The sequence below is a fragment of the Paenibacillus sp. yr247 genome, assembly GCF_900103825.1.
GTDB lineage: Bacteria > Bacillota > Bacilli > Paenibacillales > NBRC-103111 > Paenibacillus_E.
On the sequence record NZ_FNIF01000006.1, the window covers coordinates 1 to 57,671 of the forward strand.

A 57,671-nucleotide genomic window follows, 5' to 3' on the forward strand; every position below is an offset into this window, starting at 1 on the left:
TGGGTGTGAAACGTCTTGATCTCCTTTTCCTTCTGGTGTAACGACACAGGCAGTGATGGTCTTCTTGTGAACATCTAAACCGCATGCACGTTCAACGAGTACTTGCATATTAAATCACCTTTCTACGGCAAAAAAATTTGAGGCTGGTGCAACAAACCAATAAAGGGTTAATCTACCCTGCGTGCTTCCCAAAAGGGAGCGACAGTCCGTGGTACACCGGGGTTGTTGTAGTCAGACTAACGGTAGGGCTCAAGGCACCATAGTTCAACAACCTTCCTCGCCAGCCGTACTAATCATTATAGACAGCTCAACAAATTTTCATTTGTCCGTGGTGCCCCGGAAGGGGCATGGATGGCTAACGGAGAACGATAGTTAAAGAGTGCTATAGATATGTGATAGACAAAAGCCGGCTTTCCTATTGTACAGGAATCCGGCTTTTTAACTTTCAATATTATCCTTACAATTTTCCCTAAATTGTACGGTAACCCCTAGTAGCTGTGGATATAAATTTATTATATTACCTATTCCTGCGTATCATATTACAAAAGTCATAGTAATAATAACCAATAAAATAAAGAGAACCAATACTGCTGCTGAACTAGTACCAATTCCTACTCCTGTTGTTCCTGTTGTATATCCCATATTCAGTCACTCCTTTCATCGTAATTTCATCCTGTTTTTCTCAAAAGAAAAACGGGGACCTACGGAAGAAAAACGGGGACTCCTCAATGGCCAACAAATCAAAAAGGACAAGTGGAGTGATTGGGTTGAAGAATGGGCTGAACGGTGTAAATGGTGTAAATGCGCTTGTGCTTACGGGTTTGGCATTTGATCGAAGATAGATTTTGTCATGCGTGCGCTTATCCAAAATGCCATCTAAAACTTGCCCTTGGCGTGTCATAACGTAAACATGTTTGCCCATGAGGGATTTTAGCCGATTTTTGTTGATAGACATTCCTATAACCTCCTATTCTCTTAAAAAGCTTGAGGTGTAACGAATTACCACACAAATGTACTGGTAATAATAACTAAAAGAATGAAGAGGACCAAGACCGTAGCCATACTTGTACCAATACCACCGCTATAACAACCTCCTGCAGCATAACCCATTCCAATTCGCTCCCTTCTATTATCAGATAGTCTATTGTATTCAATGGCATTTGAAATGTTTGGACAAATAGTTAGTTAGTAAAAGCCTATTTTGAGATTAGGATCAATTATCACTGTTTTTTGAGCGCACTAACAAAAAACGCTAGTTGAATAAAGGACTCTATACAAACGATGAAGAAGCTGCCACGGCAGCTCCTTTTTACATGTTTACAAAATATGAGATTTTATACAGATGTCGTGATCGATCATGTGCTTAATAGAAAAGCCCCCTTTTTTAAGAGGACTTTTCAAAATGATTAGATTTCCTATCAAATTTCGTTGCCGGTTGAACCACCATAACAATGCGTATGAGGGGTAAGCCCATTTACCGTTGTATAGCCCTCGAAATAGTGAATATGACCGCCGCCTGGTAAAGGGACAGCGGGAACCGGTCGTTGCTCTAATGATATGCGAGTGGCCATCATTAAAAGTGGTTTCTGCAAAATATCCGTGAACATGCGGTACACCACTTGGAGCAGGTTCTGTCACCCCAGCATAATGGTTTTATGGGTATCTCCATTACTTCCCTTCCTTCTCCTTTCAAATTGGAAAGACCCCATATTGTATGACAAGATAAAAATCTTTGTATGGAGGCTTGCCTAATCTAATTGGGCCGGATAAACGGGCACTAGCGAAGAAGAAGGCGCGTCGCCTTACTGATCTAAGAGGACGGAAAAGTGTCGGGAGAGTGAAACAAAGCAACAGCGGTTACATATTCACAAAAATAAAAGTTTTTGTACATATGTCCTGTTGATGCAATTAGCTCACCCCAAAGAAGTCCTTTACATAGCACAACGCTCACAACAACACGTGGTCCATACGTGGAAAGGCTTATCTCATTTAGGGGTCCAGCCAACATTTTAACGAAAATATATGCTAACTCTAAGCCTAATCGGAAGTTAATCCAACCAATATATTTCCTTTTGTCGTATAAGTCTTAAGATACGATCATGAGCATGAAACTGGGAACGGTATAATCGGAACGCCTGCAGATTCTTTCTTTGCTCCAATGCCGATAAGGAAAGGGCGCGTACATTTCGAGTATTTAATCTTGCTGGCGGCACAAAGGCTCCCTTAAATGACGGCCATTTCGGAAAGTGAATCAAGTAGCTAAGGATAAGAGGTTTCATTCTCGTACGCCGGAGTGCGTCCATCAGGAAAATTCTGGCTGCTCGATGGTCTGGATGTGTATCATCTGCTCGATTTACAATAATCGTTTTAGGTTTTACTTTGTTAAGTATTTCCGTAAATAAAGAAATAGCTGTTTTTCTTGTATAAGGTGCATTTCTATGAAAGGAAAATGAATATCTGGCGCGGTCCCATAACGTAACGGGAGAGCGAAACACTCGGTTTTCATTTGTACTTTTAGCTATAGGGAGTGAAAGAGCGTCTGGAAAACCGAAAAAGTATAACCTATTTGATGAAACGCCTAAAAATGATTCCACTCTAAGAGCTTCCAAATGCCGAATGCGTCCAAGTCTGCGAAAAGAGGCCGGAATAGGTGGTGCATGAAGGAAATTTCGAATTGAATCTGTGTTTGCATCGCCATTGGTTAAATAAATAATGTGGACTGGTTTGCCGGTTCGGACCGCTTTTTGAATGACTCCTCCGGAGGATAGAACATCATCATCCGGATGTGGTGCAACAATCAAAATGGGACCCCGCATATCCTTAAACGTAATAGGCGTCATAGGCTACAAATCGTCTCCTTCATCAAAATAGTGGACGTGCTCAGCTATTCATCATAATCGTATTCGTCAATTGTCTTTGTGTGTAACACTTTAAACGAAGTAAATACAAATCAGCATTTGTCCGGTCATATCGTTTTCCGAAAGCATACACTATGTGAGCAGAACTGAAAATCATGGAAGGGGTTTTTAAGAAGTGAAGGTCTTGATGTTAATTGATCGTCTTAAAACCGGTGGGACCGAGACATTTGTTTTGTCCTTGTCTAAATTTTTGCTTACTAAAGGTATTCGGGTTGGGATTGTAACAAAAGGAGGCCCGCTAACCACTGCTGCACGAAAAATGGGGATTTCCGTGCATATACTACCCATGCAAAAAGAAAAGTTGAAGAACCAGATACAAGGTTTGTACAAGATAGTTAACCGAAACAAGTACGGCCTCATTCATGCTAATACTAGGCTTAGATTGGCCAATCGTTTTCAACGTGCGCATCCTAGCATTCCCCTTATAGTTACAGTGCATAGTACCTATGAATCAACGAACAATCTAAGAGCTTCAGTCGTTTCCTCCAAAAAAATCGTTTCCGTTTCACCGCGGCTGTCACAATGGTTACGGAAGAGGGGAATCCCTGCGTATAAAATTCAACTTATTCCGAACGGAATCAATACTAAGCAGTTTCAGGCCATTCAGTCTAAAAAAAGATGGAGAAAAGCCCTCGGCTTGCCACAAGATGCTCAGCTATTAGTCTATGCCGCAAGGTTCGAAAAGGATAAATATCCGATAGCCCAAAAAGTCATCTTGGCTGCCGAAAAGGTTGCGCGAAGCAACAAAAAATTTGCGGCGGTGTTATATGGTCCAGGTCCTTTTCGACGACAGCTTTCACAGTTGGCCCAGAAAGTGAACCAACGTCTTGGACGAAGAGTTATCCTTGTTAAGGGACCACTGACTTCGATTCAAAATGCTTATTATGCAGCAGATATCGTCGTAGGAACTGGTCGTGTTGCACTTGAAGCAATGGCATGCGCCAGACCGGTTATTGCAGCAGGAGTGTCTGGATATTGCGGGATCGTTGGACCCACTTCCATTGCTATGATGAAAAGTTGTAATTTTGGTGACCATGGTTCCATGATATCTCTCCATGCAAACAGACTTGTGAAAGATATAAATTTCCTCCTGAAACACCCACAACGGTTACGGACATTAGGTGAATTCAGTTCGAAAATGGTAAGGAGGGGTTTCTCGATAAGTAAAGTAGGGGGACAGTATATTGTACTTTACCGAAAATTTATAAAAACGGCATAATGATGATCGCAGCAGACCGGAGGCATTTTACATGTCAGTTTCCCCTATTGAGGTTGGTGACCTGCTTTTTTTCGCTAGTGAATTTGACGAAATATATTCAACTAAACGGGTACGATATCTTGGTGAACAAACCATCTTCGTAATCCAGCCCCCAAAGCAGACCGAGGATCCGAAGGTTCCGAGTGTCTGCTTTGGGGAAAAAAGCACCGCGCGTAGAAAGCATTCAACCTATCGTTCCCACCCCTGGTCCCGATCCTTCTGCTGGTTCTTCGCCTGATTCCTCATGCGCTGTTTAAATTCTTCCTGCTGCATCTGACCGCGTTCTCGGTTAATCTCCTGATAGGCTCGATAAACAGCTTTAAACACCCTTGCAAAATAGATAGTTCACTTTGTACTCTTGGTATTTCAGCAGGGGTAGGAGTCTCCTTATGATCATGCTGAAGCAGGCTCTCGTAATACATTTCATATTGGTGGTGGCTCAATCTCTAGTGATTTTTGGGAAAAGTCGAAGAAATGGCTAAAGAAACTGATTAAACTATATAGAGTTGAAGGATTCACGGATAAGGAAATAGCAAAGATATTTAACGTAGATAGAACTGCGATTGTGCGTATGAGGAAGAAATTTGAATTGAAAAGCAGACATGCCATTGTGAAGGGAAATGTTATGAACCGCTTTCTGAAGGTTTTTGTTGAAAAAGGGGTTACATGTCGATAAAGATAATGGAGAAACCAGATTCAGGACCGATTGAAACTGTCGATTATGTTAAACTTGCAAATGGGTGGTTTCGCCCATTGATTGCTAATAGGTATGATGTGGTGATGTTTATACAAGTTTCAAATTCTGTTTTAAATGTATGGATTATGGAATCCGAAACTTTAGATAGTTTAAATGTTTCTTCGCTCAGTTTAGGAAACAACACCAATTCGAAATATGCTGCATATTTGAATAATTGGGAGCTATTCAGACAATAAAATACTAGATTTATGAGGAGTGGAAATTGTTGAATAATACATTTTAACTTGGCTCCTGCAGATTAATTGGTATAGAGCTTGAAAAGTGTAGACGGATAGCGTAAGAGTGTTTAAACGGTTATGAGGACATCTGCCTCCCGTTCTTGCTTCAAGATTCGTCGATTAAAAGGAAACGGGTGGACTGACGGAAATGTAAAGTTGGAGCTGAGGGAAGGGGATAATGTGTCATTGCGGACAGTAGCTATCCCCCAATATGGCCGCTTCTCAATTACATTGACAATTCCCTCTGACCTATCGCCGGGAGACTATTACCTGTTCTTCGTGAATCCAAACGGGTCTTCACGCGGAAGCCCCATTCAATTGGAATAGCTTTTAAGTCCTCTAATGAGTTACCCATCAGAACAATCGGCTGCCGTTTCCACGCTAACTGGCAGATTACTTCGAACTAATGGACAAGTAATTCTATTGTATGGTATGGTTCTGAAATGTGTATATTCGTAAATGTAAGAGGAGTAACGATATGATAAAAAAATCAAGTATACCTAATCTATTTACGTTCGCAAATTTATTTTGTGGCTTTTTATCGTTGGGATTATCTGCTGATGGTGAATTTAAGAATGCAGCAATACTAGTTATAATCGGCATGATCTTTGATAGTTTGGATGGTAGAATGGCAAGGATTTTAAACGTTTCATCTGAAATGGGTATTGAATTAGACTCTCTTGCTGATGTAATATCATTTGGAGTTGCACCCGCAATGCTCACTTATCATATTTGGTTTAAGGAATTTGGTATAGTTGGCTTAATGTTTACTGGCTTATTTCCTTTATTTGGGGCATATCGACTAGCAAGGTTTAACATTACATCTTCAAAAAAATCAGTATCTTATTTTATCGGTGTCCCAATTACCGCTGCTGGAGGCGCGGTCACACTGTTAGTATTGTTACATAAATGGATACCTGGTTTTATCATAGGTATTATTTTGGTAGGATTAGGTTTATTAATGATAAGTAAAATTAGAATTCCAAGCTTTAAAAATGTCAATTTATTAAAGAGTGGTACTATCATTACAATTCTAATGATTTGTTCTACTTACGTAGTTATAACAACACAGCATAAACATTTTCCGTATTTGATTTTTGTGGCTATTCCCTTGTATTTAATGTTTGTCTTTTACCAAGTGATGAGAAAAAGAAAAAGTTAGAGGAATAAGCTTCTTTTTATTGCTGTGCATGGGGATCATTTCGCCCTTCTCTTCATTATCGCTCGATGCAATCCTAAGGCAGATTGATCATAAACTTTTACATCTTGGTATCGGACATTGCACAATTCAAATGGAAGATGACAAGCATCCGCACGAAAAATCTGAACTCTGTGATGGCAAAGATCTGGAGCATTCACACGAACACCACCACAATCATTAAGAGTGCTTTCTACATCATATGAAATTTTATCAATAGCAAAGCCGTTCCATCCTCGCAAAGGGGGATCGGCTTTTTGCAATCTTGAGAATGTTATTTTTAAATAGGTAGGGCCCACCCAACGTTTGTAAATGAGATGACAAAATTATTCTGCTGCTGCAGCTGTTTCGTGTTCAAGATAGAGATTTTTTGCTTTTTCATCTAACGAGGACATATTCAATTCCCTTGAAATCGTACTCCTAGTGTATTTATAGTCAATAGAAATTAAGATTTTTGAAAAAAATTCTGAGCGATTCAGGGTGAAAACTATATGCTATAAGATACAAGAACAAGGATGCCAACGACCCAACAATAAATCGCGAATGGTCTCATGGCTTGAAATTCGTGTTTCTTGAACCATTTCATTAAGAACCATACACTTAAATAGGCAAATAAACCAGAAAAGATTCCGCCTAGCAAAGATATTTGAAATAATCCATTCATACCCGTTTTTAAGAGTTTCGGAACTTCTACGATCCCTGCGCCAATAATAATCGGGGTAGCCAATAGCATAGAGAAACGGGCAGCTGCTTCATGCTTTAGCCCAACCCAGAACCCTGCCGTCATACTCGCTCCAGACCGGGAAAAGCCAGGAATAAGTGCAAGCGACTGAAACAAACCGATGAGCAGGGCCTGTCCGAACGAAAGTTCTTCAATGTTTTTGGTCCCTTTTCTCGAGGCTTTTTCGCCTAAAAAAAGTAAAAAGCCATTAATTATCAGAAAAAAAGCACATAAGGCTACATTACTGAAGAGGTGCCGAAGCGTTTTTTCTAGGATGACTCCTATTAGAGCAGCAGGAATAGTAGCAACCACAACGCGAGCGAGTAATTTTTTTGTTGCTGGATTGTTTTTTTTCACGAGGGATTGAATCATGTCGATCCAGTCTTTTCGAAAAAATATGATTAGAGCAAGGGCCGTTCCGAGATGCAGCATGACGACATACGGCAGAAAATGATCCTTTAAAAACTGGTCGTCTAAGTGCCACTGAAATACATAGGGGGTTAACACACCATGCGCAACGCTACTGATAGGGAACAGTTCCGTAATTCCTTGAATAATGGCAAACAAAATCGTTTGTATAAAACTCATTGTTTTGGTCCTTTCTAATCTTTTGTTTGGTACGAAGCTCGTCATATAGTATAGCATTCGTGGTAGTTCTATGGAAGAAAAGCTATCTTAATTAGGGCAGTGCCTGATTTAGCCGGCTATTTATCTAACAAATAATAATGAGTTTTTCATGTTTTAAGGTGAAATTAAGGAAAAGTATGTATACTTTCATTAATAAAGCAATTTATCTACAGTTTTAAGGGAGTAACGACCATACATGAATAAATTCCGGAAATATGCAAGACATATCATTCCTTTTTTATTTATACTTACAATTCCGCTTCTAGGTGTCCTGTACAGTCTGACGGATAACAGTGAACATAACGTGCACTCCCTTACGACTTTACTTGATTACAATACCCCGTATCTTAAAATATTCATTCTACCCTATATTGCATGGTATCCTTATCTTCTTGTATCCTACATTTTCCTTTGTATATCGGATCGAAAAGCCTATTATGTAACATTAACATCCTACAATGTTTGTCTCATTGTAAGTAACATTATATTTTTTTGTTATCAAACTACTGTACCGCGGCCAATCAATATCGGACATGATTGGTTAAACAACATCGTATCTTGGGTATATCAACATGATCGGCCCTTCGATTGTTTTCCAAGCATTCATGTGATTGGATGTTATTTGGTGATGAAAGGTGTATGCCATAGTCAGATAAGACAAAGGATAGCTCGTTTAATTATCTATTTGGTCGGCACTACAATTATAGTTTCTACACTATTTGTTAAACAGCACGTACTATTCGATGTTATCGGAGGTATATTGATCGTAGAAGTCGTATTTTTAATAATCTCGATGATTTATACACGAATGAGAACAAGCAAATTCAAATGGCGTACACATCAAGGTGATAGACAAAATAGATACAAAAATTCTCGTAAACAGTTCGGTTAAAACGGGACACAACCATTTCGACGGTAAATAATTAAGAATTTTTTTGGAGGTCAAAGTGATGCGGGAGTTGTTACAGTACTTGCTTTCAAACCGTAAGGTGGTAACGATTGCATTTTTATGCAATCTTATTGGTTCAGTTTACGGGTTCTATTGGTATAAAGAACAACTAGCCGCCACACCGTTGTATTTTTGGTTATTTGTACCGGATTCGCCAGTATCTTCATCCCTGTTTACAATCGTGTTAGCAGCATGGTTATGGAGGAAGAAAGTTAGTCCATTGCTTGTGTTGATTGCGTTTGTTTGCTGTTTGAAATATGGGATTTGGTGTGTGGTTGTATTGGGAATGTACGGGGTACGGGATGGAGTAATGGTGGCTGAAAATTGGATGTTGGTAGCATCTCATGCTGCTATGGCCGTAGAAGTACTTGTATATTCTTTTTTGTTTAAGTTAAAGTCGAAATATTTATGGTTAGGGGCTACTTGGTTATTGGTAAATGACTTCATGGATTATGTTTACGGAGTGCATCCCTACTTGGAAGATGAAGGGCTGCTCGGAAATGTTAAGATATTTACACTCTGTTGGTCTGTTTGTACGATTGGAATTGCATACTGGGTATGCCGTAGGAATGAGCTGTCTAGTAATAAGGAGACTTGATTATGAATTACTTAGTTTGGATTTCATTGTTGGCAACTTTTATTTTTATGATGATCCATTTAAGGATTAAAGTGAATTCCGGTAGTAGGTCTGATAGAAGGATTGTTTGGCCTCAGTTTGGCATCATAATTTCATTTGTAACGTCATTAATTTTTTTAGGTTTATATTTCGAAATGCTCTCTTCCTGAATGATTACAAAAGAATTTTCCGTTTTTTTTACTTCGATTTTATTCGGTTTTAAGGTGCAATTAAGTTTCTATTTATATAATATTAACTAAAAGGTCCAAGCGATAAAAACAGATAGGGAGAGAAGATGCGCAAACGCGTTTCGTTTCTAAATTCATTTTCCACATTCATGGCAGGCGTGATTATCGTAGGAAGCCTCATGTTTACTTCGAACAAATTACACTTGTTTACTGGTGGCGTACATAAATCGACCGTGCAAAATTCATCCCAGGTATCCGCGGTTTCGAATGCCAAATTCGATGCTGTTAAACCCGTTGCTCTTCATGATGTTCACTCTAATAGTTTTTCGGACATAGCCAAACAGGCTAGTCCGGCAGTCGTCAAAATTGAAACCAAAGTAAAATCTCGATCAAGCAATAGTGGCAAAAGCGGTAACAATTTGTGTGACGATCCGTTCTTCGGACAGTTTTTTTGGAGGAGATAACAGCCAGGCGCAACAAGATCAGGAGCAAAATGGTGGAATGATAGCAAACGGTATCGGTTCGGGTTTTATTTTTGAGAAATCCGGATATATTCTCACGAATGAGCACGTCGTCGATGGCGCTGACGAAATTGACGTTACCGTACAAGGCTATACACAACCGTTTCAAGCGAAACTGCTCGAAAGCAGTTTCGATCTGGATTTGGCAGCGCTGAAGATCGAAGATGACAAAGACTTTCCGACATTACCGATAGGGAACTCCGATGCAATTCAAGTCGGTGACTGGGTCATGGCTATCGGGAATCCATATGACTTTGATTATACAGTAACGGTGGGAGTTCTTTCTGCAAAGGAACGGCCAATCCGTATCCCTGACCAAAATGGGACGCGTAATTATAAACACTTATTGCAAACTGATGCCAAGATAAATCCTGGAAATTCAGGAGGTCCATTGCTAAACCAAAACGGAGAAGTCATTGGCATCAACACAGCAGTCAATGCACAAGCTCAGGGTATCGGTTTCGCAATTCCAACCACCACAATTTCCCAAGTATTGGATAATTTAAAAAACAACGTGACGATTCCTAAAGAACCAGTACCGTATATTGGTGTCAGTGTGACAAATATTCTGAATGACTGGTTAAACGATCTGCAGCTTGACAGCACAGCGGGTAATCTCGTGCAGAGCGTATCGCGTAGAACACCTGCATTCAAAGCAGGCATCCGGCAGTATGATGTGATTGTAGCAGTCAATGGCGAGAAAATAACTGATGCGACGGAACAGAGGCACTTTGATTTGCGAATGGAAGAGTCGATGTATCTTATAAAGTAGAGACACTCCTAACTTATATAAGAAGGAACATTACCATGCATAAAAAGAAATCATTATCGGCTCGACCAAGAATCATTATTCTCAGTTTTAGTTTATCTCTTTTAATCGTAGTTACATCTAATCCTACCAATCATTCTCAGGTGGAAAAGACGACACTTGCCGGTAAGTCTTATGCGAGTGGAAATGTCCAAATTCTAAATAACCAGGTTTCCGGAACTCATCTTCAACGTCCTTTCTTTTTGAGTCAAATTCATGCAGAATCTGCTTGGAATGATTGGGGGCAAAATAATCCCCCACTGATTGTTGCATTGGTAGATACAGGTATCGATCTTAGTCACCCGGATTTAAGATCTATTCTAGTTCCTGGAATAAATTTATTACAGCGTGAACTTCCTCCAAATGATGATAATGGACACGGAACAAATGTTGCAGGAGTATTGCGAGCGATTGTTAAGGGCCGAACAAGTACACGCGCACAGATTATGCCCATCAAGACCATGGGCTCGAATGGTGAGGGAAGTATAGATAAATTAAACGAGGGTATCCGTTATGCCGTTGATTATGGGGCGAAAGTTGTAGTTTTGTCAGAGGGTGTGAATCAATTTTCACCTGAGACTTTAAATGCTGTTCAATATGCCGAAGACCATGACGTTCTGATTGTAGCGGCAACAGGTAATAATGGAACAGTTGTGAAGTATCCTGCCGCATACCCTACGGTAATGGCCGTTGGCGGAGCTTCAAAAGATGGAACGGTGATTGCCAAGTCTAACTGGGGCCCTGAGGTTGATGTTATAGCGCCTTGGTATGTGTATACCACCCAAATGGGTGGGGGCTACAAGTTTAGTGAAGGTACATCTATGGCGGCACCGCAGGTTGCGGGCTTAGCAGTATTAATATGGTCCAAATATCCTTACATGAAGGCCTATCAGATTCGAGATCTGATCCGACAAACTGCGGATCATTTCAACCAGGATGGATGGGATCCTCATGCTGGCTTTGGATTGATCAGAGCGGATCAAGCGTTGACTCAGCCCTATCAAGAGGATATGTATGCAAATAATACAACCAAAAGTAGCGCAGCTCCTTTTTCTTACTCTAAAAGCATAGATTCAGAGTTCCAAGGACAGAATCCGAAATGGTTCTACTCGGATGTTCCTTATGACGGGACCATCCAATTTAGCATGCAAACCGATAACGCAGATGCTTCCATGTTTCGCGTTGTGTATGATAATGAGGATGATTCGAATGGAACAATTTATCCATTTATCAATCAGAATGCTGAAGTTCCGGTTCACAAAGGGAGAAACTATATCAAGTTACAATCCGTGGATAATCAGAACGGTGTGGTGCCCTTTCACCTTACAACGCAATTTCAAATCTATTCCAATCCGTTTGGTGATACTGATCGCATGTACAAAGCCTATGTTCTTCCTTTAAGAAACCAAGAGGTTACAGGAACTTTCGATCGTAAGGATGCTAAGGACTGGTTCATGGTGCCAGTGAATCAATCGGGCATTTTACATGTAAAAGTCACGACCGATACACCAAGAATCGATTTATCTTTAAAAGTTCGAAAAGTTAATGAAAAACAAGTACTGGTAGATCAGATGGGAGAAGGTGAAACGGAATCCGCCACTCTTCGTGTGTTTCCTGATGACTATTATGTGAAAATTCAAAACGTTATTTCAGAACATCCATATCCTGTAACAGGAGAGTACAAATTTGCTATTGATTTTACTCCGAAGTTATTAGATCCGAACGAGCCTAACAAACATCCTTATGAAGCCACGAGTATGGTTTTAAATACGGATTATCCGGGGGTTCTGGATACAGATTCTCAGATGCACTGGTATTCATTTCATGTTAACAAACAGAGTGTTGCTCATATTCGTTTAAAGGATATTTCACCTGAACAACAAATCACTTTAGAACTGTTTGATAGTAACTTGCAATTTCTGGGGACGAAACAAAATTCGGGGAAGCCATCTATGGATGTGGATCGGGACTTGACAGCGGGTACATACTATATGAAACTTTCATTAGTGCAAGGTAACCCAAATCAATTGTATAACCTAAGAGTATTTACAGAGGCTGATAAGAACTAACTAATATTTGCTAAAAATCAAAATTAGTTCTGAATACTCCTGTTCGTTCAAATACTGTTTTAGAATTTTTTGGATTTCGCTAATCTTTTCCTTTGTGAGGCCCTGATTGATTGTTTGTTATATTTAAAAAAGTAGGGTTGCTAGAAGGTCCGTGTAAATTATTGGGAATAGGATTCAAACCCGAAACATGAAAGGAATTGGCCGGTAAAGAAATGTGAAGTTCTTTGTTTATTTCTTCGATGTACATAGTTCCAATCATTCTGGCCGTATACGAAGTCGTCAATATTGTTATGCAAGTTATACATGCACATTTAAAAAGCCAACGTTTCCATTTCATGATATTCGACCTCACTCTGTTAGGGTGCTTACATAGTCATTTAAGTCATTTATTAACAAAAAAACGAGATTATAAAAGCGCGATCATCTGAAATTTTATATGCGGTACGGATCACTGCATCGCAACCAGAGGGAGTCTAGAGTTGAACCTAATCAGTAAGGCATTACACCGCAATGTAGGAATAATATTTATGGTGCTCTTCATTGGAGCAATCCTTGTCGTATTTTTCATTCCTAAAGAAGAAAGCATCCGATTTTTATATGTGACCAACGGATCTTCTTATGATCAGGCTGCTTATCAAAACTTTGAACAGTCTATGCTTGTTAATGTGAAGATAGATCGAAAAAGCATAACCGATCTGAATGCTCATCGATTACATGGATACGATGCCGTATATTTGGATCCTTCTCTCCATCAATCGAATGTGTTGCAACAAGTAGAGCAAGCATTGCAACGCTATGTGAGAGATGGAGGGAACCTGTTTCTTGAGAACTCTTTGGTAACGGATTTTTCTTTAGAATTCCTTGGTGCTTCTTCGCTAAAAGATCTCTCCCTAGGAGATAAAAACCCGCCATTAACCTATCCGGACATCGACGAGAATCTTCGCGGAATCCAAAACATGATCCATCTTTTTAGTGATAATTTCTTTACACACGTTGGTATGAAGGAGCTACCAGGGTTTCAATGGGGGAAAGGTATCGTTCCTTCTTCAGCACATTCGTTGGTTTCTGTTGGGGATACTTCTTTGTTTTCAATGAATCGTTTTGGTAAGGGGACGGTGATTTGTGCAAGTGCCTTCATGCCAAATCGGTATTTTATAACCGGGTTTGATTTAAGAAGTGGTTTGGATCTTGAAGAGGGGATTGGAGTTAAATTAAAGCAATTTGAAAAGGCGGATGTAGGTTCGGGGCTCGATTATTTTGATTTTAAACATTCATTGTCCCAAGAACCCTATTTTAATTTTGCATTTGCTGCGGCGAATCATCAATTGCGAAATGAATATTTGTCTTTTGTCTCGAAAGAAAAATTAGGGTACAGCATAAAGAAGGTTTTGGGGCCCAACGGCCGCCCAGCCATTGCCTATCAAAATCATTTTGAGGCTATGTCTGCCATCAAAGATCGGGAAGGGATTCAGTGGGCAGAACTACTGAAACGGTATAATCAAATTCCTTCCTTCTCCTTGATTCGTTCTACATTTGAGTGGTATCAATGGAAAGAAAGTATGACTGCGTATCTGAATGTAGGGTCCGATAAACAACCGCAATTTGTAGGTGAACTGCCCAATTCGTTTTATGGAAGCGGCACTCACCTTATCAGTGATGGTGATCTTTTAAGTTTAGCCTCAGATCCTCAAAGCGAGGAGTTAGCTAAACCGATTGAGCTCCCTTACCGCGCATATCCTGCTTTTGTAGATCTTGAACATGTGGGGAAAGAAGATCTTATTTCAGGAAGCGCAGACGGTTACTTGTATGATTTTCAGAATGTTGGACCCCAACCTTCAGATCAAACTGTACCTTTAGGATTAACATCGCCCGATGCGTTTTCAGCTCCCCAAAAGATTCTATTATCCAATGGGCAGCCTTTAAAATTGAATGGATTTTCAACAGTAACAACCTTTGATTTGAATGGGGATGGGTTGCCGGATCTTGTGCTCGGAAGCCAAGATGGGACTGTTTGGTATTCCTTGAATCAAGGAAAAAGGAAGTTCTCGTCACCAGTACCACTATATGCATCGGGAGTGCCCATCAAAGTATCATCTTATGCCGCACCGACGCTGGGGGAGGTAGATGGAAACGGAAGCATAGATCTTATCGTTGGGGATGGCGATGGAAGAGTCACGATGTTTCGTGGAACGAAGGCCGATCATTTTCATTATCAAGCCGCCAGTCCTTCGTTCCAAATCAAGTCTAAATTTGCGGCTCCTTTGCTCAAAGCTTTGAATCCTGGTGACAAGCCTAGCTTGTACATTGGAAACAGTGAAGGTGACATCCTTGTGTATACAAATCATGGGGATCATTGGGAGCAGCAAGGATCCTTGATAGGTTCTAATCGTAATATAATGGGTACAAATGAACTCGTCGGCGGCCATAATTCGGTTCCGTTCTGGTATGATATCAACCATGATGGAAAAGAAGACTTGATTGTCGGACAAGTTGAGTACGGGATGTCAGATAATATAGATAATCCTCATTTTAAGTTCAAACAACAATTAAAGGACTTTATTGATTATGCGAAACAAAATAAACTGGAGCTGTACCCGCATATTCTTGTTCATAATTATATGAGTAATGATCAAGAAAAAGAGGAGATCAACCTTCATAAGAAGGCTTTTGAAACCCTAGGTATTCCTTGGGGACATACAGGAACCAATCAACATACGTGGCGTATCAATAACACCGATCCTATCCAAACTTTTAGGAATGAGAACGAAGCAGGATTATGGTTTAATTTCGGATTTCGACCTTCCTATGCCCCTCAAGACCCGCAATGGGGAGAAGACTATATGTGGGGGTTCCCGTTCCTGCTTCAAGATTCGACGCTTAAAAATCCGATGTTGCTATTTACACCGGCACCTATTTTACGCCGGACGGGCCCTAATTCTAACGTAGATATATATGACTCTTTTGTACAACAGGATATGCCCATTAACTATTTTGAACATGTGGAATATCATTTTCCATTATCAAATCGTTCTTCAAGAGTGAATGAGCTGCTTGAATTTGTTACTTTTTTAGATGACATACGCACGAAGGACGATTATAACTTTATGACAGAGCCTCAAATGGCTCGATCCATTCTCGCTGCGTTAAATGGAAAAGTGAATGTACAACGAACATGGTTTTCGGCTTTCAAAGACAAATTTAAAGATTTACTCGGTAAAGGGAAGCATTTAAATCTTTCTTTGAAGATAGATGCTGGTGACATTTCCCAATTAGCGGGTCCATACCGGGATGCATTGGGTGTAGTCATAGATCCGGGAGAAGCATACTCAGGTTCTCCCTTTGAGACCAACTCAGATATTTTCGTAAGAAAGGAAGGGCGACTTTACCTTGGGCTACAACAAGATACATCCATCTCAATTGGATGGCAAAAGGATCCGATGCACGTGATACGCTCCAATGTACCTCTCCAAATTTCCAAAGAGAAAGGGCAATGGACCGTTAACTTTAACGATGATGGGATGCAACAAATTAAACTATACAGCCCAACCCATGTTGATATCGATGGGAAAGATTTGAAAGTGGATTATCAGCCAGAGGAACATACCTATACCATCACTCATTACGGAGAAAGAACAAGTATTCGGATCAAGTGATGGGTTACCATGAACAATAGATAGGATAAGGTCGCATAAGACATTTATTGAGGGGGCAAACCATTGATTTATTTGTTTGGGACATTTTTAGTTGTTAGCATTTATTTTCTTATTCGATTTTTGAAAGATCGTACTCGCAGGAAGAAAGCGCTCCTCATTTCGATCTTTTCCTTTCTGATCGCTCTGTTCTTTTGGGGTATTCAAGTTTTCTCTAATCAACAAAATAGTGCAGCTACAAACAAGATCGCTGGGAATAATTCAAGCACTACATCCATGGAACTAACGAAACAAGCTTATGTCCAACAACTCAATAGCCTAGGAATCATTGATCTTCTAAAGGTTATTCCGAATTATGGCATCTCCTTGCATGGAGTTTCTTCTAAAAAAAGCGATGATATGAAATCGGTGGCAGAGGTAAATAAAACGTACCTTCCGAAATATAAAGCCGCTCTGGGGCATGCTCTCGACTTAAAGGCACCTGAAGATTTCATGCAGTTTCAATCCTCTTTACAAGATATCCTGGGGGAGTTTGCTGGCTGCATGGAAGAAATGGACAAACACGTTTCCGATCCTAATGAAGAAACCCATTTATCCAAGGCAATTGCTCTTTATAAGTTATCTTCCGAATCTGCCTTGAAATTGACTAAATTATCCCCATTTAGTGAGCTGAAGTAATAAGTGGAAATCCCCAAAAAGCTATGAATGTAATAGCTCTTTTGGGGCTTGTCATATTTCTTTCATAAGTAAAATGCCGGCATCTACCGTAAATAGGGGAATATTCTACTAATCATGTTTTACGGGGAATACAGTAAGTATCCATAAAAGGACCATTCCAACTATAATCCCTGTTATTAACCACCCTAAATGAGGAGTTAGAAGCCCTGTTAAAAACCATGGGATAGTTGAAAACATAATCACACTAACCGGGGATTGGAAAATCTTCTTTCTTCTTTTAGGAAGGAAACGTATATTGCCCAAATAAAGCAGCACAAAAACCAAAAATGAAACGACGACCGCAAGGAAAATGTCTTTATCCGTCATTTAATTCATCCCTCTTTCAATTTCCACCTAGAACAAAGACTTCACAGCGATCAACAATAAAATAATTCCACTGAGAATAGTACTGAATTGACCTAAAGACCAAGAACCGATTCGTACAGTTGAAACCTTCCGGCCTAAAACAATGCCGCCCCAAATTGCAAAGAAACTAAATACAGCGGCAGATAGTGATATTGCAAGTGGCGAAAGACCAATTAATCCTGCACCTAGTCCATTTGTTAGAGCATTCATAGATACAGCAATCCCAAGAACAATGGCTTCAAAAAAGCTAATATTTCCTGATTGATCAAGATCGGCTTTTTCAGGTGAACTCAAATATCCGCTAATGGTATGAGAAGATTCACGTTCATTTGATTTTGATAAAGTTGTTTTTCTTTTCTTCGGAACCGCAAGCAAAATAATCCTTAGACCTATAACAAGCAGAAATAATGCTCCGATTATTGTAGATAATATTCCTGGGAAAACTGTAGAAAGATATTGTCCAAATAAGATACCAACTTCACTGAAAATAAAAGCAATAATTGAAATTACAAAATTTGAGAATAAACCAATGCGAATACCACGTATGCCATAAGAGATGCCGACACCGAAGTTATCAATACTTGATGAAAGAGAAAGTGCCAATATGGTAATCCAAGACATGTTAAAAAGCCTCCTTTTGCAATAGCATATGCCACAGAGACGGCAGATGCCTATAAAAGTGGAAATTTTTATTTGTAACACCGCGATATACTTCACGTCAATGACGGAAAATGGGGTCAGATATGGAACATTTGTGGACACCATTGATTAGTTTTATTCAACATCCTATGATAGGAATAAGTAAGAAAGGTGGAGGCGAGTAGGCTGAAGAAATCTTTGAAGGGACGACCTGATTTTCTACTTTTGTTATTAACTTGTATTCTTGTTGGCTTTGGTATCTTAATGGTGTTTAGCTCTAGTGAAGCAGCGGCCTCATGGAAGTTCCATTCTTTTATTTATTTTACGGAGAGACAAGCGATATGGGGGCTTATTGGTACATTTGCAATGTTGATAGTGATGAATATACCTTATCAAATGTTTCAAAAATGGTCTCGTCCCATTTTTGTTTTGATTCTTATTTTATTAGGGCTTGTTATTGTGTTCGGTACAAAAATTAACGGACATCGTAGCTGGTTTGGTGTGGGTTCTTTTGGTATTCAGCCTACAGAGTTTGCAAAACTAGGATTAATCATCTATCTTGCAGCTCTAATCAATAAAAAGGGGGAGAATATCCGGCAATTCAAAAAAGGTATTCTCCCTCTATTTATCATTGTTGGTCTTGTTCTGGGACTAATCATGCTGCAACCGGACATTGGCTCCGACCTCGTGATCCTGATCGCAGCAGCTATTGTGATTGTTGTCGGGGGGGCAAACCTTTTGCAACTTTTTGGAATTGGTCTTTCCTTGCTTCCAATTGCAATTGGAATTGTCCTTGCAAAGAGTTACAGGCTTCAACGATTCACAGCTTATCTCGATCCATGGAATGATTCTCAGGACTCCTCCTACCAATTAGTTCAATCTTTATTAGCATTCGGGCATGGGGGACTGATAGGGGCAGGTTTCGGCAAAGGGGTTGAGAAGTTGCTTTACTTACCTGAAGCACATACGGATTTTATCTTTGCAACAATAGGAGAAGAGTTCGGTTTTATTGGATGTTTCATTTTTTTAACCATTTATATCTTGTTTATCTGGAGAGGCATCATTGTAGCCTTGAGATGTCCTGATTTGTTCGGAACGTTAATTGGTATAGGAATAGTATCTCTTATTGGTGTTCAAGCACTCATTAATCTAGGCGGCGTTACTGGAAGTATCCCCATTACAGGTGTTCCTCTTCCGCTAATTAGCTATGGGGGATCTTCTTTACTAATTAGCATGGCGAGTATCGGCATCTTACTAAATCTCTCTAGAGAGGGAAGAGCTGCGCATGATCAAAGAGCTGGTGCTTAGAGCGAAAAAAATTGATCTTATTATAATCGCCTTATTGTTATGTTTTATGGCTATCAGCACAATAGTGATTTACAGCGCCACGAATAATACGAAATTTGCTGGGCTGCATGTGAATAACTTGGTCATGTTTGCTGCCATGTTTGTGCCAATGCTGGTCCTGACCATGTTAGATTATCGGGGTATTGTACGTCATTTATCCGTTTACCTATATATATTTGGCATTCTGCTTTTAATCTTTGTGATGTTTAAAGGCCTGAACATCAATGGGTCTCACGATGGATTAATCTTCATTTTATGCAGTTTCAGCCATCTGAACTAGCAAAAGTATTCGTCATCCTACTTTTAGCCAAAATGTTGGAAAAACGTAAGGGCGAATATCTGCCGATGGGCGGATATACTCACCGATGATGACTCGATCTTGTTTTGGGTAGGAGACAGCTCATCAGAACAAACAGGGTTTATGTGTTTATTGGCTAATTTACCAAATTCCATTCCTGTGTCGGTTGTCATGGTTTCCCAAGCTTATTACAAGAGATATGGTAAGTTCAGACCACGCTCAACTGGAGAAGTGTCTCCAGAGAAATTGTTTTCACTTATGGAAGATGCGAAAATTCTTTCCCAGCGTGCTAGGTCGCGATATTTAACGAATTGGAATCGGCTCCTTGAGGATAATGGCAACCTTAGATTACGCAAGAACCGTCAAGTCGAAACGGTACCCGAAGATTATTTTGATCAAGAGATAATAGAACGAGCTAAAAGAATTTCTCGAGAAAAATTTCATCGTAAAAGCGATGGTTTTTTCTATGCTGTGAGATTAGTGGGTGAAATCATCGGGCGTCAGAAACAGCGAATTAGAGATGATTTAATCGAGTGGCGAATTCGTTGTTTAATACAAAGGAATGTGTTTACATATCAGGGGACGCTTACTTCCATGCGTTTGTATATGATTAAGTCAGTCATTGATTCAATAGATTAAAGTCAATTGTTCTTGCACTAATGGAAGCTATAGTAAAAAAACATGAAAAGTATTTAAAGAATTAGGAGGCATTAGTGATGCTACGATGCTCATGGTGTATGAAGAAAATTAAAGAAGATAAACCCTGCTACGGTCTAAGTGTCAAGTTTGCTTCGGGGGTTGATTTTGATGAGAAAGATGGAAGGATAATTTCATTACATTTAAAAACTAGAAATACAAGTGTTCCTTTAATAGTTGTAGCCGGTGATTCAGAAGCAAAAAGAAATGATGGACAGGATGGGATTTTTGCACTTTGTAGTGAGAACTGTGCGACTAAAATGAAAGAAATAATTACAAAAGAATTAGAGCTATTTTCAGGTGAAAGCAGTATGGTACGTTTATAGCTTATTAAACTAACGAAAAACGATAGCTCAATAAAACAGCGGTAGTTAAGGACTTTATTTCTCGTCCAAGGCTGCCGATTTTGTTATTATACAAACCTCATGGGATCAGCAACCCCAGTCTAAAACATTATTTTCAACGAACAAGATGAGCTTTGATCCATTAATTCCCGCATCTTCGCGAAATAGCTTTGCTGTATAATCGTTGTTAGATGAAACAGGGAGGCGTGCACGATGAAATATCACGTAATCAGCAAGAGGACGGGCAACGTATCAACGCTATTCTATACAGAAGTAAACGATATGGACTACGACAGCGATGGGCGCGTTATCGTATTCGGAACGGATCAAGAAGCGTATTATTTACTCGCAGATTCGGTCTTAATAACGGAGGATTAATGACTTACGATTTAGCGGAGCTATCGAAAATTATCGGTTTTCATAGGAAGCATCAACGTGTGCCTTCAATGATAGAGGTCGAGCGTGTATATTTAGCGGCAAATAACGGAGATATTAACGGGGCCTTGTGACTCCTTGATTGGAAACGGCATTGCTTCTACGTAAAGGATGACGAACAGCGAGCAATTATCGCGAGAGTTTTTGAATATACTAGCGAGTTAATAAAATAACGCCAGTGCAGCGGAATCTCCGTTACACTGGCGTTATTTCTTTAATTCAGATTGTCTTCCTTAACCTCAATCGTTTAACTCACACTGAACGAGATGTAATCTTAACGGCTGTTAAACATCGATAAATTAAAACATTTTATTAAAAGTGTATACTTCAGCCGCAGATCCGTAGGCAATACTACGTTATTACTTCTGGACATCTACTATTAATTTCTTCGTGATATACCCTTATAAGTTCCGTTGATGGATCCACAACTCTCTATTACGGAAGATATCAACCTCTATAGATTGTTCTTTCAATCCTTGACATGATTTGTCAATGATCCAGTTAATCTTTCAGAATTATATTGTAATCAGAATACTTAATTCCCAATTTGATTTCCATAAATTTTACTTGCATAACGAATACGTGTTCGGTATATAATAAAAAACACGAATACACGTTCGCGTATGGTGGTGGGAAATATGAGAGTTGATTTAAGAGTTGAGAATGAAGAGGATGTTCAAATTATTAAAGAATTCACATTGTTACCTATTTTACTCGATATGCTAACAAGAGATATGGAGGAACTCAAAGTTAATAAGGATAAAATCGTTTATAATCATGTTCTTTATTATTTGAGAGAGGTTGAGACAGTGATTTATCCCCAATTACAAAGTATTAAGAGCAGTATGAAAAAGCGTGATATCAAAGTACTAAACACAACCACGAATGCAGTAGGGATTAACGTTGAATATAAGGTCCGCGGCTACATTCATCATTTCACAATGCTTCGCAGCTTGGTCAAGGCCGAGCTTATGACCACGCTCATGAATATGAGGAGGGCGTTGTGATGAGCGAGAAACGTGAGAGGACAATATTCCTCTCGGACTGCCAGTCGTTCTATGCAAGTGTTGAAAAGGCGACTCATCCGGGTCTCGAAAATCTTCCTGTTGTTGTGGCAGGGGACCCGGCTAGGAGATCAGGTATTATTTTGGCGGCATGCCCAATCGCTAAAAGCTTTGGAGTTAGTACAGCGCAGCGGCTTGGTGAAGCGCTCCAATTGTGTCCAAACGCTATCGTAATGCGTCCTCATATGCAACGTTATATAGATGTATCACTTGCCATTACTGACATTTACAAGGAATATACGGACTTGGTAGAGGTATTTTCAATAGATGAACAGTTTTTGGACGTGTCAGGTTCACTTAAACATTTCCATTGTTCACCTGAAGAGTTGGCAATCATGATTCAAAAAAAAGTTGCAGCCTCTATGAACATACGTATCCGCGTAGGTATTGGACCGACCAAGATACTTGCAAAGCAAGCGACAGATAATTTCGCAAAGAAGAACGTAAATGGTATTTTTACACTTGGAAAAGAAGATGTGGAGCGTGAGTTGTGGCCACTAACCGTTGATAAGATGTATGGAGTTGGATCGCGTATGACTCGCCACTTCGTCGCACTCGGCATGACGACAATAGGTCATGTTGCTAGGACACCTCTTGCGACACTCAAGCAGAAGTTTCGAGCTCGTTTTGGTAAACAGTCAGACATACAGGCTGAGGTGATGTGGCGTACTGCCAATGGATTAGATGACAGTCCAGTCACACCAGGAACGTTTGACGTAATGCCTAAATCAATCGGGCATGGAATGACTTTGCCACGAGACTATACGACCGCGGAGGAAGTTGATATTGTACTGTTGGAATTAACCGAGGAGGTATGTCGGGATGCACGAGCAAAAGGGTTTACGAGCGGAACTGTTCATGTCTTTTGCATGTGCTCGCCATACGATGCACCAACAGGTTTTAGTCAGCAACGGAAAATGCCGTTGTGTACGAATAATACGCTGAAAGTATATAGATCTGTTCGCGAGATATTTCATCGTAATTGGAATGGTCTACCTGTGCGTAAAGTCGGCGTCACGCTCGGATCACTTGCTGATGAAGAGATCACGCAATTGGATTTATTCGAAGATATTACAAAGGTTCGTGAGCTTGATCGTGTCGTGGATGGTATTAAAGACCGTTTTGGTAGTACGGCACTCATCCGCGCATCAAGTCTGATGAAAGCCGGTCTCGCGGTAGACAGAGCTGGAAAAATTGGAGGGCATTATCGATGAGCAAGAAACTAGAACGGAACGGTTTATGGGAGTCTAGTCGGATGATGCTTCCTCAACATAAAGAATCTGCAATAAGAAACCAGAAAGAAATGCAACGCATCCAGCGTCTAGTACTTGATGAGCAGGAAGTGCAAATCATATCATCAACGCTGAGTCAGTCGCAGATGTATAAGAAGACTGTTGAACTCACATTATATGGTGAGTTTCAGCCACGTACCATTATGGGCATTGTGACGCGCAGCAAACACGGCGAATTCCGAGTTGACACTGTTGATCCGTTTAATGGAATTGAGGACTGGGGTTGGATCAGCTATAAAGATGTGTTGAAGGCAGAGCTGAGTAGAGAGTGGACTGAGGATTAAATAATCAATCCGTAGAGGCGCTGGGAGAAAATAAAACAACACCTAAATGTAATTTTACAATAATTTTCATTCAATCAATGGTGAACGAGAGCTTATTAGGAGAAGGCTATCGAGTAATGATAGAAGCCAATAAACAAAGCATAAAGGTATTGAGAATATGCGAAAAATCAGTGTTCAGTATTTTTGTAATGGTGTCCAGCATCCTATTGGCGATTTACTTAATCGGCCTGACTGCAATGCTAGAAGACGGGATCTAGAGCGTTGATTCCCAGGCCTTGGTCCCGGAGACCTTGCAGCCGGGTCATTATCACCGCTTGTCTACAAGCAATAAGAAAGAAGACGCAATAAAGCTTTTCGGATATTATAAGAAACCGCAACATCTTCTATCGAAGAATGGTACGGTTTCTTATTTTGACAGCATGGGCTGAGAAGGATATATTTTTAATTAAAATGTACCTTAGGGTAATAAGTCAGACATAATGCGAGGGAGCATCATTGGACACTTTTCAAAAAATAGTTAGTCACAGCAGTCTGGATGCCGGGATTAAGATTGGCATTGTCGGACCCAAAGATATGGTCTCCAGAATCGTCAAGGTAATTAAGAATTTCCCTACGTTTGAACCCGTTGTAAGGTTTTCAAGAAATGAATTGGAAACACCTGATTTGTCGGATGAAATAAAGCATGAGGTTGAGGTATTGTTATTATGCGGCCCAGTGCCTTACCGGAAAGTATTGGAGAAAGTGGAATCGGTGATACCCGTTCATTATGTCAGTTATAACGAAACGGTGTTATATAAAGCTTTGTACAACTTCCAAAAAAAGATTGGGAAGTTGAATGGGAATGCAATAAGTTTAGATACGGTAAGTCCAATTATGGTGAAACGATTCTTAGAAGAACTTGACGAACAAGATTTGCAAATCATTTGCTATGATGGAGCAAGCAACCCTACTAGAGACCAGTTGTTGGATTTCCATAAAGATTGTTTTAGCAAAGGCTTAGCGTTTGGTGCACTCACCGGAATAAATTCAATTTCGGCTGAATTAAATGATTTAGGTATTCCTAATGAATGGGTGGTCCCAACCACACAGGACATTGTTGTTGCTCTAGAAAGAGCGCTATTATCGACTGACGCAAGGAAAAGTAAGGAATCACAGATTGTCGTAGGTCTTATTAATGTAGATGGTTTTGGAAAAATCGTCGATCGCCATGACTCGGAACATGAAATTCAAAAGCTAAAGCTCAATATTCACAGAATTTTGCTTGATTATGTGGATTCGTTAAGAGGTCATCTTACTCATCTGGGAGGAGATGAATATTTATTTTTTACAACTAGAGGGATATTTGAACAAGAAACGGCAGGATATAAAAGAGTGCCATTGGCATCGGAAATCTATAGATCGTATCAATTAACTTTAAGTATCGGAATTGGATTCGGCAGAACAGCCAATGAAGCGGGCTCAAATGCCAGATCAGCACTGCGGAAATCGAAGGAAGCCCGAGGCAACTCCTGTTTTATTGTTAGAGAAGATGGAGGCATCCTTGGACCGTTAGAGATGGCAGATGCCCTTGTTAATGATTTGTCAATCGTAAATCCGGACTTGATTCATAAAGCAGAAAACGCAAATCTGACCTCATCCTATTTAAGTAAATTGCTTGTATCCTATGCGCGCAGCGGGAAGAAAGAGTATAACGTGCAAGAATTGGCTTCGCTGCTGAATATAACAGTAAGAAGCACCCATCGATTGCTGTTGGAGTGGTCAGATACGGGATTAGTCCAAACAAGCGGCATGGAAAAAATGCCGAAAGGCCGTCCAAGGCAAATATTTCAGTTTATTTTTCTGGATGAAAGCATAATGAATTAGGGGAGGTGTAAGGATAGTATTTACCTTTGCCCTCAATATATAAAGACATTTAAAAGACTTGTCTCTAATGAATCTCCTCTTTAAAATAACGTTATAGACGTGTAATTAGAGAGGAGTTTGACATGAAAACAATCCATGAGTTGGAAACAAAGTTAGCGCAGCCTTCGCCCGCTTTAGTTAAGGATATCGCTGCATTGGATGGGGATATTTTGCTGCTCGGTATAGGGGGGAAGATGGGGCCTAGTTTAGCAAGGTTAGCCATGAACGCCATAAAAGAAGCAGGAGTGAAGAAGAAGGTCATTGGCGCTTCACGCTTTTCCTCTACAGGATTAAAACAAGAGCTAGAAGCAGACGGGGTTGAAACGATTTCCTGTGATTTACTGAACGATCAGCAGCTTCAGGAGCTGCCGGATGTGAAGAATGTTATCTACATGGCGGGGAATAAATTCGGCACGATGGGGAATGAACATTTTACTTGGGCGATGAATTCCTATCTCCCTGGCCGTGTTGCCGAAAAATATAAAAATTCTCGTATTGTTGTATTTTCAACAGGAAATGTATACCCGTTCACATCGGTTTCTCAAGGAGGACCTACGGAAAACAGTGCGACAGGTCCGATAGGAGAATATGGACAATCTTGCTTAGGACGCGAGAGGATTTTTGAGCATTTTTCACTTAAGAATAGGACGCCCATGACCATTTTCAGGCTTAATTATGCGGTGGATATGCGTTATGGGGTGCTTTTGGAAATAGCTAAATCAGTAAAAGCAGGGAAACCTATTGACATCACCATGGGTAATTTCAACTGTATTTGGCAGGGGGATGCCAATGAATATGCCATCCGTTCCTTGAATATAAGCAATAATCCACCGGAGGTTATTAATGTATCCGGTCCTGAAACGATATCGATGCGTTGGGTGACAAGTATGTTTGCACGAAGATTTGGCGTGGAGCCTATCTTTACGGGGGAAGAATCGCCAACCGCTTTGCTGAGCAATTCTGCAAAAGCCCATCAGATATTTGGGTATCCGCGGGTTTCCCTGCAGCAGATGATCGAATGGACGTCAGATTGGGTTATGGCCGATGGACATACTTGGAATAAACCAACTCACTTCCAGGAGCGGGAGGGGAAATATTAATCGATGAGCCCAATAAAACCTCTTAGTACGGAAAAGAACAAAGCACTGCATGATGGATTGGTAATTCCCGCACACCCGCTTGCTTTAAACGCAGAAAGACAATTGGATGAACGCCGACAAAGAGCTTTAACGCGTTATTATATGTCCGCAGGGGCAGGCGGAATCGCTGTTGGGGTCCATACTACACAGTTTGAAATTAGAGATAAGCAGTATAATCTCTATGAAAAAGTACTTCAATTAGCATCCGAGGAAGTTAAGAAAGCTGTGTTGACCAGACCATTTCTGCAGATAGCCGGTATATGCGGGCCAACGGAACAGGCTGTTTACGAAGCCGAAGCAGCAGTGGAACTCGGATTTGATCTCGGTTTAGTCAGCATGGGAGGACTTCAAAGTTGGACAGAGAAAGAACTGCTGCAGCGTATCGAAAAAATTGCGGATATCATCCCGATATTCGGCTTTTATTTGCAGCCATCTGTCGGCGGAAGAGTACTTTCTTATGATTTTTGGAAAGAGTTTGCGAACATTCCTGGTGTGGCTGCTATCAAAATGGCACCGTTTAACCGTTATCAAACGATAGACGTGGTTCGCGCTGTGTGTAATTCCGAGCGGCGGGATGAAATCGCTTTGTATACAGGTAATGACGATAATATTGTAAATGATCTGTTGACCACTTATCGCTTTGTCGTTAATGGTACAAAAATGGAGAAAAAAATAGTGGGTGGACTGCTGGGACACTGGTCCGTTTGGACGCAAAAGGCTGTTGAGCTTCTGGAGGCAATAAAGCTTGTGCGTTATGGGGAGAGTTTTAACTTTGACTGGTTGACGAGCAATATAGAGGTTACAGATTCCAATGCGGCATTTTTTGATTCTGCCCATGGGTTTGCTGGCTGCATTGCCGGGATCCATGAAGTGCTCAGGAGACAGGGGCTTCTGGAAGGGCGTTGGTGTTTAAATCCTGAAGAAGAACTGTCTAATGGACAGATGGAGGAAATTGACCGCGTGTATCGGGAGTATCCCCATTTGAACGATGATGAATTTGTGAAGAGGCATTTAGCCAAATGGCTGACTGATTGATTGAAAAGGGTTGAATGTCAACCTTCAGAAGCCTATTGTGCTGAAAAACAACCAGTACATCATTTCTATAGATGATCTGCAAAGTTTGGTTAGGTCGCGACTTCGAAGGGAAAGGGATGCTGAAAAATTGATTTTACCGTCGGCCATCGGAAAATATTTGTAGATCAAATAATAAATTAGGCCGGGCACAAAGGTATGGGACTAGGTTCTCGACGTTTCGACCACCGGAATCAAAATGCACGATTGGGGATTGTTATTAATCAAGAGGGCTGCCGTAGCATCGAACGGTGGCCTCATAAACGGAAGCACCCGATAAAGGAGGTGCATTCCGTTTATCATTACATTCTTTTTTTAACCTCCGTAGGGGAGAGACCCCAGTATTTTTTAAATACCTTGGTGAAATGGGGGTAGTCCGTGTAGCCTACTGAATAAGCGATTTCGTAAGTTTTGCAATTTGGATCAGAAAGCAGCGATTTGGCCTTCTCCAATCTAAGCTTTGTTAAATATTGGATAAAGCTGATGCCGAATTCCTCTTTAAAGGATCGGCTGAAGTAGGAAGCGGACATGCCAATAACATCTGCGACCTCCTGAAGGGATAATGATTCTTTGGCAAAATGCTCTTGCATGTACTCGCTCGCACGTTTGATATTCTGATGGCTGCCCCAGTTTCGGGTAAGCCGAATTTCCTCAATCATCTTCAGTATGTGAGTCTCTACTGCATGATAAATGAATTCTGGTCGTTCCGCTACGGTGGACAAATCTACGGGTTCCTGCCGTCGGGTGTGTCCGATCCGCTGATCCATTTCCCCGTCTATTAAACTCATGAGATCCAAATAAACTTGCTTCAGCATACCATTATCCACAATATTACCAAGAAGATCGGAGTGGATGCCTTTTAACTCCTCCAACACTTCATTTTCGTTTAGCAGTTCAAGATGCTTAACAAGGGGGAGCGCTCTTTCCTTGCAATACCAGATCCATTCACTGCGTTCAAGCTTCGATTGCTTATCGCCCTTAAATCGGTTCAGCACTCGCTCTAAAGTCTCCTGTAATTGTGAAGGACTTATGGGCTTTAACAAGTAGTCTACAACACCGAAACGCATTGCCATCTGAGCATATGTGAAATCATCGTGGCCGGAAATAATAATAAACTCCGATCTTAAATTCCGCCTTCTAGACTCTTCAATTAACTCTAATCCTCCCATAACAGGCATACGAATATCTGTAATAACAAGGTTAGGGTTCCACTGTTCAATGGCCGTGAGCGCTTCCTGGCCATCTTCAGCCTCCCCAACGACTTGAAAGGGAATGTCTGATGAATCAATTAACTTTCTTAGCGTGAGTTTAATCATATGTTCATCGTCAACTATGACCACCGTATACATGCTCGTCCTCCTTAATCCTTCTTATAAGGGAGTTTAATTGCGATTATTGTTCCATCTTTATCGGACTTTTCAATATAAAGTCCGTAAGGGGCACCAAAAGTTAAACGAAGACGATGATGCACATTTAAAAGTCCGATTCTATGAAAGGATGGTTCTGCTGCCTCTTCGATTGAAACCGTGAACTCCTCTAGAAAGTGACGATTGTACTTCTCCATTTGATCAGAAGGCATCCCATTCCCTTTATCTGTAATTCGTAGGATATAATAATGATTCGTGACTTCATCAGATATTCCGATATACTCAGGCTTTAATTTATGTTTCTCATAGCCGTGGATGAAGGCGTTTTCAACCATGGGTTGAATCATTAATCTTACAGCTTGCACCTGAGTCAGCATCGTATCGTCCAGTGCCATATCGGCTATAAAATAACGATATCTCTCTTTTTGAATGGAAAAATACGTAGATACATGAGTGATTTCTTCCTTTAAGGTAACTACTTGGTTAGGGTAACCTACACTGTATCTGAAGATACTGGCAAGAGAGGTCGCCATATGGCTGATCGGAAGAACCCCTTCCAAAATGGCATACGAGTTAATAATCTCAAGTGTGTTATACAAGAAATGCGGATTGATTTGCGATTGCATCGCTTGCAGTGCTGATTCTCTTTGCTTGATTTCCATTTCTTTTTCTTTCAGCTTGGACGTATGAACGACTTCAATTAATCTTCTTATTTCACTCACCATTTTATTAAAGCTGCGGTTCAAAGTACCGATTTCGTCTTGTCTGTGTTCGGGGGCTCTGACGGTAAGATCTCCGTGTTCCGCCTTTTTCATGAGGCGCTGTATATAAGATAAAGAACGAGTTAATTGAAGGGAAAATCCACTAACGACTATGAGAACAAAGAGCATGAGGAGACTGCCAATCCATATAGTCATATTACGCATCTCAATCAGGTTGACAATTAACTCATGTATCGGTACTTCAGAGACCATGATCCAATTATTTAAGGCCGATTTGTGGAAAACAACAAGGTTCTCCTGTCCGTCAATTTTCTCAGAGAAGAAGCCCTCTCCGTAATGTCTATTAAAATTATCAAGGTAAGCTGGGGGAGCATCTTGACCCAATTTTTGTTTGTCCGGATGGTAAACAATGCGTCCATTGGAATCAATAACCCATACAAATCCAGCATTCCCAAGCTTCACAGTTTCGGCGATCTTAGCGATCTCGGTTATATATAAATCAGTGATTAGCATGCCTTTTGTCTGATAGGTCAATGTATCGCGAAATTTACGCGTCACTGTTAACATAGGGACGGAATCAATCTCGTTGATTCCCATGTTTTTATAGCTTTCGCTATCCGTCAGATCAGACATATACTTCTTATTTCGTTCTCTGGCTAAGTTTCCCCCATAAGTTGTTGCAATCCCGCTATTGGAAATGATGGAGAAGCCGGAGATGTCAGACCTGCCGAATAAAATGTTGGGCAGCAGCTCTTTTTCAATTTGTTGGGTTACCTTGAACAGTTGATACTGGTCAATAGGATCAATTTCCATGAATTGTTGGATCAGCGGATTAATAATTAAAGGAAAGGTGCTTCTTTCCAAATCGGCAAAGTAGGAATCCAATTGATTGCTGACTTGACTAACCAATTGTTGGTTGGAATGAATGGCATTGTTTTCGATGATATCACTCGATTTTTCATACCAAAGTGTGCCAAGTATTAAAAAAGGAAGACACAAACAGAATAAGATTAAAACAACAAGTTTTGTTTTAATAGAAAGGTACTTTCTATTTCTTAGCTTCATTTTGCCTCCTAAGTCCCTAAAGCTAGAGTGAATCACCCAAGAGTTACTCTTAGTTATTATAAGGAATATACTTTTTAAAGTATACTCTCAAGTTTTACATCACAACGAGCGTAATCGCACAAATAGACTTTATTAAGGGGTTGAATGTTATAAAAAGTCATGTCATCATGTGGGAGATGTGCTGAACGCTTCTAAAGCTGCCGTGGAAGCAGACGAGTATGTAAAGACAGTTTCTTTATTTAAGTAAAAATAACACAACATTTCGCAAAAATTGACCTGTTGCTGCAAATGAAAAGTAGATATAGTTGGATCTATAGCAAAGAAGAACGAGGGGGAAGAAATGAAATCAGTGGAGATGAAAGCGATACCAAGAAAAAAGAACTATTTCATAAAGAATTGGCAAACCTACTCAATGATTGTCCCCGGACTCTTATTCTTTATTATATTTATCTACATCCCTCTATGCGGGAGCATTATCGCTTTTCAGGATTACAACATATTCAATGGCGTGTTTCATAGTAAGTTTGTCGGGCTTAAACATTTCGAGAATCTTTTTGCATATCCTGAATTTTACCGTGTACTTAAAAATACATTGATCATTAGCTTGTACCAGCTTGTTCTTGGATTTCCCGCGCCTATTATCCTAGCACTGCTGCTAAACGAAGTTAGCAAGATGCTATTTAAGCGAATTATCCAAACGGTACTCTATTTGCCGCATTTTTTATCCTGGGTTATCGTAGGTGGTTTGTTCATTAACCTGTTGTCTCCGAGGGTGGGGATGATCAACGAAATGATCAAATATTTTGGCGGAGAGCCTATCTTCTTTGTTCAAGAGCCTGGGTATTTCCGATCCATTATTGTTTCATCCGGGATTTGGAAGGAAGTCGGGTGGGGGACGATTATTTACCTGGCAGCATTAGCCGGTATTAATCCTGAGCTATATGAATCCGCTGAGATGGATGGGGCGGGGAAGTTCAGACAAGTATTCAGCATCACTTTACCTAGTATATTGCCAACCATCGCAATCCTGTTTTTACTACGAATTGGCAGCATTATGGATACGGGCTTTGAGCAAATTTATATGTTCCTGAATCCGCTTGTATACGATGTGGGCGAAGTGTTTGACACTTATATTTATAGGGTTGGGCTATTGGGCGCACAATTCAGTGCAACGACAGCGATCGGGATCTTTAAATCCGTTGTTGGGTTTATTCTAATCATAGCTGCCAATCAGTTAAGCAAAAAGGCGACAGGCAACTCTATCTACTAGCAAAGGAGGTTCGCCTCAAGATGAATCGAGCGACTGTTTTACAAAAGGTATTTATGAACTTTAATTATATCTTCTTAATTGCGACTTCGCTGCTCATGCTGATTCCGTTTATTCATATTGTTGCCGGATCTTTGAGCAGCGGACTGGCGATTGACAGGGGAGATGTTCAACTCTGGCCATCCCAATTTACCTTAGATAACTACCGTGCTGTTTTCAGCGATCCGAATATATGGCGGTCGATCGGGGTTACCGTATTCGTTACAGTTGTAGGCACCGCTTCTAACTTGTTTTTTACATCCCTGATGGCCTTCGGCTTAACTAAAAAGGATATAAAGGGACGCAAATTTATCATGCTGTTTATTCTCTTTACAATGATATTCCAAGCACCCATGATTCCAAGCTATCTGGTAGTGAAGTCGTTAGGAATGATAGATACCGTTTGGTCACTGATTATTCCGGGGACGATTAGCGCATTTAACCTGATTATTATGATCTCATTTTTCCAAAACATTCCGGAAGGACTTGTTGACTCTGCGAAAATAGACGGCTGTGGGGAATATCGGACTTTGTTTCGTATTGTGTATCCTTTATCCCTACCGTCATTAAGCACGATTGGTCTCTTCTATGCAGTCTCGCACTGGAATGGTTATTACGCAGCCATGATGTACATTCGGAATCCTCACTTATATCCGCTGCAGGTTAAGCTTCGACAGCTCATCGTGCAGAACGATGCGGAGCAAATGTTGCATAATGCGGCTTTGCTTACCGTGCAATCGGTTGAGGGGTTGAAAATGGCTTCCATTATGGTGGCTACCTTACCTATTCTGATTGTCTATCCTTTGATTCAAAAGCATTTTGTGAAAGGCTCAATGCTGGGCTCGGTTAAAGGGTGAATAATAAAAAAACACTTTTGAAATTGAAATGGGGAGAGGTCAAAGTGAAATTTAGAAAACCGTTCGTTGTTATGTCGTGTGCTGCTGTGATGACAAGTGTTTTGTATGGCTGTTCTACTAAAACCGAGGAGCCGGTCAAACAACCACAAGCTTCTGGTCAAGCAACGTCAGTTCCGAAGCAAGAGCCCACAAAGATTAAAGTCGCGCTTGAAACCGGCGGTTTGAAATATGTGGAACAGTCATCAGACATCAATAGTGATAAATATGTGAAAAAGCTGGAGGAGCTTGCCAATGTCGATCTGAATTTGCAGCTTATCCAACATACCAATTATGAGCAGAACTTAACATTGCTCATGGCAGGAGGGGAATTACCTGATCTGCTGCAGACTCACGGGATTAACACACCGCAGATCGCTCCTGCGATTGATGCTGGTCAACTTCTTCCACTCAACGATTTAATAGACAAGTATGGTCCGAATCTTAAGAAAAATATTCCTCAAGAATCTTGGGATAGTGCAAAGGTAAGTAAGGATGGCAAGATTTATGGCATTCCTCAGCCGAACCCGATCCGTGTCGACACGGTCACTTATATCCGCAAAGACTGGTTGAATAAGATTGGTATGGCAGAACCCAAAACAGTAGATGATTATATCAAGATGCTAACTGCCTTCCGCGACCAAGATCCGAACGGGAACGGAAAGAAGGATGAGATTCCATTCTCTGCCCGTGCGAAGCTATCATTTGGGTATGCTTTCTTCGGCGCTTATGATGTCCAACCACAAGCGTGGAAATTTATTGACGGACAGCTCGTTCCAAACATTATTCGTCCTGAGATGGTTGATGCTTTGAAAATCTACCAAAAGTTGTACGCCGAGAAACTCATTGATAATGAGGTTTTGGTGAATCAAGGGAAAGATTGGGATGCCAAAATCAAAGCTCAAGCCATTGTTGGCATGTGGGCACATTCCTCAGCGCAGCCTGATTCTTGGGCCACTTCTGTAAAAGCAGGCGATCCGAAGGCGGAAATAGCTGTTATTGCTTCACCTGTTGGACCAAGCGGTAAACCGGGAGGCATTTATTCCATGGGCTCTACGGTGTCCGATTTTGTATGGACTATCTCGAAAAATGTAAAAGATCCAGCAGCCATTATTAAATTCCTTGACTGGTATTATGCAACCGGTGACAAAGCGAAAGATGACTTCTTCGTCTATGGATTAAAGGGTACAGATTACACAGAAGAGGGCGGCAAGGTTAAGTACAACTATCCGACAACCGATCAAGGGAACAGCGAGCAGTTTATGCACCAGGAATGGATTCACTTCACAGGTCCAAAAACGCACCTGACGGATCCGGAATACATTAAAAACAAGCCGGGTGGCGGTGGTGACATGATTCTCAAATCGTTGGCTGTGGCAGCAAAAGAAGGCTTAGTTGATGATGGCCTCGACATGCCGACCATGCCGTCTGCTGTTGCACATCCGGAATTGAAATATGACGGATTGTGGTTGGAGTTTGCAGCAAAGGTTATGACGGGTAAAGAATCTGCTGACAAATTTAATGATTTCGTTGCGGACTGGAAGAAGCGCGGTGGCGATCAATTAATTAAAGAAGCAACAGAATGGTATAACAAAATGCACAAGAAATAAGGATGGTAAGTGAATAACAAGGCCCCCGAACCCTAAAAAGTCGGGGGTTTTATAAAATAACCGATAGGCGTAGGAGGAGAACTGTGCGCAAACTACATTTGATCTGCAACGCTCATTTGGACCCGGCATGGTTATGGGAAATTGAAGAAGGTGCAGGAGAGGCGCTTTCTACCTTCCGCATAGCTGCTGATTTTTGCGAAGAATATGAGGGGTTCGTATTTAATCATAATGAGGTGATCTTATATAAATGGATTGAAGAGTACGATCCCAGTTTATTTCAGCGAATTCAAGGGCTGGTCAAACAGGGGAAATGGCATATTATGGGCGGCTGGTATTTACAACCAGACTGCAACATGCCTAGCGGCGAGTCTTTTGTGAGACAAATACTATTAGGAAGAAACTATTTCAGAGAAAAATTTGGCGTGGAACCGAAGACAGCCATTAATTTTGATCCCTTTGGCCATACACGCGGTTTAGTTCAGATTATGGAGAAATCCGGCTTTGATTCGTATATTTTTTGCCGTCCTGCAGAGAATGATTGCAGTCTCCCTGATGAAGAATTTATTTGGGTTGGCTATGATGGGTCGGAGGTTGTTGGACACCGGGCTTTTAAGGCCTACCTTTCCGGCCACGGCAAGGCACACCTTAAGGTTGAGAGCTGGTTGGAAGCCAATAAGGATAAATCAGAAGGGCTTGTGTTATGGGGTATTGGCAACCATGGAGGAGGTCCCTCAAGAATCGACTTGAACAATCTGAAAGCTTTAGCGGAGAAAACGACGGAATTCGAAATCATACACTCCATACCGGAGGATTATTTTATAGAATTGAAAGCAAGTGGTAAAGCATTGCCAAGATATGAGAAGGATTTGAACCCTTGGGCAGTTGGCTGCTATACCTCGCAGATTCGCATCAAACAAAAGCATCGCTTATTGGAAAATGAGATTTATATGCTGGAGAAGATGATGTCCAATGCTGCATTGCAAGGGCTTACGACATATCCGCAGCAAGATATTCAAGAGTCGCTTATAGATCTGATGATCGCCGAATTCCATGATATTTTGCCGGGATCCTCCATACAGCTTGTCGAAGACCATTCATTAAGGCTAATGGACCATGGACTTGAGATCGTATCCAGACTGAAGGCCAGAGCATTCTTTGCTTTAACTGCCGGTCAGAAGAAGGCGGAGGATGGGGAAGTTCCGATCTTCATATATAACCCTCATCCTTACAAGGTAAAAGGGATATTTGAATGTGAATTTCAACTGCCCAAAGGCTCCAAGGATCAGTTTGCGAACCCAGTTGTGTATAAGAACGGACTAAAGCTGCCTTCTCAGGTGGAAAAGGAAGTAAGCAATCTGTATATCGACTGGAGAAAACGATCCGTTTTTGCAGCCGAGTTGGAGCCGGGTCAATTGAATCGTTTTGATGTAAAGATTGAGTTTTTGACAGCGAAGCCCAAGCCGATGCTTCAAGCAGAAAAAGGAAAGATTTTGTTCAAAACCGACGATCTTGAGGTAGTCATCAATACGAAGACGGGCTTGATCGATCTCTATATAGCCAGCGGTGTGTCATATTTGAAGGAAAATGCGTTTCAACCCATCGTTATGGAGGATCAAGATGATTCTTGGGGCAGTCAGATCCAGAGTTTTCCTAAGAAAAAAGGTTGCTTTGGGCTGATGTCCAAAAGACAAGGCACCCGATATTCAGGACTTCCCGGAAAGTCCATAGACAGCGTAAGAATTGTTGAAGATGGGGAAGCGAGAACCGTCGTAGAAGCTCTGATGACATATGGCGATTCCTCTATTTGCCAAACCTATAAGCTGCCGAAGCAGGGAACGGAAATTCAGGTTGATGTGCTGGTTCATTGGAATGAAAAAAAGAGCATGTTGAAATTAGCCGTACCGACCCTCTTTAACGATGCCCAATATCGCGGGCAGGTGGCCTATGGAACAGATGAATTACCAAATAACGGAAGAGAAGTTGTATCGCAAAAATGGGTCGGCGTTTTCTCGGAGGCACACAACGTCGCTTTTACCTGCACGAATGATGGGATTTATGGCTCGGATTTGTTAGACGGGGAGATGAGGCTGTCCTTGCTTCGTTCTCCTGGGTATTCAGCACTGCCCGGAGGCAAGAAGACCAATACGATGCCTAGGGATCGCTTTTCCAACCGAATGGATCAGGGAGAGCGCAAATATTCATTTTGGTTTAAAGGCTCCGAGCTTGCGGAGCGAGTTGCTTCCGTGGATAGGGAGGCATTGGCACATAATGAGAAGCCATACGCCCTTACCTATTTCCCCTCCGGTGCCGGAGAGCTGCCTAAACCGCTGATTACTCTGAATGACGATGTGGTGCAGATGACTGCGTTTAAGAAAGCGGAAGCTTCCGAAGATTACATCATTCGCTTATTTGAACCAACCGGACAACCGCGTTCTACAGTCATTCATTTGCCTGCGCTGGGAATCGAGCAGCAGGTCGAGCTCGGCAAGTTTGAAATGAAAACATTACGTTTGGACGTCGAAGCCGGAAGGCTCACTGAGGAAAATGTAATGGAATATTAAATCCTTTCATAAAGAGCAAGCAAGGGAGATGGAACAATAGATGGATAAATTAGCGATCACCGGAGGTACACCCGTAAGAACGGCCCCCTTTCCAAGCTGGCCGATTGTTGGTGAAGAAGAAGAACGATTGATTCTCGAAGTGGTTCGCTCAGGTAAATGGGGCGGATCAGGAACCCGCATTAAACTTGTAGAACTGGAGGAGAGGTTTGCCGCACTTCATCAGGCGAAGCACGCAATCACGCTGGTAAACGGAACGATGGGGTTAACCGTGGCCCTACAAGCTGTCGGTGTTCAGCCGGGGGATGAGGTCATTATGCCGCCGTATACCTTTATTGCAACTGCAACATCCGCATTGATATTCGGTGCCATTCCCGTATTTGTGGATGTAGAAGCTGAAACGCTTAATTTGGACCCGGAGAAAGTAGAGGCAGCGATTACACCTCGAACAAAAGCAATCGTCGCTGTTCATATTGCAGGTGCACCCGCGAATATGACGCGATTGAAAGAAATTGCGGCTAAGCATGGATTGCGACTGATTGAGGATTCGGCGCAAGGAGTTGGCGCAGAATGGGAAGGGCGCAAGGTCGGGGCTCTTGGGGATATCGGATCATTCAGTTTTCAACTTGGCAAAAATATCACTTCGGGTGAGGGCGGAATTATGCTCTCAAACGATGAAGAAGTGGCCGACCATGCTTGGTCGCTTACCAATGTGGGGAGAATCCGCAAAGGCGAATGGTATCAGCACGAACGAATTGGCTGGAATTTGCGTATGACGGAGTTTCAGGCAGCGATTGCTTTGGCCCAGCTTAGCCGCTTTGAAGAGCAATTTGCTCTGCGTGAGCGTAATGCCAAACTGTTAAATGAGCTTTTTGCTGAAATTGAAGGAATTCGGTTGCTGCAGACGGATCCACGGATCACCGCTAATGGCAGGCATATGTATATGTTTGCGCTGGACCCTGCGCTTGCCGATCGGCTTGATAAGCAGAGTGTGATTAATATGCTTAATGCGGAAGGGATTCCAGCTCAGCCGGGATATGTATCACTTAATCATAATAAGGCGGTAATTGCGGATACGAAAAAATGGACTGGTGAAGAGCGCGTATATTCATGTCCAATAAGTGAGAGGTTTTGCGATAAGGAAGTGCTATGGTTGATGCAAAACGTTCTTCTTGCCGGGGAGAAGGATATGCATCAAATCGCAGATGCCGTGTTGAAAGTCATCCGTGCTGTAACCTAGCAAATTTTGAAAAGGAATAAGGGGGGTTAGCATGAAGCTGGCTAAAGTAGGGATTCTGATAGACGAAAAAGCGGCGAAACGACGTTGGGAGTTTGGAGTCAATGTATTCGAACAATTTCTTGGTGAAATTCTTGCACACCGAGGCATTTCCTTTCAATGGCTAACGGATGTGAATCAGATCAAAGCTTGCCAATTGGATGTGCTTTTAATTGGTTTGATGGAGGAGCATACAGGCACTGCTTCAATCGTATGGGAATTTGCTGAACTAGGTGGAACGGTCATTTCCTATGCCGGATTAAACAGCCTTGCCGAAAGATTTGGATATATGCTGGGAAGACCAGCGGATAAAGGGTACGCTCACCTGCAATCCGACCTTTTCGAGGAAAGCAGACCCCTCCGATTTTTGCAAGCCGCTCCTTGGATTCAGAAGCTCAATTCTCTCCGTGAGGAAGAAGGAGCAAAGAACAATCCCAGTGTTTATCAGGTCCAAGAAACGAAAACGATCGAGCCTATACGGGAAATCGGCCGGATCGTAAAAGACCATCCCAATGGGCAGCACGCTGGCGATGCGCTTCAGCAATTTTCAGTAGGAAAGGGGTTTATTGATCGATGGTCAATAAATATTCCTTATACGGTGGTTGGCCTCATGCAGGGGACAAAGCCCGTTTTCGAGGATGGATATCCTGCGCCTGACGGAACAGGTCCGGTTAACGACGGCGTGCTTAAAGCCGATGATCAAGCAGAAATGGACTGGGATTTGGACCGAGTAAAGACGGAGACGGGTGTCCCTTATTTTGCCCATCCCTATGCGGACTTGTGGCGGGAAATTCTCATTAGCCATCTTCTACAGCGAGTTGTTGGTCAAGACATGACGCTGCCATTTACCGGGTACTGGCCTAATGGTATCGATCATGTGGCTCTGATCTCCTTGGACAGTGACCATACGGGAGATACAGAAGCGGAATCTACGTATCAGCTTCTCCGCGAATGTGAAATCCCCGCTACATGGTGCATGATGGAGAAGGAGTACAGCAGGCCGATGTATGAGCGAATTCTGCAAGCAGGTGACGAGCTCGGCCTTCACTATAACGCGGTTCCTGTGGATCAAGGCAGGTGGGGAGCCGATGAGTTTGAACGGCAAGCGAACTGGTTTAGAGCAACAACCGGGCTTAAGCATATTTCTTCAAATAAGAATCATTTGACGCGAGTGGAGGGCTGGGGAGAGTTGTTTCGTTGGTGTGAAGCCAATGGAGTAGCCTCAGATCAAACTAGAGGGAACAGCAAAAAAGGAAATGTTGGATTCCTATTTGGAACCTGTCATCCTTATTTTCCAATGGCCTGGTCGGATGAACAAAACCGGTTATATGACGTGCTTGAAATTAGCTTTCTTTACGGTGATTTTCTTAGTTTAGATACAAGTCTTATCGCTCCTTTTCTCGAGCAAGCCAAGAGGGTGGAGGGAGTTGCCCACTTTTGCTTCCATCCGATTCATATTCATAACAAGGAATTTATCAGGGACTGGCTTCGGAGCATTGTTAGGCAAGCCAGACCGCAAGGATTTGTATTTTGGACAGGTAAACAAATTAACGATTGGGAGCGGGCACGCAGAAAGCTGCAAATTCTCAAGATTGACCAGGAAGGCAACCCGATGATTGAAGGCCTTATGGAATGTGAAAATGTTGTAGTTTGGATTCCGCTGACGGAAAGTGAACAAGCTCATTATAGTCATGTATCAGAAAGACGGCACGGTGTACTTTGCCGCAAAGCAGTTTTGTAATCATTTAATTATTTCTTAATAAGGAAGTGTAGGTATCATGGAATTTACTCCGGCTGCTGGAGTGTGGAAGGTAGCTCCTATCCGTTGGGAAAATGCTAAGGAAAATGAAATGTCAAGACGCATTTATAACATTTTATTAAGATGGCTCCCATTCGCTAATGAGCAATTTGAAAAATGGGACGAAAAACCAAACAGCGGCCACTTTTTTGGCGGAAATTTCTGGTATTGCTCGGATACGGCTGCGAGCTCGTTCATTTTTGCTGTACTAGCCAAGCTTGGAGATTATGATAGACAGGCAACGGATATTAGCCGTGAAACATTGAAGCAGAAAGCCATCATGGGCCTTCGCTACGCGGGTTTTACTCATGATACAGGACCGAGCGATTGTGTCAGGGTTAAAGGGATCAATCCTTATTGCAGTGAGAAGAAGTGGGGCGGCGAAGGAGATAACTTCTTCATGGCAAGCCAGAATGGTAGATCCATAGCTTCCTTGGCACATGCTGCGTGGCTTCTATGGGATGATTTAGACGATGAAACCAGAATCCTTGTGCAGAATATGGTCGCAAGCTACGCCGATCGCTGGTCGGATGAAGAGCCGCGAAATGGAACTTATTACGATACGCAGTGTGAAGAGAACGCATGGACTTCTGCAGGGATAGCCGCAGGTGTCGCTTTATTCCCGGACCATCCACATCAATCGGCTTGGAAGAAGGGATTCATTGAATGGTCGATCAGCTCTGTTACTACATATAAGGATCGCTTGGCAGACCCATCCGGACTTATTGACACACCAGCAGGGAATCGAATAAAAACGGTCACATTTCACCCGGACTTCACAACAGAAAATCATGCTTTTGTACATCCCAGCTACCTATGTGCAGGAACGAATCTGCGGGCCTTCCACGCCACGCTCTCCTTAATGGGAGGGCAGGAAGTACTCGACAGTGCTGTCCATAATAATGTAAATCTGTACGATCAAACGGTTAAAATATGGGCGCAGTTTGACGGATTGGCTGTTCCGGTTCAGGGACAGGATTGGTGGTACAATCGCCAACATGAGCGTCAATTAACTCATGCGATTTTGAATGTGCTGCACAATCATTCGGATGCAGCAAGGTTTGAGCGAAGCGCACTTGATTCCATTGAGAAGATTCAGCTAAGCAATTCAAGGGGCTGCCTATTAGAGGAAAAAGGAGAAGAGTGTGTAATTAATCTTGCGCATGCTCAGTTTGCCAAAGATTTGGAGCCGGGCTCAGCGCTTGATTTAACAAAATCCTACCTGCTCCACGTCTTTGGGGGTCCAGGAGTGGAGCCACACGACCCAACAGAAATGATTTCACGTCTTTCCGGTGTATATGAATACCCATACGGGAATACCATCGTACATCGGACGAAGGAAAGCTTTAGTTGCTTTAGCTGGCGCAACAATGTAATGGCTTTAAGTCTTCCTAAAAAGGGCTTATGGACGATTACTCCGCTATACGCAAGCTTTACGGGAACAGTTCAGTTTGAACAATCATTGGGAACTCCCGGTTTAACGAACGAATCTATCATTAGAGACGTGATGAAACAACGCATTTACCCATTTGAGGATGGTTTTGGTGCCGTTGTTACCATAGGCAGAGGAAACCGTGAGCTATTGCAGAATGTCGCGTTTGTCGCCCTCCCAAATGGGAATAGCGTTTATGCGGAACAGTTTCATGCCGTTAAGGCTTGTAAAGTGCGTGAACTTAAAACGGGTATGGTAGGGATCCGTAATGAAAATTATTCGGCTATGCCCGATCTTGCTCCGGGCCAGAGAACTCTTTATTTTCCGGGGGATTCCGAAACGTTTAAAGGGTTCTACGGGGATCAGCCCAACCTGGTAAAGAATTATCCAGAATATCCGTATGTAAATATTGATAACGAAATCGGCTATCTGATTTACGGATCCGCAGGGATTACTTATGTGAACAAACATGTGTATCCCAAATGGAAAGGGGTAGAGGATATATTGATTATGAATGATGGCGGTGCTGTGGAGTTTCATGAAAATGAGACCTTAAAGCCCTTCATTGTTGTTGCCCTCCCAAATCAAACTCATGAGGAGACGGCTCTTTCCCATCAAAATGTGTCCCTGCTCTCCGATCAAGCGGAACATGCGCTGCTTCTGGAGATAGATGGTTATTTAGCTTATATCCATTTTGAATCAGGTCAAAGAACAGTCTCAGGTAAGAAACTGCTCAAAGACGGTTCGGTTCCATTATATAGGGGTAATAATCGTATTACATCCGGGCATTACGCATGGTCCGATTCGATTGAAGGATTTAGCAGTGGTTATCTGCCGGAAGTATACCGTTTGGAATCAAGTGAAATGGATTCTCTAAATCTGGATATTAACATTTTGTCAGATCGAATTACGATATTAAATGTAGGCACATCGACAGCCAACTTTCAACTTATTAACACCAAGACAAGGCGGGGTATGAACCTCTCCATTGAAGAGGGCAGGTATGCGATTCATTAATTGCTGGAAGAATTGGACGTTCATAGTCCTGCGAATCCACCAGATTGAGTAATCCTGAATCGTTCTTTTAAGGAATGTTAATTACGACGGGAAACTATAGTTCAACTTCAAAAGAGCTGCCACCCGGCAGCTCTTTATGATCGAACCAAGAGTGTGTATGGGCAAATAAAAAACAACCGGGGATTCCGGCGTTTCCTGCTTCGCTACCTGACAAGCGAGCCTAGAGGTCGGGTGGCTTTCGCTTGCCCATAATTATTGGGGGAAATGGAAGAGAGTTTTTCGGCAAAGATTTAAAGAAGCGACCTTACATCGGTACTAACCGGGATCAGGTCGCTTGGTTATTTATATTTTTATTGATAAATATTGAACATAAGGTCTCGTTTCCCGCCGCTTTCCGTCACCCATGTAAGACCGCCGTCCGTAGATAGCCGTTCAAAGCCCTTCGAATATGGATCGCTATCATTATAGCCAAACCCATATTTGTTGTTGGTTGAACCGTCATTAACAGAATTTGGTGAACGCAGGATGAAGGCATAATGCGTATTCGTATCCAGATTGCTTAAACGGGGATAGATGGAATACGGCGTCAAATTCCCCGGAATATTATAAGGCGGCAAAGATGCACTAAATAGTGTTTTTACTGGAATATATTGATCGTTTAATTGCACGATGTCAATGTACAGATTATCTTTTGGAACTTGATTGACATAGCTCTCATACAGATAAATGTCCATTTTGGGAATATCCGATTTCATAATGTCAAATACCTGCATTCGCTGCACATTAGAACGGATATCGCTGTATTGGCTAAATGGAGCAGTACTGTTATCCTGATTAATGCGAAGCCGTTCAGTATTTGTAGTATTGTTATGATACGCCTCTATTTCCCCGATAGCCGGCAAACGATTCGCGGAAAGAATGGATAGACGAAGCTTTGATGTAGTGATGTCAGGGAAGTCGATCGTCTTCAAATCACCCACCGTATAACCTTTCGTCAAATTGACATAAGCTGAGCCGTCCCAATATTGTAAGGAATAATTCGCAATTCCGAAGGTTGTATTCTTTCTAAGCTCTTTAATGACGACTTGGTTTAAAGGAGTATCGGTTGCAAAATTTATTTCTATCCATTGATTGTTCAGAGTATTGGGACTCCAGCTGGTATGCAAATTTCCGTCGACAACAGCCGAGCCGTAAGTGTCTCCGTAAGTAGACACGGTAACTGTTTGCCCCAGCGCGAGATTTTTAGAGAGCGTAGTTGGGGTTACTCCGGATTCACTGCTTATTTTTAGGATCGTTGAATCTTTTCCGTCAAAATGCTTCGTTAACTTATCCTTAAACGTCCCAAGTCTTGTACCATCAAAAACATCTTCGACGGTGTAGTTTTTGCCCTCCTGGAGCCCCAGGTCGTTAAAGGAAAACGAAATTTCGGCCGGTGCATCGTTCCAATTATTCAGTCCAACATAACGAGTACCTTCTCCATCGTCGAGAAAGGTAACAGATGGGGCATGCTCCTCTAAGTGATAGAAGTTGGACATCTTCACAGGTTTTGCTGCTTTTCCCTTTTTGACAAGATCCAGCAAACCGCTGTTACGCAAAATTCCATATCGTTCCTCTGTCAAAAAAGGTACATTATCCCCAGCAAGCCAGCTACCACCACCCATTGCAACCGTAGTTGCAAGAAGTTTACCGTCCGCTTGGCTGTATTTATACCAAAATCCGTTTGCAAAATTTTCAGGCATGATCATGTCCGGATCGTTATACGAATATATCGTTCCGTTGGAGAACCAAGAAGCCTGCGTATTGAAAGATTGCCTTTCAAAGCCCGAATAGTTTTGGATGCCTATTGTGGTATCACAGCCCGATCTGCGGCCATGGGCAAAGCCGCCCGGTAACAAAGGAGCTATAGATTCATCTATAAAGATAGGCCGACCTGCCGCAAGAATCGTGTCCCGGATAATTCCCAAACTTGTTCTGTAGGCTTGCATACCATTTTGGGATGCGTCATAATGGGCTCCTTCCTGCATACCCACATCAAGGAAATCGATTTTTACGTAATCGTAACCCCAGTCGACGTAGCGTTGTATGGTATCACGTATATAAGTCTGAGTACCCGGATGAGTCGGGTCTAACGCGTAAGTACCGATATAGGTTTTGATCAAGCTTCCCGATGCATCTTTTAGGACAGTATCCCGGAACTTATACGTAGTGTTTGGAATTAGATTATCCAGGTAACTTTCCTGGACGCTAAACGGATTGAAATAAATGCCCGCCTTCAGCCCTTTGGAGTGTATGTAGTTTGCGAAGCTTTTCATAGGGTCTTCACCGGGAACGCGTACAGGCCATTTTTTAGGATCCGCCGTCCAATCGCCATCGGCTTTCTCCCATCCCGCATCAAGATTGAAATATTGGTACCCCGTCTGCTTCAAATGCTCCGCTACATAATCAACGAGCGGGTACATCGCGTCAGCGGTCAAATAATCATAATAGTGGGAATACCAAGTGTTATATCCGACGGGAACATTTCCTTCCCATTTCAATCGGGGCTCGCCTTTTTCATAAACTTGTGCAAATGTCTCTAGACCGGTTCGATAATCATTAAAATATCCCAAAAAGAATTTATCGGAAATGATATCCTTACCGCTCTGAGACCCCCCCCAGTTATACAATGAGAAACCATCGAGGGGCGCATTAGGAGCTGGAGCTTGAATGAGTTTTTGACTGCTTTTCCAATTCTTAGTGGTGGCTGCGCCTGCTACTATCCCACGATTATTCCCTTGGTCAAACACGGAGGTCACCCAATGGCTAATTCCGTTAAAAGGTCCCCAGGGTTCTGCTGCACCATAAACACGATCCGTCTCATTTTGGCTGTTACCGAAATTATTAACAGGTGCAACGCCAAAGTCAAAATTGTTAGAATAAGGCGTAGTATATATCCGTTTATCCGATCCCTCGCCTATATCCAGCCTTGAAGCGGAAATGGGTTCCATAATTTCAACCGCTAGCGGATTTTCGCTTTGTACATCTATATCCGTCATAAGGTAGGAATTATCGGGATACAGATAAAAGTTTTGGATGATTGTCGGCCCTTCATCCAGTTCATTGGATATTGTCAGCAATTGTCCGTTAGAACCGTACTTATCTTGCTCGATCTTTTTCCATGTTGCTTTTCTTTTCGCATTATCTGTCGAAGCGTAACGTTGATCACGGCCAACGGCCTTAAAGTCGGAATGGAAATGAGTAACCATTGTACTCCCGCTAAATGCAATATCTCCAATCCCTGTCTGCAAATCGTAGGAGATTGTGTACTGACCGTTTGTGGCTTTGACCAATTGATGCGATTTCGTGATGGATACGTTTTCGCTTGCTTTTGATTCCACCGGGAAGACAACGAACGAAGCAAAGGTTTGACATAAAATCAATACACCGGATAACCAACGTATTCCCATTGTACTCTCAACGCACCTCTCTATTTGTATTACGGCTCATCAATCCGTTGGCCGTGTATTTATTTTAGATAATAGAAGGGGGGGAATAAATAAAAGATTTTGTGCTTTCTATGTTCAAATTTTTGTGAAACAATATAATGAACATCAAAAATACAAATTGTTGGATTGTGTTTCAGATTCCCTAAGTTAGAATAAGAGAAGAATTATAGGGGGCTAGCAGCATGATTAAACTATTCTTGAATCGAAGCATCAAAACGAAAATTGTCTGGATCAGTGTAGTTATTTCAATGATTCCGTTACTTTTGTTAGCCATGTTATATTATAAAACCAGTACAGAATTATTGGAGACTACGATGTATCGCAACGCAGATCAGAACGCAGATTATTTGAGCGAATATCTGGATAAGTATTTCAGTAATTTTTCGTATTCGGCCCTTCAGTTATACGGTTTTAAAAATATTTTGAATCTTATGGAAAACGGCAACGATTATAACAACGCCGACATCATCAACGTTAGAGACTCCTTAAGCAATTACTTCAGGCTGCTGCAGAGCCAGAATGAAGACATTATTAAAATCATGCTGTACGGGAAAAAGAATACACTCGAAGATAGCTGGTCCAAAGCAAGTATTTATGATTCAATTCAACCGGTAAAAGAAATCCCGCATTCGGAAGATCTGTTGAATTTGCCGTTTCAACATACTTTTATGACGACTTACAAAGATTCTGCCTTAGACCAGTCCTTTTTTGTTTATGCGATTACCGTTTACGACCCTTATTACAAGTATAAAATCGGCACCATTCTTTTTATCATACAAAATAAAGATGTTCAGAAGATGGTCGAGAAGTATAACCGAGCCCCGAATGTGATTGTCTTGCAAAACTCGCGAGGGGACACGTTTTATCAAACTAATTCGAAGTATGATCAAGATATAACCGGTTTTTCCATTCCCGCCTCACCAATCAGCAAAGTTAAACGTGAGTTGAAATTTAATGACCGGCGTGAATTATTGATCGGTACATCCTATCTGGATCACGGTAACATGAAGCTGAATATTGTTTACCCCAGTACAGAATTGAATAAAAACCGTAAATATATTTTTAACCTTACTTTGTTAATTCTATTTGTAGTGATCTTGATTATCTATTTATTCTCCTTAATGTTTCAGAACTATATTACCAAACCGATTCAATTGTTAGGCAGGGCTATGAGCGCCTTGCGGAATGGAAATTTTGCCGTTACGTTAAAAGTAAATGATTGGAGCGATGATATTTCGCAGTTATCAAGAAATTTTAATTTCATGACCCGAAAAATTAGCGATTTGATCGAATCGGAATATGAAATGGAATTACGCAATAAAGAAGCACAAATCATTGCTCTTCAAACCCAGATCAATCCTCATTTTCTGTATAACACGCTGCAGACCATTGGCGGAAAAGCGGTTCTGAACGGAGAATATGAAATTCACGAAATGTGCAGCGCGCTAGGAGATATGTTTCGATACAGCTTCTATGAAGGGAATAAGGAATCGACCTTAGGCATGGAAATGCTTCATATTAATAATTATTTGTATATCCAAAAGTTCCGATTTGAAGAGTTTTTGCAAACAGAGATTGATGTGGCGGAAGAGTTTAGGGGTTATCCTATGATACGTTTTGTCCTGCAACCCATTATTGAAAACGCTATTATCCATTCTTTAGGGAAAACAGTTAAAAGAGAGCTTCATATTCACATATCTGCGATCAGGGACAACAATAACATTGTAATTTTGATTAAAGACGACGGCCCTGGCATTGATGCAAGTGTGCTCGCAGAAATGCAAGATGCATTAGATCAAAAGTCATTGTCTGTTTATTCAGGCGTTTCGATTGGCTTGAAAAATGTACATGAGCGACTGCAGATGGTATATGGGCCGATGTATGGGATCCATGTTGAAAGCATCTTTGGTCAAGGTACGAGTGTCTATGTCACCATTCCATATGCAAAGAAAGGAAATAATCATGTATAAAGTGATGGTTGTCGATGACGAACAGTGGGGAAGAAAAGCGATTTGCAAATTAATTGACGAGCTTTCCGCAAATGTTGAAGTTGTCGCAGAAGCCAAACATGGGGAAGAAGCGCTGCAGCTGATACAGTTTAGCAGGCCTCATATTGTCGTGACCGATATGAATATGCCGGTTATGGATGGCAAACAATTTTTGGAAAATCTCTTTATGCTGCATAAGGAAATCAAGGTCATTGTTATCAGCGGGTATTCGGAATTTGAATATTTAAAAGCAGCCTTAAAATACCAGGTTTGCGATTATGTGCTTAAGCCCGTATCTATTCCGGATTTGAAGAACGCCATCAAGAAAGCTATAGAGACTCTACAAAAAGATGTGGATGTTCTTCATCAGCAGTATCATGCGAACTCGGTTTGGAAATTAAAGCGGGAGGTCTTTCTGCAGCATGTTTCCCATAAGCGAATTTTGAATCAGTCTGATATGGCGATGCAAATGCAAGCTTTTAAAATCGTCCATACTTTTGAACAATACCGTATGGTCATGTTGGCATTTCGACAATTTAATGAGGTGGCAGCAAGTAAATTTCACGGCAACGCCGATTTGCTAATGTTTAGTCTGGAAAATATTTTATCTGACGTTCTAAAAAGCGATGTCCCGTTAATGTTTACGGCTGACGACAGGATGAAACTGTGTGTAATTATGCCTTCGGCTTACTGTGAGGCCGCTGGAATCGGGCAGATTTTAGCCGAGTTTCAACATGCGGTGCTCGATATGCTGAATGTGAACATTGTTGCGGGAATCAGTCGTGAGTATGAAAGGTTAGAAACATTGCCTGCCGCATATGATGAAGCGCTTGCAGCACTGTGGAATAATAAATTTCATATATCCGGCTTGTTCGTTTCTGCTACTGATTCAATAGCGGCACCCTCCCATGCAGAGATCCTGACTATCTTTGATTTGAAGACGATGAAGCAGGCATTCGTTAACAAAAATGAGAAGGTAATTCAAAGCATGCTTGAGCATTTTTTGCGAAAAATTGCCCTAAGCAAGGATATTCGTATCCAAGAGGTTCATCTTGAGTATAAACAATTGTCGGAAACCATAGCCAGCGGTGTGAAGGAAATTCCATATTCCAATCAGGCCATTTCTGATTATCAAGTCCTCCAGTATGTACTGGATCTCGAAGGATTAACGCTATGTATTCAAAAGATGAGCGCGCTGATTTCAGAAGCTTTCTTGCATTTGGGCGACCAAGATTCCTCGTTTCCGGTGCAGGAGATCACCGATTTTCTAAGTAAGCATTATTTTGAAGAACTAAGCTTGGTCGATGTGGCAATGAGGTTTCACCTTGATCCCAGCTACTTTAGTAAGTTGTTCAAGGCATTCACCAATGAGAACTTTATCGAATATTTGACCAGACTTCGTATGGAAAAAGCATGTGAACTGCTCAGTTCATCCGAACGGAAGGTAAATGAAATTGCTGAATTGATCGGCTATGAAAACCAAAGGTATTTTAGTCAGGTGTTTAAGAAATTCACAGGTCAAACGCCTACGGAATACCGGGAATCGCCTGAGAAGCGTATAGGAATTACAAAATAATGAACATCTGCTTCACAAGATTTTGTATTACTGCATCAAGAGCATTTCGCTACAATCAGAAACAGAAGAACGATACGTTCATCTATACATGATTTAAGAAAAGGGGAAATGACATGGAAAAACGAATCAGCATTACATTATGTACCCTCCTTTTTACGAGCTTATTAGCGGGGTGCGGAAATACGGAAACCAAGAATTCTTCCGGATCCGCTCCAGTTGCGAGCGCTGCGGCGACCGCAGCAAGTACAAACAAAACCGATAAAAATGAAAAGCCGGTCACGATCTCTTTCATGCACTTCAAGAGCGACGTCACCGATGGCGTTCAGAAAATTGTCGACCAATTCGAGAAAGAAAATCCGAACATTAAGGTTGAAGTGCAGCCGGTGAAGTATGATGATTACTATACGCTGTTAAAAACAAAAGTAGCTAGCGGGGATGTAATCGATGTATTTTCTCTGAATTCAGGCAGCAATACCAAATCGATTGTGGATGGGGGATACTTGCTAGATCTGACAGACCAGCCGTTTATGAAAAACTTTGAACCTTCCGTCCTTAAAGATCAAGCAACTGATGGGAAAAATTACATCATGCCGCTAAATAGTGGCCCCATTGCTGTGTTTTATAACAAGAAAATCTTCAAAGAGCTGGGACTAGAGATTCCAAAAACCTGGGATGCTCTTATGGCTGCAGCAAAAAAAATCAAGGATTCGGGTAAAACGCCGTTTGCCCTTGGCTGGAAAGACGGGTGGCCGCTTGCCATGTGGGATACTCGCGATCTTCCTAGCAATACGGCGCTTATCGCCAATCAACCTGATTTTTTCGAAAAAATCGAGAAGGGTCAGGCTAAATTCGCGGATAACCCTGCGGTAAAAGTTACTATCGATCATGCCAAACAATATTTTGAATATGGAAACAAAGATCAGCTTGGCGTAGATTATAACGGCGCAGTCGATTTGTTTGCCAAGGGTGACGCGGCGATGATGTACATGGGGACTTGGCCGCTTCAGGACATTGAGAAAAAGAATCCTGACTTATATAAAAATGACGTAGGCTATTTCCCTTATCCGTTTAGCAACGATGCAAGCAAAAACAAACTGGAATTTAACCCGGATGCTTCTTTGGCTGTTAGCAGCAAAACCGAACATAAAGAGGCGGCTTTGAAATTCCTGGCCTTCATGGGAAGCAAAGCAGGCGGAGACGCATGGGTCAATAATGTTAAATCGCTCAGCTATGTCAAAGGCTCAAGCACCAATATTGCTCCGGCGGTCGATGAATTAAAGCCTTATATCGAGGCAGGTAATATCTATAATTCTCAGGCTTATTTGGCAAAAACGACCATTGATTGGGGCGGCCAATTCAGTCAAGACTTGCAAAAATATTTTTTTAATAAGATGACAGCGGATGAAATTATTAAAGATATGGACGATTGGGTACAAAAGAATCATAAATAAACTTAAGTAACTTTGATGTGATGGTATAGGAGTCTGTTAGACGTTCAATAATTTCCTTCGTCTGACAGACTCTTCAATTTTACTTGCTGCTGATATCGTCAAGAAAGGACAGGATCATGAAAGCTTTGAAACGCGCTTGGCGAGCTGAGTCTTGGTACATTTTGTTTGTGATTCCGGGATTGTGTTTATTTCTATTTGCCGTTGTTATACCACTTGCAATGGGGGTCAAATATTCCTTTACCAATTGGGATGGTGTCTCCCAAACGCTTCATTATATTGGCTGGGACAATTATGTTCATGCCATTATGGATAGTGATTTCTGGAGAGCACTAACGAATACGTTCAAATATGCAATTATTTTGACCGTTCTGGTCAATCTCATATCTTTATTGCTCGCGCTTGTTCTGGATTCATTCCTTAAGTTCAGAAACATTTTTAGAACGATTTTCTTTTTGCCGAGCGTTATATCCATCGTTTTATCCGGATTTGTTTGGAGTTATAACTACAGCAAAGGTGTACCTAATTTATTTAAACTGTTTGGAGTTGAAAGTGTAACGAGTCCGTTAGGGAACCCAAACTATGCACTTTGGGGAATTATTGTAATTGCAGTTTGGCAAGGCATTGGCACACCAATGATTATTTATATTGCCGGATTACAAAATATCCCAAGTGAATTAGTTGAAAGCGCTGAAATAGATGGCGCAGGGATCTTACATACATTCTGGCATGTGACCCTGCCGCTAATCGCACCTTCTATCACAATCAATATGGTACTGGTGTTAACAGGGGCACTAAAGGTGTTCGATTTAGTATATGTGACAACCAACGGTGGCCCCGGATTTTCCACTGACGTACTATCGACCTATATTTACCGGGTTTCCTTTGCCTCTCATAAGGGTGGATACGGTATGGCTTTATCCATGATTTTTTTCATACTGCTGGTTCTGGTTACGATGATTCAACTTCAGATTTTTAGAAAAAAGGAAGTGGAATTATAGTGAAACGGGCCCATGCTATTGTATTTACAATTATTTTGATTCTGTCGCTGGTTGTACTTTTTCCTTTATATGTAGCTTTATTAATGTCACTGAAGACGAGCCAGGAAACTTTCCTGTCCTTTTATTCCATTCCTGCGGGATTGCACCTTGGAAATTATATTCACGCATGGAATACTTCTCATTACCCTAAGGCATTCCTGAATAGTCTAATCATCACCTCAGGTTCTGTCCTTCTCATCATTGCCGTATCGTCTCTCGCCGGATATTCGATCGCACGTAGATCAAGTTTATTCTATCAATTGATTTTTCTCTTATTTTTAGCGGGAATCATGGTTCCTTTTCAGGTTACTATGCTTCCGCTTTACAAACTGGGGAAAATTTTGAATCTGATTAATACGCACTGGGGGATCATTCTGATTTATGGCGGCGCTGGCGTACAAACGGGCGTTTTCTTTTATACTGGTTTTATTAAAGCGATTTCGAGAGAGCTTGAAGAAGCGGCAAAAATAGACGGTTGTTCTGTTCCTGGACTATTTTTTCGAATAATTTTTCCCCTATTAAAGCCGGTAACGGCCACAGTGATGGTATTAAATACCCTTTATATATGGAACGATTTCCTGCTTCCATTGCTTTTTCTCCAAAAAGATAAATTTCGTACGATCCCTTTACAGCAGTATTATTTTTTCGGTCAGTATAGCAGTGACCTGAATTTGGCTTTTGCCTACGCCGTGATGGGGATGATCCCAATCATTGCCTTCTTTCTGTTGATGCAGAAATTTATCGTGAAAGGAATTACCGCTGGCGCAATCAAAGGGTAAGTAAAATGATGAACTAAAAAATAAACAGATGAGGTGTCTGCCTTGCCGATAACATTTCACGAAGATTTACAATTGTTCGAAATTCAAATGAGAAGCACCTCCTATCTCTTCGGCATCAATGAAAAGGGGATCATGCAGCAGGTCTATTGGGGAGAAACTGTCGATGCGAGGGAATGTGCGTTTCTTCTGAAAAGTTGCCATCACAGCTCATTTGATGCTGAAGTTGAAAGGGAAAAGGAGGAATATAGCTTTGCAGGCGGATGCAGCTATGTCGAACCTTGTTTGAAAGTTCGGTTTCATGACGGCGTTAGGGATTTAAAAATGAAATACTTCGGTTTTGCTATTCAAAGGGAAGAACAGGATGTTTCATTGGAGAAAATGCCAAACCGTTCCACAGAGACATTGGTTATTACTCTCAAAGATGTTCACTATGATTTATGGGTGAAAATTTATTATAGAGTTATTGCTGATCATAATTTAGTTGAGCGATATGCAGAGGTACTGAATCAAAGTAAGGATGATATTGTTATCGAGCAAATGATGTCCGCTGCATGGTCACTGCCTGTTCTCTCCGATTATCGTCTAACACACGTTACAGGAAGATGGGCCGGGGAGTTCCAATTGAGGGAAGCGAGATTGACGGAGGGAAAGAAAACCCTTGAATCGAGAAGAGGCTTCACAGGACCGCACGCGAACCCCTGGTTTGCGATCGATAATGGAAAAACGGATGAAGTTTCTGGCAAGGTTTGGTTCGGCATGTTGGGTTGGAGTGGGAACTGGAAAATCGTTGCCGAGAAGACAAGTTTTAATCATCTAAGAGTTGTTGGGGGAATGAACGATTTTGATTGTTCAGTGTTGCTGCAATGCGGGGAAACGTTAACTTCCCCTACTTTTACAGGAGGTTACACCTCGCATGGTTTTGGTGAGATGAGCCGAATTCTACATAGTTATCAAAGGGAATTTATACTTCCGTCCCGTGGTCATCGGAGGGTTTTATATAATTCATGGGAAGCAACCTATTTTGATGTGAATGCCAGTGGGCAAAAGGAGCTGGCAAAAGCCGCTGCCAAACTTGGAGTAGAGCTGTTTGTTGTGGATGATGGGTGGTTTGGCAGCAGAAATAGCGATAAGTCGGGACTTGGGGACTGGTATGTAAACCCTGAAAAATTTCCAAACGGCCTGAAGGAACTGATTGATGAAGTTTCGAGCTTAGGGATGGATTTTGGCATATGGGTAGAGCCAGAAGCCGTGAATCCCGATAGCGACCTTTTTAGGGAGCACCCGGATTGGATTTATCAATTCCATACACGTGAGGGCACCCAGCTAAGGAATGAATTTATGTTGAATTTGGGTAAGCCGGAAGTGAAACAATTTATATTGGACTTCATGACAAATTTGTTGAGTACTTATAAGATTTCGTTTATTAAATGGGACATGAATCGTTCCATTACAGAACCAGGGACAGGTGACGATTTCCTAAAACCTCATAACGCCATTTGGATTAGGCATGTGCAAAGTTTATATGCGATATGGGCTGAATTAAGAAAAAGGTTTCCAGACGTTGAGTTCGAAGCGTGCGCCGGCGGTGGATCACGAATCGACTTGGGCATGCTGAGGTATGCGGATCAGGTCTGGCCAAGCGACAATACCGACGCCTTCGATCGGCTGAGCATACAGGAGGGCTTTTCGTACGTATACAGTCCTCAAATCATGATGTGTTGGGTCACTGATTCACCTCACAGTTTAAATGGAAGGAAGTTGCCCTTATCCTTCCGGTTTCACAGTGCGATGATGGGCGGATTAGGAATAGGAGCTAACCTAAAGATTTGGTCGGATGAGGAGTTCGAAGAGGCATCATTCTTTATTCAATTATATAAGGAAATCAGGCCGGTTATCGCGACAGGGCATTTATTCCGATTGCAAACACTTCGTGAATCCCAATTTGCCGCATTCCAATATTTAAGTGAAGATGGCCGTGAAGCCATTGTATTTATTTTTTTGCACGCACAACGGTTTGCCAACGAACTTCCGAGATTATGTCTTCAAGGGTTAGATCAGGATGCAGATTATCAGGTGGATGACCTCGAGAATCAACCCATACGATTCAAGGGCAGAAACTTGATGAACGTCGGCGTGACCCTAAATCTAACAGGTGATTTCGACAGTAAATTGATCCGGCTCAAACGACTTTAATGATAGCAGGTCGGTGACACCGCAAAGAAGGGAATTATTCCATGCTAAGCCATGAGGTAGTGAAAGTATATCCCGCGATCTACAAAGAACGCAAATCTATCGTGATTGAAAATGATAGGTTGAGAGTCGAGATTGTACCGGATATCGGGGGTAAGATCGTTTCTCTTTACTATAAGCCAAGTGGCAAAGAATGGCTGCTTGATTCCGGAAGCCGGCCGTTTGTACAACCTATTTATGGATCGATTTTTACGGATTGGGATATGAGCGGATGGGATGAATGTTTTCCGACGATTAATCCCTGTACCGTTCATGCAAAAGAGAATAATCCTGTTCAATTGCCCGACCATGGAGAAGTGTGGTCATTGCCGTGGAACTGTGAAATGCAGGATCAGTCCATTGTTTGTTCTGTCAGAGGGATAGGGCTTCCCTATCGTCTAACCCGAACCATTTCTTTTCTGGAGACGGGTCATGTCAGACTGGCGTACAGGGCCGATAATTTGGGTCAAGATCAGCTTCCCTTTCTATGGACCGCTCATCCGCAATTTTCGATTTCGGAGCCGACGCAGATTTTACTGCCTGATTCCATGCGCAGTATGCTATGCGTCTATGGCGGCGAGAAGCTGCAGACTGGGGAACAATATGATGTTTCCTCCTACTTGAATATTCAGCCGGAACTTAGAGAGGACGGGAAAAAGTTCTATTATCCGAGTGTCGTTCCTGCCGGATGGTCTGGCTTATACGGCCAGGAAAGCGGCAACTATTTGATTGTTTCGGTACCTGTGGAAAAGGTGCCTTATCTTGGTATTTGGATTGACGAAGGGATATATAACGATCGGGTGACCTGCGCCCTTGAGCCCGGAATCGGATACTATGATTCGCTTGAAATGGCACAAAGTAACGGAACGTCGGTTGTTATTGCATCATCCAAATCGCATGAATGGCATCTGGATCTCAAATTGGGGCAAGGAAGCCTAGAGAAATGGAGTTAATGATATCAAGTCAAGGGAGTGAGCGCATTGAGTCACACGAATCAGCAAGTTCGCGTATGGGAAGAAACCGTTTCAATTCCAACTTACGGCATCGGAGAACCGGATAAAAATCCGATGTTTTTAGAAAAACGTGTTTACCAAGGCAGTTCGGGACGCGTATATCCGCACCCAGTTATCGAGCGTATCGAAGACGCGAAAAAACCTAAAGATTATAAGATGGTTATTTTGGAGAATGCGTTTGTCCGAATTGAGATCATGCCTGAAATTGGCGGCAGGATATACCGGGCGCTCGATAAAACGAATCAATATGATTTCGTTTACTATAATCGCGTAATTAAACCTGCTTTGGTCGGATTGGCAGGTCCATGGATTTCCGGCGGAATTGAATTTAATTGGCCTCAGCATCATCGTCCGAATACATTTGGCCCGGTGGAGTATCGTTTTGCCGAAAACAAAGATGGCAACGCAACCGTTTGGGTGAGTGAAATTGATCGTATGTATGGAACCAAGGTGACCACAGGCTTCACCTTGTATGCAGGGAAAGCCTATTTAGAGATTCAAGCGCAATTATACAACCGCACTCCGGAGCCCCAAACTTTCCTCTGGTGGGCCAATCCTGCCGTAGCGGTAAATGATCATACACAATCGGTATTTCCTCCGGATGTAACGGCTGTCTTCGACCATGGTAAGAGGGACGTATCGCGTTTCCCGATCGCAACAGGAACATATTACAAAATGGATTATTCCGCAGGCGTTGATATTTCACGCTACAAAAATATACCTGTACCGACTTCTTATATGGCTTACAAGTCAGATTATAATTTCGTCGGCGGCTATGATCACGGGGTTGGCGCAGGTCTGCTTCATGTCGCTAACCATCATGTGTCACCGGGTAAAAAACAATGGACCTGGGGAAACGGAGAGTTTGGGCAGGCATGGGATCGAAATCTGACGGATGAAGACGGGCCTTATATCGAGTTAATGACAGGAGTTTATACAGATAATCAACCAGATTTTACTTGGCTGCAGCCTTATGA

48 protein-coding genes and 1 pseudogene (1 of these 49 running past the window's edge) are annotated in these 57,671 nt (G+C 41.8%); 38 read left to right on the plus strand and 11 right to left on the minus strand.

Annotated elements, in window-relative coordinates:
• Positions 1-534: 534 nt before the first annotated feature.
• The 4 genes and pseudogenes from BLT91_RS32310 to BLT91_RS13795 all read right to left on the minus strand — a co-directional run bounded on the left by BLT91_RS32310 (position 535) and on the right by BLT91_RS13795 (position 2,840).
• Positions 535-642 (minus strand): YjcZ family sporulation protein, encoded by a 108-nt coding sequence (locus BLT91_RS32310; protein ID WP_217635220.1) that lies wholly within the window; start codon positions 640-642, stop codon positions 535-537.
• A 40-nt stretch (positions 643-682) separates the two neighbouring features.
• Positions 683-955, minus strand: a complete 273-nt coding sequence (locus BLT91_RS13785; RefSeq protein WP_090821802.1) for a hypothetical protein — start codon at positions 953-955, stop codon at positions 683-685.
• Between the two features lie 463 nt (positions 956-1,418).
• A pseudogene (locus tag BLT91_RS13790) lies at positions 1,419-1,653 on the minus strand (YmaF family protein); the annotation flags it as partial.
• 395 nt (positions 1,654-2,048) lie between these two features.
• The gene (locus BLT91_RS13795; RefSeq protein ID WP_090821804.1) at positions 2,049-2,840 is read right to left on the minus strand and encodes a PIG-L deacetylase family protein; all 792 of its coding nucleotides are present in this window, start codon (positions 2,838-2,840) and stop codon (positions 2,049-2,051) included.
• Positions 2,841-3,033: 193 nt separating this feature from the next.
• On the opposite strand from BLT91_RS13795, the gene BLT91_RS13800 reads away from it, so the two are divergent.
• Positions 3,034-4,137: a glycosyltransferase gene (locus tag BLT91_RS13800; protein ID WP_090821806.1), complete on the plus strand. Its 1,104-nt coding sequence runs from the start codon at positions 3,034-3,036 to the stop codon at positions 4,135-4,137.
• A 228-nt stretch (positions 4,138-4,365) separates the two neighbouring features.
• Here the strand turns inward: BLT91_RS13800 and BLT91_RS31590 are convergent, their stop codons facing one another.
• Positions 4,366-4,503: a hypothetical protein gene (locus tag BLT91_RS31590; protein ID WP_175532295.1), complete on the minus strand. Its 138-nt coding sequence runs from the start codon at positions 4,501-4,503 to the stop codon at positions 4,366-4,368.
• A 354-nt stretch (positions 4,504-4,857) separates the two neighbouring features.
• Between BLT91_RS31590 and BLT91_RS13805 the strand changes: the two genes are divergently transcribed.
• Both BLT91_RS13805 and pssA read left to right on the plus strand, forming a co-directional pair.
• Positions 4,858-5,109: a hypothetical protein gene (locus BLT91_RS13805; RefSeq protein ID WP_141224983.1), complete on the plus strand. Its 252-nt coding sequence runs from the start codon at positions 4,858-4,860 to the stop codon at positions 5,107-5,109.
• Positions 5,110-5,629: 520 nt separating this feature from the next.
• A complete protein-coding gene (pssA, locus tag BLT91_RS13810) occupies positions 5,630-6,313 on the plus strand; it encodes a CDP-diacylglycerol--serine O-phosphatidyltransferase (protein ID WP_090821810.1) in 684 nt (227 codons plus the stop codon).
• A 523-nt stretch (positions 6,314-6,836) separates the two neighbouring features.
• Here pssA and BLT91_RS13820 read toward each other — a convergent pair.
• Entirely contained in the window at positions 6,837-7,658 is an 822-nt protein-coding gene (locus BLT91_RS13820) for an undecaprenyl-diphosphate phosphatase (protein WP_090821814.1), read from the minus strand.
• A 235-nt stretch (positions 7,659-7,893) separates the two neighbouring features.
• Here BLT91_RS13820 and BLT91_RS33855 point away from each other — a divergent pair, with 235 nt between their 5' ends.
• From BLT91_RS33855 to BLT91_RS13855, 7 genes are all read left to right on the plus strand, one after another.
• On the plus strand, positions 7,894-8,589 hold the full coding sequence (locus tag BLT91_RS33855) for a phosphatase PAP2 family protein (RefSeq protein ID WP_090821816.1): 696 nt from the start codon (positions 7,894-7,896) through the stop codon (positions 8,587-8,589).
• 58 nt (positions 8,590-8,647) lie between these two features.
• Positions 8,648-9,244 carry a DUF1405 domain-containing protein gene (locus tag BLT91_RS13830; RefSeq protein ID WP_090821818.1) on the plus strand — a complete coding sequence of 199 codons (597 nt, stop codon included), beginning with the start codon at positions 8,648-8,650 and terminating at the stop codon, positions 9,242-9,244.
• A gap of 313 nt (positions 9,245-9,557) precedes the next feature.
• The gene (locus tag BLT91_RS32845; RefSeq protein WP_254776935.1) at positions 9,558-9,914 is read left to right on the plus strand and encodes a hypothetical protein; all 357 of its coding nucleotides are present in this window, start codon (positions 9,558-9,560) and stop codon (positions 9,912-9,914) included.
• Between the two features lie 37 nt (positions 9,915-9,951).
• Positions 9,952-10,743 (plus strand): S1C family serine protease, encoded by a 792-nt coding sequence (locus BLT91_RS13840; RefSeq protein WP_254776936.1) that lies wholly within the window; start codon positions 9,952-9,954, stop codon positions 10,741-10,743.
• Positions 10,744-10,778: 35 nt separating this feature from the next.
• A complete protein-coding gene (locus BLT91_RS13845; RefSeq protein WP_090821822.1) occupies positions 10,779-12,848 on the plus strand; it encodes a S8 family peptidase in 2,070 nt (689 codons plus the stop codon).
• A 479-nt stretch (positions 12,849-13,327) separates the two neighbouring features.
• Positions 13,328-16,501 carry an FG-GAP repeat domain-containing protein gene (locus tag BLT91_RS13850; protein ID WP_141224984.1) on the plus strand — a complete coding sequence of 1,058 codons (3,174 nt, stop codon included), beginning with the start codon at positions 13,328-13,330 and terminating at the stop codon, positions 16,499-16,501.
• 63 nt (positions 16,502-16,564) lie between these two features.
• Complete coding sequence (locus BLT91_RS13855) at positions 16,565-17,176, plus strand: hypothetical protein (protein WP_090821826.1); 612 nt, start codon at positions 16,565-16,567, stop codon at positions 17,174-17,176.
• 108 nt (positions 17,177-17,284) lie between these two features.
• Here BLT91_RS13855 and BLT91_RS13860 read toward each other — a convergent pair whose 3' ends face one another.
• Positions 17,285-17,542, minus strand: a complete 258-nt coding sequence (locus tag BLT91_RS13860) for a hypothetical protein (protein WP_090821828.1) — start codon at positions 17,540-17,542, stop codon at positions 17,285-17,287.
• Between the two features lie 27 nt (positions 17,543-17,569).
• On the minus strand, positions 17,570-18,202 hold the full coding sequence (gene ytaF, locus BLT91_RS13865) for a sporulation membrane protein YtaF (protein ID WP_090821830.1): 633 nt from the start codon (positions 18,200-18,202) through the stop codon (positions 17,570-17,572).
• 216 nt (positions 18,203-18,418) lie between these two features.
• Here ytaF and ftsW point away from each other — a divergent pair, with 216 nt between their 5' ends.
• The 13 genes from ftsW (at position 18,419) to BLT91_RS13915 (ending at position 28,056) form a co-directional block, all read left to right on the plus strand.
• Positions 18,419-19,528, plus strand: a complete 1,110-nt coding sequence (gene ftsW, locus BLT91_RS13870; protein WP_254776937.1) for a putative lipid II flippase FtsW — start codon at positions 18,419-18,421, stop codon at positions 19,526-19,528.
• Positions 19,506-19,847 carry a hypothetical protein gene (locus BLT91_RS13875; RefSeq protein ID WP_090821831.1) on the plus strand — a complete coding sequence of 114 codons (342 nt, stop codon included), beginning with the start codon at positions 19,506-19,508 and terminating at the stop codon, positions 19,845-19,847. The genes ftsW and BLT91_RS13875 overlap by 23 nt, the downstream gene beginning before the upstream one ends.
• Positions 19,823-19,936: a hypothetical protein gene (locus tag BLT91_RS33860; RefSeq protein WP_141224985.1), complete on the plus strand. Its 114-nt coding sequence runs from the start codon at positions 19,823-19,825 to the stop codon at positions 19,934-19,936. The genes BLT91_RS13875 and BLT91_RS33860 overlap by 25 nt, the downstream gene beginning before the upstream one ends.
• 10 nt (positions 19,937-19,946) lie before the next feature.
• On the plus strand, positions 19,947-20,504 hold the full coding sequence (locus tag BLT91_RS13880) for a DUF3658 domain-containing protein (protein WP_141224986.1): 558 nt from the start codon (positions 19,947-19,949) through the stop codon (positions 20,502-20,504).
• A 98-nt stretch (positions 20,505-20,602) separates the two neighbouring features.
• Complete coding sequence (locus BLT91_RS13885) at positions 20,603-20,887, plus strand: hypothetical protein (RefSeq protein WP_254776938.1); 285 nt, start codon at positions 20,603-20,605, stop codon at positions 20,885-20,887.
• Between the two features lie 231 nt (positions 20,888-21,118).
• Entirely contained in the window at positions 21,119-21,283 is a 165-nt protein-coding gene (locus tag BLT91_RS31600) for a hypothetical protein (protein WP_175532296.1), read from the plus strand.
• Positions 21,283-21,414, plus strand: coding sequence for a hypothetical protein (locus tag BLT91_RS33525; RefSeq protein ID WP_302847492.1), 132 nt, complete (start codon positions 21,283-21,285; stop codon positions 21,412-21,414). Before BLT91_RS31600 ends, BLT91_RS33525 begins: the two co-directional genes overlap by 1 nt.
• Before the next feature lie 564 nt (positions 21,415-21,978).
• Entirely contained in the window at positions 21,979-22,347 is a 369-nt protein-coding gene (locus BLT91_RS13890; protein WP_090821837.1) for a YhjD family protein, read from the plus strand.
• Entirely contained in the window at positions 22,347-23,618 is a 1,272-nt protein-coding gene (locus tag BLT91_RS13895; RefSeq protein WP_090821839.1) for a DNA polymerase IV, read from the plus strand. Before BLT91_RS13890 ends, BLT91_RS13895 begins: the two co-directional genes overlap by 1 nt.
• The gene (locus BLT91_RS13900; RefSeq protein ID WP_090821841.1) at positions 23,615-23,980 is read left to right on the plus strand and encodes a YolD-like family protein; all 366 of its coding nucleotides are present in this window, start codon (positions 23,615-23,617) and stop codon (positions 23,978-23,980) included. Before BLT91_RS13895 ends, BLT91_RS13900 begins: the two co-directional genes overlap by 4 nt.
• Positions 23,981-24,475: 495 nt before the next feature.
• Positions 24,476-25,843 carry a GTP cyclohydrolase IIa gene (locus tag BLT91_RS13905; RefSeq protein ID WP_254776939.1) on the plus strand — a complete coding sequence of 456 codons (1,368 nt, stop codon included), beginning with the start codon at positions 24,476-24,478 and terminating at the stop codon, positions 25,841-25,843.
• Between the two features lie 122 nt (positions 25,844-25,965).
• Complete coding sequence (locus BLT91_RS13910) at positions 25,966-26,982, plus strand: NAD-dependent epimerase/dehydratase family protein (RefSeq protein WP_090821843.1); 1,017 nt, start codon at positions 25,966-25,968, stop codon at positions 26,980-26,982.
• 3 nt (positions 26,983-26,985) lie between these two features.
• Complete coding sequence (locus tag BLT91_RS13915; RefSeq protein ID WP_090821845.1) at positions 26,986-28,056, plus strand: dihydrodipicolinate synthase family protein; 1,071 nt, start codon at positions 26,986-26,988, stop codon at positions 28,054-28,056.
• 338 nt (positions 28,057-28,394) lie between these two features.
• Here the strand turns inward: BLT91_RS13915 and BLT91_RS13920 are convergent, their stop codons facing one another.
• Entirely contained in the window at positions 28,395-29,441 is a 1,047-nt protein-coding gene (locus BLT91_RS13920; RefSeq protein WP_090821847.1) for a response regulator transcription factor, read from the minus strand.
• A gap of 11 nt (positions 29,442-29,452) precedes the next feature.
• The gene (locus BLT91_RS13925; RefSeq protein WP_090821849.1) at positions 29,453-31,246 is read right to left on the minus strand and encodes a cache domain-containing sensor histidine kinase; all 1,794 of its coding nucleotides are present in this window, start codon (positions 31,244-31,246) and stop codon (positions 29,453-29,455) included.
• Between the two features lie 340 nt (positions 31,247-31,586).
• Between BLT91_RS13925 and BLT91_RS13930 the strand changes: the two genes are divergently transcribed.
• From BLT91_RS13930 to BLT91_RS13960, 7 genes are all read left to right on the plus strand, one after another.
• Positions 31,587-32,516 (plus strand): ABC transporter permease, encoded by a 930-nt coding sequence (locus BLT91_RS13930; protein WP_254776940.1) that lies wholly within the window; start codon positions 31,587-31,589, stop codon positions 32,514-32,516.
• A gap of 20 nt (positions 32,517-32,536) precedes the next feature.
• Entirely contained in the window at positions 32,537-33,409 is an 873-nt protein-coding gene (locus BLT91_RS13935) for a carbohydrate ABC transporter permease (protein ID WP_254776941.1), read from the plus strand.
• 44 nt (positions 33,410-33,453) lie between these two features.
• Positions 33,454-35,055 (plus strand): extracellular solute-binding protein, encoded by a 1,602-nt coding sequence (locus tag BLT91_RS13940; RefSeq protein ID WP_254776942.1) that lies wholly within the window; start codon positions 33,454-33,456, stop codon positions 35,053-35,055.
• A gap of 83 nt (positions 35,056-35,138) precedes the next feature.
• A complete protein-coding gene (locus BLT91_RS13945) occupies positions 35,139-37,616 on the plus strand; it encodes a glycoside hydrolase family 38 N-terminal domain-containing protein (RefSeq protein WP_090821851.1) in 2,478 nt (825 codons plus the stop codon).
• A gap of 40 nt (positions 37,617-37,656) precedes the next feature.
• Entirely contained in the window at positions 37,657-38,853 is a 1,197-nt protein-coding gene (locus BLT91_RS13950; RefSeq protein ID WP_090821853.1) for a DegT/DnrJ/EryC1/StrS family aminotransferase, read from the plus strand.
• 31 nt (positions 38,854-38,884) lie between these two features.
• On the plus strand, positions 38,885-40,630 hold the full coding sequence (locus tag BLT91_RS13955; RefSeq protein WP_175532297.1) for a polysaccharide deacetylase family protein: 1,746 nt from the start codon (positions 38,885-38,887) through the stop codon (positions 40,628-40,630).
• Between the two features lie 37 nt (positions 40,631-40,667).
• Positions 40,668-43,136 carry a hypothetical protein gene (locus tag BLT91_RS13960; RefSeq protein ID WP_090821855.1) on the plus strand — a complete coding sequence of 823 codons (2,469 nt, stop codon included), beginning with the start codon at positions 40,668-40,670 and terminating at the stop codon, positions 43,134-43,136.
• A gap of 350 nt (positions 43,137-43,486) precedes the next feature.
• On the opposite strand, the gene BLT91_RS13965 is transcribed toward BLT91_RS13960, so the two are convergent.
• Entirely contained in the window at positions 43,487-46,582 is a 3,096-nt protein-coding gene (locus BLT91_RS13965) for a discoidin domain-containing protein (RefSeq protein WP_090821856.1), read from the minus strand.
• Positions 46,583-46,803: 221 nt separating this feature from the next.
• On the opposite strand from BLT91_RS13965, the gene BLT91_RS13970 reads away from it, so the two are divergent.
• From BLT91_RS13970 to BLT91_RS14005, 8 genes are all read left to right on the plus strand, one after another.
• Positions 46,804-48,591, plus strand: coding sequence for a sensor histidine kinase (locus BLT91_RS13970; RefSeq protein WP_090821859.1), 1,788 nt, complete (start codon positions 46,804-46,806; stop codon positions 48,589-48,591).
• Complete coding sequence (locus BLT91_RS13975) at positions 48,584-50,185, plus strand: response regulator (RefSeq protein WP_175532298.1); 1,602 nt, start codon at positions 48,584-48,586, stop codon at positions 50,183-50,185. Before BLT91_RS13970 ends, BLT91_RS13975 begins: the two co-directional genes overlap by 8 nt.
• A gap of 113 nt (positions 50,186-50,298) precedes the next feature.
• Entirely contained in the window at positions 50,299-51,636 is a 1,338-nt protein-coding gene (locus BLT91_RS13980) for an ABC transporter substrate-binding protein (protein ID WP_090821863.1), read from the plus strand.
• A 116-nt stretch (positions 51,637-51,752) separates the two neighbouring features.
• The gene (locus tag BLT91_RS13985; protein WP_090821865.1) at positions 51,753-52,634 is read left to right on the plus strand and encodes a carbohydrate ABC transporter permease; all 882 of its coding nucleotides are present in this window, start codon (positions 51,753-51,755) and stop codon (positions 52,632-52,634) included.
• Positions 52,634-53,452 carry a carbohydrate ABC transporter permease gene (locus BLT91_RS13990; RefSeq protein ID WP_254776943.1) on the plus strand — a complete coding sequence of 273 codons (819 nt, stop codon included), beginning with the start codon at positions 52,634-52,636 and terminating at the stop codon, positions 53,450-53,452. The genes BLT91_RS13985 and BLT91_RS13990 overlap by 1 nt, the downstream gene beginning before the upstream one ends.
• 33 nt (positions 53,453-53,485) lie before the next feature.
• Positions 53,486-55,645, plus strand: coding sequence for an alpha-galactosidase (locus tag BLT91_RS13995; RefSeq protein WP_368086803.1), 2,160 nt, complete (start codon positions 53,486-53,488; stop codon positions 55,643-55,645).
• 41 nt (positions 55,646-55,686) lie between these two features.
• On the plus strand, positions 55,687-56,634 hold the full coding sequence (locus tag BLT91_RS14000) for an aldose epimerase family protein (RefSeq protein ID WP_090821867.1): 948 nt from the start codon (positions 55,687-55,689) through the stop codon (positions 56,632-56,634).
• A 27-nt stretch (positions 56,635-56,661) separates the two neighbouring features.
• Positions 56,662-57,671, plus strand: the 5' portion of a protein-coding gene (locus BLT91_RS14005; RefSeq protein WP_254776944.1) for a DUF5107 domain-containing protein. Its footprint extends 2,329 nt past the window's final position; only the first 1,010 of its 3,339 coding nucleotides appear in the window; its start codon is at positions 56,662-56,664; its stop codon lies off the right edge, out of view.

Coding starts and splice junctions, on each gene's coding strand:
- BLT91_RS13875 (WP_090821831.1), top strand. CDS start 19,506: ATGATCAAAGAGCTGGTGCTTAGAGCGAAAAAAATTGATCTTATTATA.
- BLT91_RS13785 (WP_090821802.1), bottom strand. CDS start 955: ATGTCTATCAACAAAAATCGGCTAAAATCCCTCATGGGCAAACATGTT.
- BLT91_RS33855 (WP_090821816.1), top strand. CDS start 7,894: ATGAATAAATTCCGGAAATATGCAAGACATATCATTCCTTTTTTATTT.
- BLT91_RS13920 (WP_090821847.1), bottom strand. CDS start 29,441: ATGTATACGGTGGTCATAGTTGACGATGAACATATGATTAAACTCACG.
- pssA (WP_090821810.1), top strand. CDS start 5,630: ATGATAAAAAAATCAAGTATACCTAATCTATTTACGTTCGCAAATTTA.
- BLT91_RS13935 (WP_254776941.1), top strand. CDS start 32,537: ATGAATCGAGCGACTGTTTTACAAAAGGTATTTATGAACTTTAATTAT.
- BLT91_RS13960 (WP_090821855.1), top strand. CDS start 40,668: ATGGAATTTACTCCGGCTGCTGGAGTGTGGAAGGTAGCTCCTATCCGT.
- BLT91_RS13805 (WP_141224983.1), top strand. CDS start 4,858: ATGGAGAAACCAGATTCAGGACCGATTGAAACTGTCGATTATGTTAAA.
- BLT91_RS13975 (WP_175532298.1), top strand. CDS start 48,584: ATGTATAAAGTGATGGTTGTCGATGACGAACAGTGGGGAAGAAAAGCG.
- BLT91_RS13980 (WP_090821863.1), top strand. CDS start 50,299: ATGGAAAAACGAATCAGCATTACATTATGTACCCTCCTTTTTACGAGC.
- BLT91_RS13845 (WP_090821822.1), top strand. CDS start 10,779: ATGCATAAAAAGAAATCATTATCGGCTCGACCAAGAATCATTATTCTC.
- BLT91_RS13965 (WP_090821856.1), bottom strand. CDS start 46,582: ATGGGAATACGTTGGTTATCCGGTGTATTGATTTTATGTCAAACCTTT.
- BLT91_RS13970 (WP_090821859.1), top strand. CDS start 46,804: ATGATTAAACTATTCTTGAATCGAAGCATCAAAACGAAAATTGTCTGG.
- BLT91_RS13860 (WP_090821828.1), bottom strand. CDS start 17,542: ATGACGGATAAAGACATTTTCCTTGCGGTCGTCGTTTCATTTTTGGTT.
- BLT91_RS13900 (WP_090821841.1), top strand. CDS start 23,615: ATGAGCAAGAAACTAGAACGGAACGGTTTATGGGAGTCTAGTCGGATG.
- BLT91_RS33860 (WP_141224985.1), top strand. CDS start 19,823: ATGCAGTTTCAGCCATCTGAACTAGCAAAAGTATTCGTCATCCTACTT.
- BLT91_RS13830 (WP_090821818.1), top strand. CDS start 8,648: ATGCGGGAGTTGTTACAGTACTTGCTTTCAAACCGTAAGGTGGTAACG.
- BLT91_RS32310 (WP_217635220.1), bottom strand. CDS start 642: ATGGGATATACAACAGGAACAACAGGAGTAGGAATTGGTACTAGTTCA.
- BLT91_RS13890 (WP_090821837.1), top strand. CDS start 21,979: ATGAGAGTTGATTTAAGAGTTGAGAATGAAGAGGATGTTCAAATTATT.
- BLT91_RS13950 (WP_090821853.1), top strand. CDS start 37,657: ATGGATAAATTAGCGATCACCGGAGGTACACCCGTAAGAACGGCCCCC.
- BLT91_RS13930 (WP_254776940.1), top strand. CDS start 31,587: ATGAAATCAGTGGAGATGAAAGCGATACCAAGAAAAAAGAACTATTTC.
- BLT91_RS32845 (WP_254776935.1), top strand. CDS start 9,558: ATGCGCAAACGCGTTTCGTTTCTAAATTCATTTTCCACATTCATGGCA.
- BLT91_RS13795 (WP_090821804.1), bottom strand. CDS start 2,840: ATGACGCCTATTACGTTTAAGGATATGCGGGGTCCCATTTTGATTGTT.
- BLT91_RS13840 (WP_254776936.1), top strand. CDS start 9,952: ATGATAGCAAACGGTATCGGTTCGGGTTTTATTTTTGAGAAATCCGGA.
- BLT91_RS13985 (WP_090821865.1), top strand. CDS start 51,753: ATGAAAGCTTTGAAACGCGCTTGGCGAGCTGAGTCTTGGTACATTTTG.
- BLT91_RS13955 (WP_175532297.1), top strand. CDS start 38,885: ATGAAGCTGGCTAAAGTAGGGATTCTGATAGACGAAAAAGCGGCGAAA.
- BLT91_RS14000 (WP_090821867.1), top strand. CDS start 55,687: ATGCTAAGCCATGAGGTAGTGAAAGTATATCCCGCGATCTACAAAGAA.
- BLT91_RS13925 (WP_090821849.1), bottom strand. CDS start 31,246: ATGAAGCTAAGAAATAGAAAGTACCTTTCTATTAAAACAAAACTTGTT.
- BLT91_RS13885 (WP_254776938.1), top strand. CDS start 20,603: ATGAAGAAAATTAAAGAAGATAAACCCTGCTACGGTCTAAGTGTCAAG.
- BLT91_RS13895 (WP_090821839.1), top strand. CDS start 22,347: ATGAGCGAGAAACGTGAGAGGACAATATTCCTCTCGGACTGCCAGTCG.
- ytaF (WP_090821830.1), bottom strand. CDS start 18,202: ATGTCTTGGATTACCATATTGGCACTTTCTCTTTCATCAAGTATTGAT.
- BLT91_RS13910 (WP_090821843.1), top strand. CDS start 25,966: ATGAAAACAATCCATGAGTTGGAAACAAAGTTAGCGCAGCCTTCGCCC.
- BLT91_RS33525 (WP_302847492.1), top strand. CDS start 21,283: ATGACTTACGATTTAGCGGAGCTATCGAAAATTATCGGTTTTCATAGG.
- BLT91_RS13915 (WP_090821845.1), top strand. CDS start 26,986: ATGAGCCCAATAAAACCTCTTAGTACGGAAAAGAACAAAGCACTGCAT.
- BLT91_RS13820 (WP_090821814.1), bottom strand. CDS start 7,658: ATGAGTTTTATACAAACGATTTTGTTTGCCATTATTCAAGGAATTACG.
- BLT91_RS31600 (WP_175532296.1), top strand. CDS start 21,119: ATGAAATATCACGTAATCAGCAAGAGGACGGGCAACGTATCAACGCTA.